The following is a 57,671-nucleotide window of genomic DNA, read 5'->3' on the forward strand; positions in this document are numbered from 1 at the left end:
CAGCCGAGGACCTCGCTGAGACTTGGGTGCATCATTGGCCTCGCCCTGTGCGGCTACTGGCGTGGCCGGAATTGATCGACGTCATCGCGCTTCTGCCGGACCATCCACCGGTCTCCGTCACCTGGCGCGGCAAGCGCCGGCGGGTCAGGCGCGCGATGGGCCGGAGCGGATCTTCGGGGAGTGGTGGACCAGGAGTTCCGAATTCGATGCGGTCCGGGATTATTTCGTGATCGAGGACGAGAGTGGTGAGCGCCTGTGGATCTTTCGTTCCGGCGATGGTGTCGATGCGGCCACCGGCTCACATCGCTGGTTTTGCCACGGGATCTTCGCATGAGCTACGCCGAGCTGCAGGTCACCACCCATTTTTCCTTCCTGCGCGGGGCGTCGTCGGCCGACGAACTGTTCCGGACGGCGAAGGAGCTCGGCATCAGCGCGCTCGGGATCGTTGACCGCAATTCGCTGGCCGGGATCGTCCGGGCGCTCGAGGCCTCGCGGGCCACCGGCCTGCGCCTCGTCGTCGGCTGCCGCCTCGATCTGGCCGATGGCATGTCGATCCTTGTCTATCCCATGGATCGCGCCGCTTATTCCCGGCTGACGCGGCTTCTGACGCTTGGCAAGGGCAGGGGCGGCAAGGCCAACTGCATCCTGCATCTCGACGACGTCGCGCTCTATGCCGAGGGTCTGATCGGCATCCTTGTCCCCGATCTTGCCGACGAGACCTGTGCCCTTCAGCTCCGGAAGCTTGCCGAGATCTTCGGCGATCGCGCCTATCTGTCGCTCTGCCTGCGCCGGCGGCCCAACGATCAGTTGCGGCTGCATGAGCTGTCCCATCTCGCGGCGCGCTTCAAGGTGAAGACGGTCGTCACCAATGACGTCCTCTTCCATGAGCCGTCGCGCTGGCAGCTGCAGGATATCGTCACCTGCATTCGCAACGTCTCCACGATCGACGATATCGGCTTTGAGAGGGAGAGGCACGCAGACCGTTTTCTCAAGCCGCCGGAGGAGATGGAACGGCTGTTTCCGCGCTATCCCGAAGCGCTCGCCCGCACGCTGGAGATCGTCGAGCGCTGCACGTTCTCGCTGGAGGAGCTCACCTATCAATATCCGGAGGAGGCGATCGTTCCCGGCAAAAATGCCCAGGAATCCCTGGAGCATTATGTCTGGGAGTGCATTCCCAACCGCTATCCGGAAGGGTTGCCGCCGTCGGTGCTGAAGGTGGTGAGGCATGAGCTCGATCTCATCCGCACCATGAGCTACGCCCCCTATTTCCTGACGGTGTTTTCGATCGTCCGCTATGCCCGTAGCCAGGGCATCCTCTGTCAGGGCGGGGGATCGGCCGCCAACTCCGCCGTCTGCTACATCCTCGGCATTACCTCCATCGATCCCGAGACCAACAATCTGCTCTTCGAGCGCTTCGTCTCCCAGGAGCGCGACGAGCCGCCTGACATCGACGTCGACTTCGAGCACGAGCGGCGCGAGGAGGTGATCCAGTGGATCTACAGGACCTATGGTCATGACAAGGCGGCGCTGTGCGCGACGGTGACGCGCTACCGCGCTAAGGGGGCGATCCGCGATGTCGGCAAGGCGCTCGGCTTGCCGGAGGATGTCATCAAGTCCCTGTCGTCGGGCATGTGGTCGTGGTCGGAAGAGCTGGTGACCGAACGTGGCCTGCGTGAGCTCAACCTCAATCCAGACGATCGCAGGCTTGCCCTGACCCTAAAACTGGCGCAGCAGCTGATGGGCGCGCCGCGTCATCTCGGCCAGCATCCCGGCGGCTTCGTGCTCACCCACGACCGGCTTGACGATCTCGTGCCGATCGAGCCCGCGACGATGGCCGATCGGCAGGTGATCGAATGGGACAAGGACGACGTCGAAGCGCTAAAATTCATGAAGGTCGATGTGCTGGCCCTCGGCATGGTGACCTGCATGTCCAAGGCCTTTGCCTTGATCCGGGACCACAAGTATCTGGATCTCGATCTGATCGGCCATTTCGGTGAAATCCTCCCGGCTAAACACGGCACGACCGTAGTCGTCTTCGTTCCCCCAATAGGGCGGGTCAAGGTAGAAGAGCGTTCCCGGCCGATCGTCGCGCTCGATGAAGGTGCGCCACGAGAGGCCCGTCGTTCCGTTTGGAACGTTCGATGGACCTGGGTTCGCTCGTATGATGTGAGGTATGCGGCCTCAGAAACTTGGCGGTTGCGGGCCGAGGTGAGAATCATGTGTACGGCAATTGACCGAGCGGTCCCCACAATTGAAAAGGATCGCAACGCGATATATTTGTTTTCCGCCGGAAATAGATCCAGCAACGGCCAATGGATCGCTCGGAAGCGCCTGCCACAGAATGGAAGATTTCTGGCGCAAAGTGCGGGTTCAGAACCTATTGGCTCGCGGGAGCGCAGACATGAGACTTGGGAGGTCGAACCAGTCTGCTTGCGTGCCATATTTGAATTGTTCCGTCTAACAGGGGAAACACCGGCAAGGATTCGGAGCATCAATTCACAGCAAAAAACTCACGCGAACGATAGAGGGAGCTTTGAAAACAAAAAGGCACAAACACGCGCGCGCGAAGGCCTTGGCGGTTTTCTACGATGATTGGGAGCTTTTGGATCGCGCGTCGAAACACCGCGCGCATAGAGCCTTCGATAGAATGATCACGGTCTACCTGGAGGAGCTCCGTGGTCGCATTTGTTTGAGCGAAGCTGTTGGTTTCATGTATCCACGGGACATCGAACGGCTGCAGGCCGGCCGAATAGCCCAGATCTTCGCCGGAAAACAGCACGATGGACGATTCATTCCCGTGTTTTCAGGAGATCCGTCGTTCATTGAGACAGAAAGCTGATTTCCGGGAATTTCGCTGATGCGGTTAGCTGGCGCGCTCAAGGTAGCAACCGGTCGCGATTTCGGTTCAGCTCTGTCCGGCCAAAGGTCAGATGAGCGGCGGATCCTGTTTTAAGCCCAATTAACGGCAAATTTATTCACATCGATGAAGCTCATTGTTCCATCACCTTTGGATCATTGGAGCGAACTCAATTGAATTCAGCCGCCGAGATAGCCGATCGCCTTCCAGAGGATGATTGCTCCTCGGTTGCGGTTTGGTTAGATACCACGAACTTCGCTGCAGCCGCCTTGCTTCCTAATGGAGATGTGATGGCTGTAAATGCCGCGTGTGCACATGTCGGCCAATTTCTTCCCGGGTTTCTCGTTGGAAGAAACATCCGCGACTTTCTCGATGCTCATGATGCCGTTATCTTCGATGCACAGCTCATGGCAGCGGTGGCGAAACCCGGGACCATCCGGATGGCGCAGATCCATTTGCGTAGTCACAACGGTTCGTCCTGGCATGTCTTGATCGAATTGGTGAGAGCGACCGACGCCGCGGGCGTATTGGCGCGTTTTATTCCGGCCGACGCACGTTCCGCTCAGGCTGCGGTGGAGACGGAGGCAGAAAGACCATGGAACTTCGCTCTACTCGCCAGCCGCACGGCCGTGTGGGATCATGATCTCGAGCGGCAGGAGACGTACTACTCAGATATATGGCGGGAGATCCGCGGCTTATCCGCGGAGGATCCTGTTCCTCAGTCGCTGGACGAACTGCTCGAGGAGATCCATCCGGACGATCGGCAAACGGTTATCGATGGCATTGGCGCGCAGCGATGTGGAGACGGAAGCCCCAGTGTATTTCAGTATCGCTATAAACATGGGCAGGGCCACTGGATCTGGATCGAATGCCGGGGTGGCTGTGTCAAATGGGATGCCAAAAATCGACCTCTTCGGGTCGTCGGTACTGACATAGATATAACGGCCAGAAGAAATTCGGAAGAGACACTCGAGCGGATATCGCGCCGCCTCAAACTGGCATTAGAAGCTTCCAGAATCGGTGTTTTCGAGGCCGATTTTGATCTGGGTACCGCCGAATGGGACGCGGGCATGTATCGGCTTTACAATGTCGAGCATCAAGGCGAAGTGAAGATTGGCGGTTTGTGGGAATCGATGTTGCATCCCGAGGATATGGAGCGGGTCTTCAGGAAGGTAGATCACCACGTCGCGAACCTTATCCCCTTTTCGGACGAGTATAGGGTAATTCTCCGTGACGGAACCGAGCATTTCATTCGATCCAGAACGCTACCCTTCATCGACACTGATGGCCATCGCAAGATGATTGGCGCCAATTGGGATGTCACTACCGATCTTGCCCTCCAGCGCGATCTTGAACACGCGAAGAAACTCGCGGAAGCCAGGAACGTCGAACTCGAATCCGCCAAAAAGCACATCGAATACGTTGCACTGCATGATCCTCTGACGGGCTTGCCCAACCGTCGATATCTGGAGGAAAAGATCCCTGCCATTGAGGCCGATTGCAAAGCAACCGGTTTGGGTGTCGCGTTGCTTCATTTTGATCTCGATCGCTTCAAGCAGATCAATGATACCCATGGGCACCATGCTGGCGATGTTCTGCTGCAGCATACCGCGAAGGTACTGAAGGAAAGTGTCGGACGGGACGAGTTCGTTGCTCGCCTTGGTGGCGATGAATTCATTGCCATCGTCGGATTTGACGGTTCGCTGGAACCGCTTCAAGCGATGTCGGCAAGCATTATAGAGGCACTGCGCAAGCCTGTGAATATAAATGGCATCGAGTGTCGCTCGGGTACGAGTATCGGCATCGCTTATGAAATGGGTCGCAACGTCGATGTACGCCGCCTCCTGGTTAACGCCGATATGGCGCTCTACCAAGCCAAAGAGCATGGGCGCAACCGCTTTGACTTCTACTCAAGTCAGTCGCATAACCGCGTGGTAACCGTAAAGCAAATCTCTGACGAGATTCTGGTTGGGCTTGAACGCAATCAATTCCTCCCGATGTATCAGCCCCAGTTCGATGCCGTAACACTTGATATTGTCGGTGTCGAAGCCCTCATCCGTTGGCGGCATCCAACGCGCGGTCTGCTCACACCAGGTGAATTTCTCGCGATTGCGGAAGAGATGAACGTCGTCAGCGACCTTGATCACCTGATCTTTTGCAAGGCCATGGAAGACATTGGGATTTGGGCCGAAAGCGGGATTTTTATTCCCAAATGCTCTGTCAACGTTTCTGCCCGACGTTTGCACGATCCCAAGCTCAAGACCTTGCTCAATATCGAGCCGCAGTTGGCCAGTCGGTTCTCCTTCGAACTTCTGGAATCTATAGTGCTCGACGAATTGGACAGGCCAATGCAGGAAAATCTCGATTGCATCCGCCAGCTCGGGATCGCGATCGAAGTGGATGATTTCGGCTCGGCACATGCCTCGATCATGAGCCTGCTGCATCTACGCCCGAGTGCGTTGAAGATCGACCGCCGTTTCATCCGTAACATCGACACGTCGCGAGAGCAGAGGGAACTGGTTGGCTCCATTATCGGCATGGGTCACTCTCTGGGTGTGAGGTCTACCGCGGAAGGCGTGGAAACGGATAGCCAGGCCACCATACTTCGAGATCTTGGCTGCGACATTCTCCAGGGATTTTGGTTAGCTAAACCCATGTTGTGCCAGGATTTGGTAGAGTTCGTTAAGGGGCAAGCCTGGCGTCGGAATGCTTCCGGGATGGCGCATGAGCACGGGTAATAGTTTCTTCCTGCGTCCGAAACCGAAATCGAGCGATCGGGCATCATGTCATGCCATTCAATGTCTCATGCGCACGATCAGGAGCCGCCGAGCGCCGCAAGGCAGTCGACGGCAGCTACGCAACCTTCGCGGCCAGCATTTCATTGATACAGTCTTCATTCCGTGCTTCCAGCTCCTGCATCGGAAAGGCTCGGATGAACATGCGGATTGTCTCGTCGAGATCGGCACCGGATTGCGACCAGCCTGGACCGCAACTGACCTGCTGGCCAGCTACGTCCTCGACCTGGAACAGGCCGCAGGTTTCGCCGGCCTCGTCATCGACGGCTCCCAAACCTTCACCGCCGGTTTGAGATCGCATGGCATGATTGCGCCTTGGATTGTCAACGCACCGATGAACCGGAGCATCTTCGAGACTTGGGTCGAGACACAACTTTCGCCGACCCTGTCTGCGGGAGACGTCGTCATTCTCGACAATGTCGGCTTTCACAAAAGCGAATGGGCCGAAGACCTCGTCGAAGCCCACGGCGCTGCGGCTAATTCTGCGCGGATAGTTGCTTCCAGACCAAAATCTAAGCCTGGTCGTCCCTCGTAACTCACGCGCCACCTGACCCCTATCAGGCTTGGACGCTTGATCCTGTCCCCGACTTCGCGCCATCGGAAGCGCTGCCCGATCCTAGAAGGACATCTAATGATCTCACGAAGGACAACGTTGTTCCCACCGACATCAGGTGCTGGTTGATCCAGTCAAGGCCTGTCGTATCGTCCGCTGCCTACGCATGCTGGGTCAAACTGGCGGCTGGACGTCTGCTCGCTGCGCTGGCTAACCAAGTCTATATCGGTGAAACGGGCACGGTCTATCAATTTGCGGGTCCGCCAGCCTGCAAGGTCCAGGTATCAGACGACGAGGTTGTTGGCATCCATGAGCGTCTCAATGAGGGAGCGACATGGGTATTTGCGGATGGGGCAAAGGATGCCGACACGCGACATCTGCTTTTGGCGACGGAGTGGGCGAGATCGCACGTTATCGCTGGTCCCGCCGGTCTTGGGCTCGGCAGCCTCGACTCCGCGCAGGCGGCCTATAGTGCATATGTAAAGTCCAGCAGCAAAGAGACGCTCAAGGCGATTGCCGAGCTGCGCAAGACCGTTACCGATGAGGCGCAGAAGGCGAGTCAGAAAGCGCAAGACATGACGTCGGCGCTATGGAAGGACTTGGCGGTTGCGACCACGCCCTTCGTCATCAAGGTCCTGCCCGACGCTGGCAAGGCGCCGAACCTCTGGATTGCGGGTTTCTTCGCATTCGGAGCAGCCGTGTTCCTGCTATTCTCGCTGCAGGTCCAGCTGTATTTGAACAGGAGATACCTGGCATCGCAGGCTAAAGCTCGGTTAGTGTGGAGCAAGCGCCTTAATCTGGTCCTCTCACAGGACGAGGTCCGTGAAATCAGCGACGATCCCATCGAAGGAAGTGTTAAGGACTACCATCGCGTCAAAATCGCTGTCGTCCTGATCTATGTCTTGCTCATCGGAGTCCTTATTCTGTTCGCGCTTAAGGAGTTCAGGGAGGCGGTGGCTGCGCCGAACGTAACGGCGAAGTCGGGCGAGCTGGCTCCCACGCCCGTGCGGCTCGCCCCCGGTAACGTCCCAATCTTTCTAAGAAGCGTCGAGAGTGTGGGTTTCCGTCGAGATCCATCAACGCCGAGCAATGGACAATGACGAACAAATTAGCCTTCTCGAACCTGACTATTACAACGTGACCTGCCGCCGTGAAGCTACCCGACATCGACTTCTCAAACATTCGCCCTCATGACGGAAGCCGCCATACGGGCTTCGAAGAGCTGTGTTCTCAACTGGCCTCACTAGAGGACCAACACGCTGGCGCAGTGTTCACACGCAAGGGACGCGGAGGCGATGCCGGTCTGGAGTGTTTCTATAAGCTCCCCAGCGGAGATGAACTGGGATGGCAAGCAAAATACGTCTTTGACTGGGATTCCAGCCTGAGTGCGCAGCTAGATAAGTCCGCTACGGCCGCCATTGAAAAGCATCCGAAGCTGACTCACCTAATAGTCTGTCTGCCGTTTGATCTGTCAGATTCACGTCCGGCGAAAGGAACAAGCGCACGACAGAAATGGGAGGCGTGGAAGGAAAAATGGGAAAAGTCCGCCAAGACCCAAGGCCACGCACTTACCATTTCGCTCTGGGGTAAGAGTGAGCTGAGCGGAAAGCTGACGATCGACAAGCCAGGATATTCTGGCCGCCTTCTCTACTGGTTCAGCAAGGAGATGCTGACCCGCGCGTGGTTTTCCGAACAATACGGCAAGGCCAGAGAAGCGCTCGGTTCTCGCTACACCCCTGATTCGAACGTGGAATTACCGATCCGCCAAGACTTTTTGGCCTTCGCTCGTGATCCGTACCTCGAAGCTACCGTTCAAGAGTGGGGATTGAGCATTGCCGACAAAGGGGCGACCACTCTGCGCTCGGCGTTGCGGGCCAACAACAATACGCCTGCATCCCAAACAAGGGCGCTGAGCGATGCGATATCAGCTCTCAACATCGCCTTTGACGGGGATGCTATCGGCCCTGAGGCGTTGTATCCTTTGGAGCGATGGGTGAAGGCGGTTCGCGAGTGTTACACAGCCGTGCGCGATGCTCTCGCCTGGGTCTATACGCTGCCCGAAGGCAATTCCGACCATGGCGTCACCGATCAAGCGTGGGCTCGCGAAAGCCTCTATCGATTTGGTGATCTGCTCAGTGACGTTGAAGCCGCTCTGAGCTCCAATCGATGGCGGTTGGTAAACGTGCATGCAGTACTGCTCCAAGGCAGCGCCGGGACCGGAAAGTCTCATTTGCTGGCCGATGTAGTGGAACATCAGGTTCATGCTAACCGGCCCGCAGTCTTGGTCCTTGGTAGCGCCATGATCGAAGGCGAACCATGGCGGCAGGTCATGGAGCAATTGGATCTGCCCGCCGGTCTTCAAGCCAAACAGTTTTTGGGAATGCTCGATGCCGCAGCTCAAGCCGCTGATGTTCGTGCGCTGGTTTGTATTGACGCTATCAACGAACGGCACGGACCAGATATCTGGCCGGAGCGCCTCGCGGCATTTTTGAAAACCGCGGAGCCTTTCCCGCGTGTTGGTATCGTGCTGTCGTGTCGATCAACCTACGTGGCTCACGTGGTGCCGGATACCCTCGATAAAGAGCAACTGCCCCGGGTGGTGCATAAGGGGTTCGGCGGTCGGAGCGGTGAGGCAGCGAATGTCTACCTGGCAAAGCGCGGAATCGTTCGGCCAGGAGCGCCGAACCTTGTCCCTGAGTTCCTTAACCCCCTGTTCCTGAAGACATGTTGCGACTTCCTTGATCGCGAAGGAAAGAATGAGCTGCCCCGCGGGCTACGGGGCGTCGGCGCAATTTTTGGCTTCTACAATCAAGCCGTGGTGCGCGCCATCACGCGGCGAATGAAGCTGGACCCCCATCTAGAGTTGGTTGAAACCGCTTTGACTCGCTTTGCGGACACACTGGTCGCTTGCGGAGAAAATTACGCGCCGAAGCCGGAAGTCATATCTGCGCTCGAAGCAGTACTCCCGTCCAATGGCGGTTTGGATCGAAGCTTGCTCGCTCAGTTCGAGAGCGAAGGTGTGTTAGCGATCGAGTTAGTTCGACAACACGACGGATCGGTGAGCCCGATGGTTCGCTTCACGTTCGAGCGATACAGCGATCACGCTATCGCCGGCCGCCTGCTTCGAGAGCATTTGGACAGCACCAATGTTGAAGCGTCCTTTGCGCCTGGAACACGCCTGGGTGAGCTGACATTTGGTGCGGAGAACACCCGATACGCCGGCGTAATCGAGGCGATCGCCATTCAGCTGCCCGAGCAGGTAGGTGTGGAGATTGTCGATCTCCGGTCAGAGCATGACTGGACCATTCAGCGTGCCTTTGCCGAGAGCCTACTATGGCGCGAACAATCCTATTTCACCGATAGAACTCTGACGCTCGTCCAGAAGCTCAATGATAAAAACCGGGTCCGTGATCTCCTCGTCTCGGTCGCCACCGAGCCCCGCAATAAATTCAACGCGGACCACCTACATCAGGCCCTGCTTCCTCGCGCCATGCCCGAACGGGACGCCGATTGGACAGCGTATCTCAATGGACGTGGCGACGAGGAAGACGCGGTTGGGGTTCTCATCGGATGGGCGATGCAGAGCGGCATGGGCACCATCGACGATGAGCGCGCCCGACTGACCGCGCTGGTATTGGGATGGTTCTTGACCAGCTCCAATCGCATGGTGCGGGACAGGACGACGAAGGCGTTAGCCTGCATCTTTGCGACACGCCTCGCTCTCGCCGCAGCCACCCTGCGCGCATTCGCTCTGGTAGACGATCTATACGTTCATGAGAGGCTGTTCGCCGCCGTATACGGAGCGGCCCTTCAGGGCAAATCGACGGAAGGCTTATCCGAGCTGGCAGAGGTGACGTACGAACTTGTGTTCGCGAGTGGGTCGCCACCGCTCAACGAATTGCTGCGCGATCACGCCCGCGGTCTGCTGATCTACGCCGAATGGCGTGGGCATGTTCCGACTTTAGTGAATCTTGCTAGTGTGCAGCCACCTTACCGTAGCCCTTGGCCGATCGAGTATGTCCCCGACGCAGTGATCGAGAGCTACAAGCAGAACTATAATGGCTCGTTCTTTGGCGATGCTATCACAAGCTCCGTCATTAATGACGGCGATTTCGCCCGCTACGTCATCGATCATAAGATCGATCGGTGGGCACCCGTTCCCCTATCCGCCTCCGAATGCCCGCGCGCCTCGGATTTGGCGAGGGGATGGGTGCAAGAATTTATTCCCACCGCTACGGCTGAGCAGCTTGAGACCTATGATGCCATGATGGCGGCCGCTAAGGCGGCCAGCAGTCAGATAGGCTACCAGGAAACTCCGGAGCGCACGGCGCTCAAGGCTGCAGAAATGGCATTCCAAAAGTCGATATCGAGCGATACGTGGGAAGAATATCGAGTCACCGCGAGGCAATACCGCCACTGGCTATTCTCCGATCAGTCGCACGACTACTCTGCTCGCTTCAACCAAGGCTGGGCCCGTCGCTGGATATGCAAGCGGGCGCATGAGCTAGGCTGGACACCCGAGCGATTTGCTGCGCTCGAACGCGACCCCACTCATGACCGACACGACCATCGAGTAGAGCGGATCGGCAAGAAGTATCAATGGCTGGCGCTGGGTGAGCTGGTTGCCAGAATGGCCGATAACCTGCTCTTCATGGGGGATAGTTACGGCAACGATGGTCCGCGATCCTACACCGGTGCGCGAGAAATCGGCCTCCGTGACATCGATCCTTCGCTGTTGGTGACGAAGACACATTACGACGGCTGGAAAGAATGGCCGCGTACGTGGTGGGTGCCCGTCCAGCCCCGGCTTCGCCAAATCACGCCACTGGAACGCCTAGCTTGGCTCGACAGCGAAAATGACTTGCTAAACGACGCCTCATTCATCGATCTTACAGATCCCAAGACCGGGCGCCGGTGGTTGCCCCTGCACAGTTTCGCCTCGTGGCGGCAGTCCGGTATCGACGGTGAGAACAAAGAGATGCAGCGGGACACCTGGTATCGCGTTAGCTGCATCGTCGTGGCCAAAAAGGATGAGGCGAAGGTCGCGAAAAAGTTGAAGACGCGGATTGTTACCAATCCGAGCAGCATCCCCGAATTTCACTTCGACAGACACTATTACCTTGGCGAGTATCCTTGGCATCCTAGCCTGGATGGTGCAGAAGATTGGGTGCAACCTGATAATTGGAATCAGTTTGCCGCTCCCGTGCGCCCAACCACAAGCGAGTATTATTGTGAGCGCGGCGGCTATGATTACTCAATCGATGACACGGTGCGGATTGAACTGCCAGCGCCTTGGCTCGCAAACGCAATGGGTCTCAGGCTTTCCGATGGTAGGAAGCCGACCTTCGTCGACATCTTGGGCGTCACTCGGTTCTTCGATCCGTCCGTCATCGAGCCTGGCTATCAGGCAGCCTTGGTGGACCGTGAGGTGTTCCTAAGCATGCTGGATCGTGAAGGACTGGCTGCCATTTGGATCATAGCCGGAGAAAAGGGTGTGTTCGGGGGCCCCGGCTATAACAGCGGATTTGGCGGTCGCGTCCTGCACACTGCGATCTACAGACTGGGAGCCAAGGGGTTCACCCGAACTTTCCACACCGACCGAGAATATCCTGACGAGGGGCAACTCACCGCACTTCTCGGAGAACGGCCCTCCGACGAGCTGCTTGCGCATTACGCGAGGCCGCGTGTGGTTCGGACTCACAAGGAGATTGCATCTTCGATAGAAGACGGGGATCTGGCGGAGCTGCATCGCCAGCTTATCGATGGCCAGCTGCCCGACGAGCTAACCAATTCAAGCGAGCGTCCCAGCTAACAACCTCGCACCGGCGGTATTATCCTTACCCCAGAAGCACGCGTCGCCAACAAGTGTGTTCAAGACGATCTATAATGAGCCCGGTGTTGCCGGGCATTCTCTGGCCCTATCGCTTCAAAGCGCAGCACGGGACGGTAATGTCTGTCGCCGTCTCGCCGCAGCCAGCAAATTGGGACCGGACTATCGAAGGCGGACGCTCGCCCTGCTCGAAGAACTTGACGCCTCGCAGCAGATTGGGGCCAGAACAAGATCAGTGCGAAATCGTACGATAACAGAATTCGTACAGATTTTCCGTAACTTACGGCCTGTGCTGCAACATGAAGCTTTAGGGTGAAATCCTACTTAGCGCACGTTTTAGGGAACGAATGTCGATCTCCAGCATCACTTTCCCGCCTAAGCGTACTATTTCGCACTGATCTTGTTCTGACCCCTAAATGGCCGGTTAATCTGCCAAAGTAGTGCTAGGCTTTGGGGTTCCGCCACATTGGTGAAAGAGGTCATCGTGGGCGTATATAAGTTCTGAACGAGGTCGAGCTCGTTGGAGCGATGGCCATCTGTGTTTGCCCGAATGCTGATATAAAGTCGAATAGCCGAGAGATCGTCATCTCCCGGCAAGCATTTGATCTCAGCGGGATTCTCGGTGCTGCTGATTTGGCAATTACCAACGGCGGCGCGGGTTTGCTGACGCGATGCATGACCATGGGAATCCCAATGCTCCTGGCACTACGCTTCCCGAATAACAACTCAGTGCTCGTCGTGTCGTAGATATCGGCGCCAGAAAGAAGGTAGCGACCGACAGCGGTCAGGAGCTTCAGGCATTAATCAAAATGTTGCTGGAGGACACGGCGTACAGGCAGACAGCGGCCACTCTTGCCCGGAAGCTCTGCAGCAACATTCAAGGCGAACCGCTGACGGCTGTGGTTTTGCGCATAGGACGATTAGGTCGCGGCTGACGAACTTTGGAGTATCTCATGGCAGTGGCCATACCCGAAGGTATGGCCACTGCCGGCATCGATCGCTTGGCCTATGTCTTGCTCGGCAAGCCGCATGGCCTCGTTGGTCACCCGTCTGCTTCTTCGACAGCGCCGGTAATTGTCGTCTCAGCCTTCAGCGAAGCGTGCAGACGCAAATTCGTTGAAGCTGTTGACGAGGGCATGTTCATTTGGGCCGGCATTCGCTCTAAACGCCTTCGCACCCTCAACCAGGATCTCGTCGGAGTCGGTGCCGAGTACTGCCATCGTCTCCTCAAGGAACTGGTCGAGCGGCATTGCCTCCGCGGCCTCTCGGCTGTTCATAAGGTCAGTCCGCACCCAGGGCGGGGCGATCTCTAGCACGCGAACGCCGGAATCCTTCAGGAGAAAGCGTTGCGACAACGCATAGGAATGAAGAGCAGCCTTTGTCGCCGAATAGACGGCCGTAACAGCCATCGGGACGAAGCCGAGTACCGAACTGGTGTACGCGACGACAGCGTCGTCCTTGCCTTTCAGGTGCTCGATCAGGGCCGATGTCATGCGGATTGGTCCGACGAGATTTGTAACAACGGTATCGACCATGAGCTTGTCGTCGATCCGTCCGGCAGCTTGATCCGGCAACATGATCCCGGCATTGTTGATGACGACATTGAGATCAGGATGCTCGGCGATCAAGCGGGAGGCTACAGCGCTGATGCTGTCAGGATCGGTGATGTCGAGTTCGACCGCGGACATACCGGGGTTGGCGGCGATAACTTCATCGAGATTGGCGCGACGGCGACCGGAAATGATGACCTTGTTGCCGCGCTGATGAAGCGCCTCGGCAAGGCCGCGTCCGATGCCCGATCCGCCGCCGGTGATGAAGATGGTGTTGCCTGAGAGTTTCATGGCGTTTCTCCAAAAAAGTGCTGTGGGTGAGGTGGTCAGTGGGGAAATTTGTCGCCGAACATCGGCAAGCCGCTAAGGGACTCCGCTTTGGTCGCCTCGTCCTGAAGGACGTCCCAGTGCTCGGCGAGCTTACCGCCGTCGATGCGCACAACGTCGGCGGCAATCCAGGCGGCCGGTCGGCCGCTGCCGGAGAAACGCCCGTGCGCGATCACATAGTCGCCTTCCGCCACGATGAGCTGGTTTTCGTATTTCAGCGTATCGGGAAGCGAGCGGACCAGGTTGAACAGGCCATCGCGGCCGGGTGCGATATGCGCGCTGTGCTGGATATAGCGATCTGACCAATATCGTTCGGCGGCAGCATAGTTGCGCTTGTTGAACAGCGTATTGAAGGCTTCAAGAACGAGCGCCTTGTTCTGCTCCGGTGTTGTCTTGGACATGATCAAGAGACCTCACATTGATGTTGTGTGAGGTGAAGATCGGCCTTCCCGGCTTCTGTCGGTAGCCACTGGATTCCGCTAATTTCTATGCATGGAATACATCAATCGATGGTGAGGCGATCTCCTTCGGAACCCGTTGGAGCCGTCTCCGAGGTCAGAGCGATCCATTGATCGCTGTGCGCCGGAAGTCGGCGGCAAGGTGATCGATGGCAGCCCGTGCTGCGGCGCGTGTGGCCCGCCCCATCGGGAAATAGGCGTGGACGGGAATGCCGGCCAAGCTCCAGTCGGTAAGCAGGCGCACCAAGCTGCCGTCCTCGAGTTCGCGGCGACAGGCCCAGCCGCTCGTCGATGTAATCCCGAAACCTGCTACCGTGGCCGCGATGGCACCCTCGTTCTCGTCGGTCGAAAAGTGTGGTTCCAGCTTGATTGCCGCTTGCTGGCCGTTCCGCTCAAATCGCCAACCGGTCGGTACAGCGGCGGCGGTGCCGCCGACGATACGATGCCGGACAAGGTCGTTGGGTGTCTCCGGCGTGCCATGGCGCGCGAGATAGCCGGGCGATGCGACGATGACGCGGGGGATCGTCGCGATGAGCCTGGCGGTTGCCGTGGAGTCGACAAGGCGGCCAAGCCGTATGGCGACATCAACGGCATCCTTGATCAAATCCTGGCGCTGGTCGCCGAGCTGCACTTCGAGGTGCAGTTTCGGGTGCCGTTCGGCGAACGAGGCAAGGCGGGGAATGACATCGCGAATGCCAAAGCTGGTCGGCGTGGTGATCCTGAGTACCCCCCGCAATTCCTCGCCCTCGCGTACGCTCTGCTCGGCGTCATCCAACGCCAGCAGAATGGGCTCGATGCGGGCCAGGAATTCGGCGCCGGCTTCGGTGAGCACGACCGCCCGCGTGGTGCGTGTTAACAGCCTTGCACCAAGCTCAGCCTCGAGATCGGCGACGATCCGCGACGCCTGAGACTGTGACAGGCCGCATTCCCGTGCCGCAGCCGAGAAGCTGCCCAAGCGAGCAACTCTGGTATAGAGACGAAGGGCAAAATTATCCTTGATCAAATATCGCAAACTCCCGCGTCGGCGTGGCGGCCACGCAAGCAACGATATTACTGTATCGAATGTCCGAAAAGATTCGAACCATCGCTTTCGAAATCGAGCGCTGATCGGGCTGTCCACCGGGCAATTGGCGTTGCATCCGAGCCGATCGGCCCATCAGAGTGCAGGAATGGATCGAGGTCAGTAGCGCCTTTGTCGAGCCCATTGATCCTACTGAGATTATCGAGTCTGGCCTCGGCATCGAGAAACTGACGGCCGTATAGCAGACATAACAGGATTAAGCGTTAATGGCGTGAACTGAAGGGACCGAGTATTGTCGGCAGGCGTTTCTCGATCAGCGTTAGGAACTGCCTGGCGGCTACGGTCAAGGTTCTGCGGCTCGGATAGACGACGTAAATATCGGCAGCAGGCGGGCTCCATTCGCTCAATATCTCCACCAGCTCGCCGCCTTGGACTTGATCTTCGCACAGGGCGGTCGGCAGCGCTGCCACACCGACTCCTCGCATTACTGCTGTTATCAATGCGCTGAGCTGTGTAGTGGAGAAGCGTGGTTCAAAGGTGACACGACGCGTCTCCTTCCCCCTGCGTAGCAGCCATGCCCATGAGGTTGAATATGGCCCGAAGCCAAGACTATCGACGCCGGCCAGTTCGTCAGGCGCGGTGGGCGGGGCCCGGCCGCCGAACACCGATGGTCTCGCAACGAGCCGATAGGGCGTTGACGCGACTTTCCGGGCTATGACATCGATATCCGGTAGAGGCTCGAAAGCGGCATGAATAACGAGATCTGCTGCCACAAGACGCGGATCTAGCAGCCATGCCGTCTCCTCCAAGTGCAATCTCACCTTTGGGGCGGCGTCAACGAACTCGGCGGCAAGCTGCTCGATGATGATCGAACCGAGCAGAGGTGGACACACCACGTGCAGAGAACCGGCAACCACATTGGCGGCGCGGTCCGCCATTTCGAATACCTTATCGGTCTCTCGTACCACTCGGCTGCATTGGTCATAGCATTCGCGCCCGAAGCTGGTGAGCACAAACCGCCGCGGTCCGCGGTGAAACAGCGGCACGCCGAGTCGTTTCTCCAGATCGCCGAGCCGTCGCGCAAGCGTGGATTTCGGCACGTCGAGACGTCGGCTTGCCTGCGATATGCCGCCGCAATCGACGACCATTTTGAATGTGTAGAGCTCGTCAAGACCTTTCACTGTTGTTCCGTATTTGGGACAAAGCCGTCCCAATCTTAGGACACAATCAGCCCACTTCCAATGGTAAAATCCGAACATTCAAACACAGGAGAAGTACCATGACGGAAGAGACGCAGAATAGAAGCCTTGTCATCGAAACCCCCTATGGGCCGATCGTCGGCAGGAGATCGGACGGCGTGATCGCGTTCACTGGCGTCCCCTATGCGCTACCGCCGATTGGGCCACGACGCTTTCGTCTACCCGAACCCATCCACCCGTGGAACGAGCCGCTGGATTGCACTCGGCAAAGCTCGATCGCGCCACAACTGCCGTCGCGGTTGGCCAAGGTCATGGGCGATTATCCGGCGCAACAAGACGAGGATTGTCTGCATCTCGACATCTGGGTTCCGGAGAAGCGATCGGCCAAAACTCCCATCTTCGTTTTTCTGCATGGTGGGGCCTTCATGACCGGCGGTGGCTCATTGCCGTGCTATGACGGTGCGTTGCTCGCAAGGAACGCTGGGATGATCGTTGTGACCATCACCTATCGGCTGGGGGCGCTGGGTTTTCTTCCGATAAGAGGCGTGGCGCCTGGCAACCTCGGTCTTCACGACCAGGTCGCGGCGCTGCGGTTCATCCGTGACATCGCGCCGGCCTTTGATGGTGATGTGGCAAACATCACGGTTTCTGGCCAATCGGCGGGCGCCCTTTCGATCGCACTGCTTCTCGCCGCACCCGGACAAGACGCATTGTTTAATAGATCGATCATCATGAGTGCACCGCTAGGCCTCGACCTGCCAAATTTGGATGTGGCGGAGCGTATAGGTGAGGAATATATGCGCGCACTTGGTTTGGAGTCCGGCGATCGCCGCGGCATCGAGGCCCAGCCGATCGAAAGACTGATGGCAGCCCAACTCGAAGTCGCTAAGGCCCATGTTCCTCCTCCGGGCGACTTGACGCCTGCATTCCTGCCGGTGATCGACGGCAACCTTATTTCTATGCAGGCGCGAGATGCACTTCAGGGTGGCGTCGCTGCGGGGCGTGCCATCATGATCGGCACGACACGTGAAGAGATGACCTCGTTTTATCTCGGCAACGAGGCGCTGGCAAAGATCGCGGACGAAGTCGCCACTGTCGCCTTCCGCCGCCGTTTTGGCGCAGATGCAGAGAGCGCGATGCGCAGAGCTCGCGCAAGACGCGTGCCGGGTACAGCTCTCGCCTTGCTGACCGATCTTATGACCGACGAGGTCTTTGTCGGGTCGAGCCTTTCTGTGGCGCAGGCGCAAGCCAAAAGCGGGCACTCGGCCTATGTCTACCGATTCGACTGGCAGTCTCCAACGCCAAATATTCAGGCCTGCCATTGCATCGAGCTTCCATTCCTGTTCGCGAACTTCGACACATGGCGCGTCGCGCCGATGCTCGCTGGAGCCGATAGGAATGAACTCGCCGATCTCAGTCGAATTTTCCAAGGCGCACTTGTAGCATTTGCGAGAAGCGGCAAGCCCGAGGCATCGGATCTGCCCGCCTGGCCCGTCTATGGCACCCGACAGATCGTTCAGCATTTCGGAACCCTAGTTCAAGCGGCTTCTGCAGCCTGAACGGAATGATCGTGGTCCAAACGAATTGGCGCGCCCTTGATGTTACATGCGGCGCGCTCAGCAACCAGTTTCGCGGCAAATGCGATCGATGAGCGCGCGTCTACGCCCTGAGCCATTCTCTGGCTGCCTGTTGCATCCCTCCAGGTGGGGCATGCCGAGGGGCGACATTCTCCCCGCATTGTTGATCGCGATCTACGGCGCGCCCCAAACCGACTAGCTCGCGGTCGGCCGCGATCTCCATGCGGCCGGTACGATGTCGCACTTGATCCGAGCTCATGAGCAAGTTCTCATCGTGAAGGTTGTCTCTGAAAAACTCTTAGAGGATGTTGGCGCAAAGCTGCGTGCGAATCTATGGAGCGCAATCCGCTTACCCAGGTGTGGATCGCGGCGTGAACCGAACGTCCTCAAGATAAGCAGACTGTCCTTGTCACTCCTCGATCCGATTCATGGATCGATCGAATCTTACGAATGGTTTCTTCAGAAGCTCCGAAAAGTTGGATTCGGAATCTTCAAAGATCGCTTAGAAACGGTCAGGACTGGTCTCTCGGCCGCTCCCGTGCACCAAGAAGCAAGCAAAAATAAAGGGGAATTCCATGAAGACGATCCTGACGATCGCTGGCGCGATGATCTGCGTCAGTATGCTGGCTGGCACAGCCTCCGCTGGGCCGACACTCGATGCCATTAAGAAGAACGATTATGTCCGTTGCGGTGTCAACACCGGCCTCGGCGGGTTCAGCATACCGGACAGCAGCGGCAAATGGACCGGCCTCGACGTCGACATTTGCCATGCCTTCGCTGCGGCGACGCTCGGGGATGCCAGTAAGGTGAGGTTCGTGCCGCTGAGCTCGGAACAACGGTTTACGGCCCTTCAATCGGGCGAGATCGACGTCCTGTCGCGAAACACGACCTGGACCATCACACGCGAAGGCAATCTCGGCGCTCTGTTCGGACCGGTGACTTATTATGACGGCCAGGGCTTCATGATCGCAAAGAAGCTGGGTGCAACGAGCGCAAAGCAGCTCAATGGCGCGAGCTTCTGCGTCCAGCCTGGCACCACGACCGAGATGAATCTCGCCGACTATTTTGCCAGCAATGACATGACGTATTCGTCCGTGGTTATCGACAGTATCGCGCAGGTCAACGCGGCGTTCTTCTCCGGCCGCTGTGACGTTTATACCGACGATGCGTCGGCGCTTGCTGCGGTTCGCGCAGCGGCACCCAACCCCGACGATTACTTGATCCTTCCCGAACGCATCTCGAAGGAACCCTTGGGCCCGGTGGTACGCCAAGGCGACGACGAATGGTTTAACATCGTTCGCTGGACCGTGTTCGCGATCATCCAGGCGGAGGAGTGGGGGATGACCTCCAAGAACCTCGACACATTCAGCGGCAGTAAGAATCCTGATGTTCAACGACTGCTGGGAGTTGTCGCTGGGATCGGCAAACCCGTGCATCTCGACGACAAGTGGGCTTACAACGTCATCAAGCAGGTCGGCAACTATGGCGAAATATTCGACCGGAACGTCGGTGCCAGCTCATCCCTGAAGCTTGATCGCGGGCTCAATGCCCTCTGGACCAACGGCGGCATGATGTACGCGCCCCCCGCTCATTGAGCCGCCGGTGACGCCGCGGAATCCTCCGCGGCGTCACATTGGGCCGACAAATGCTGCCGGTTGGAGATTCGCGCGGCGCCCGGTTTCCCGTGGCGAGCATTTAACGACCATCTCACAAGGAGGATTAAGAGTTGGCGATTGTTGATCGAGCGCAGCCGGCCGTGCCGAAGCCAGTTTCATTTATTTACGACCCTCGGCTTCGCGGCCTGGTCTATCAAGTTTTGGTGGTCGGTCTGGTGTTCGGCGGTGCCTGGTACCTGGCGTCGAACGCACTTGAAAACCTGGCACGCCAGTCCATCACGACCGGCTTCGGGTTCCTTACCCATCGCGCGTCATTCGACATCACACAGCACCTCATCTCCTATTCAGCAGCGTCTGACTATTTACGAGCCCTCGAAGTGGGCTTTCTAAACACGATGCTCGTGGCGATCCTCGGCATCGTATTGGCAACGGTGCTTGGCACAACCGTCGGCATGCTGCGATTGACGAAAAACTGGATGGTGGGACGCATCGCGGCAGCATACGTCGAGCTCGCGCGTAACCTGCCTTTGTTGTTGCAGCTCTTCTTTTGGTATGGCTTTGTCACGATAAGCCTCCCCGGACCGCGCGAAGCGCTCAGGCCACTGCCGGGAGTGATTCTCAGTAACCGCGGTCTGATGTTACCCGTCCCGCAGTCAGCGCCGATCTGGGTTTGGGTCGCCGTAGCGCTCTTGGTCGCCTTGGGGCTCGCCATCGGATTTCGGATATGGGCAAGGCGTCGCCAGGACAGAACGGGCCGGCCACTACCGAGTGGACTTGTCGCAGCTATTACGATCGTCGCGTTACCGACGCTCACCTGGCTCTTAGGCGGCGCGCCCACGGAGATGGATACCCCCAAACTTGCCGGGTTCGCTTTCGACGGGGGCGTCACCCTTTCCCCCGAATTCGTCACGATCCTATTTGGCCTGGTCATCTATACTGCCGCCTTCATCGCTGAAGTCGTTCGCGCGGGTATTCTTGCCGTGAATTGGGGACAGAGCGAGGCTGCGTTGGCGCTTGGTCTGAAACGTGGCCAGATCCTGAGGCTCGTCGTCGTGCCGCAGGCCTTCCGCGTAATCGTCCCCCAGCTGACGAGCGAATTTCTCAACCTGACAAAAAACAGCTCACTGGCGGTAGCCGTCGGCTATCCGGACCTCGTGTCGATCACGAACACAACAATCAACCAGACCGGCCAGGCCATCGAAGGCATTTCGATCATCATGATTGTGTACCTCACGATTAGCCTGCTGATCTCGGGTTTCATGAATTGGTTCAATGCGCGTGTCGCATTAACGGAGCGCTGAGATGTCAGAAAAGACCGTATTCAACACATCTCCTGGGATCACTCCGCTGCTGCAGGTTTCCACCACGGTTCGCTGGATGCGCGAGAACCTCTTCAGTTCGCCCCTCAATGCTGTCCTCACCTTGCTGTCGGCCTGGCTGATCTGGAAGACTGTTCCCGCCTTTTTCGACTGGGCTGTCGTCAGGGCCGTCACCGGAGCCAAGACGGCGGCGGCCTGCCGTGCACCGGACGCCGGAGCCTGCTGGTCCTTCGTCTACGAGAAATGGGGCTTCATACTGTTTGGAGTATATCCGATCGACCAACAGTGGCGACCCGCGATCGTTGTTGTGCTGACCGTCGCGCTCCTGATTGCAAGCTGCAACCGAAGCCTCTGGGGCAAAGGCCTCGCGGTGCTTTGGCCGTTGGGCATCTTGATTGGAGGGGTTCTCATGTGGGGTGGCGTCTTCGGACTCCCCTTTGTCGAAACAACGCAATGGGGTGGCCTTCCGCTGACGCTAATCATTGCGATCATAGGGATGATCGCCGGGTTCCCGTTAGCCGTGGCGCTGGCGTTGGGTCGGCGCTCGAACTTGCCGGCGATCCGTGCGATTTGCGTCGGTTTCATCGAACTGTTGCGAGGTGTGCCTCTGATCAGTGTGCTTTTCATGGCCTCTGTGATGATCCCGCTGTTTTTGCCGAGGGATGTGACCATCGACAAGCTCCTGCGCGCCCTGGTGGGTTATTCAGTTTTCTTCTCGGCTTACCTTGCCGAAGCGATCCGGGGTGGTTTGCAGGCGATCCCGAAGGGCCAGTATGAAGCCGCCGACAGCCTCGGCCTGAGCTACGGGCAAAAAATGTTCAAAATCATTCTGCCACAGGCGTTGAAGCTCGTGATAGCACCAATGGTCAACAACTTCATTGGCCAGTTCAAGGATACGTCATTGGTCATCATCATCGGCATATTCGATCTGATGATGACAACAAGGACGGCTTTGTCGGATCCGGCATGGCTAGGCTTCTATCGAGAAGCCTATCTCTTCATCGGGATGATCTATTTCAGCTTCTGCTTCTTCATGTCGCGCTATAGCCAGTGGTTGGAAACGCATCTGCATCGCGGGCACCGCCGCAGCTGATATTCAGCTTGGCGCTTTTGACCTTGCGGTCATCCGAGCAATCGACGCCTTCAAAAGCCGGAGCCGATTGACTGTCGGATTCGCTTCCTGGCTGGTCTCATGTGCTTCGTCGCTGACGATGTGACCAGGTTACTGGTGCTCGAAGTGATTGGGCGAAATACAAACGTGTCACTCAACGGAGCCACTGATGATCGATGACCTCTTCACAAGGAACAGGCAGTGGTCCGTAGAGCGGCGAGCAGAAAGGCCAGATTACTTTGAGCGTCTGTCGCAGTTGCAAAAACCCGAGTATTTGTGGATCGGCTGCTCCGACAGCCGGGTTCCTGCTAATGTTATTGCTGGCCTGGAGCCAGGCGAAGTCTTCGTGCATCGCAACGTCGCCAATCTCATACACCCGACTGACCTGAATATGCTGTCGGTCGTCGAGTATGCCGTCCATCACCTAGGTGTGAAACATTTCATCGTCTGCGGTCACTACGGCTGCGGCGGCGTTCGCGCTGCAGTCAGCGGCGAGCCGTCGCGGCTAATTGAGCACTGGTTACAGCCCATTCGCGATGTGTCGGATCAGAAGTTCCGATGCCGCGAATGCGAGGCGTGGAACGACAAGGATCTGGAAAGGCTGTGCGAAGCATCGATTGCGGAGCAGGTCCGACGCCTGGGAAGCACACCGACGCTGAAATCTGCATGGGCGGCCGGGAAGATAGTCTCGATCCACGGCTGGGTTGACGGGTTGAAGGATGGATTACTCACCGATCTCGGGGTCACCTTAAGCTCTTGAGCTGGCGCAGTTCATCAAGATCCTTCTGCCTGCTTCGGGCCAACTCACACCACCAAACACTTACGAGCTTGTTGCCACCTCTGTCTCAAGAAACCATCCTCCTTTCAGCCTAGTTGGAGTTTTATATCCGGCGAAGAGCCACGGCGTCTGCGGTAATTCACCGGCAAGGAGTGGCTGCGGAACAGGTGATGTACTCGTCGCTGAACGACTTCACCATAAGTGTTCAGTCGCGATCGACGGGACAGGCGCTGGACACGAAAAGGAAGACGCATTCGAGCTTACCTCGTTGTAACGGAGATGCTCAGCCCATACGAGGAGACGCGGATGAGCGGCTCCCATATAAAAATAACCGTCGTTAGCACTATGGTGGGCAACTGAGAACGGTCATGCTATAGCCACACGATCGTCGGTTCAGCTTCTAATGCAAGATCTGGCTGAGGAATAGCTTGGTGCGCTCGTGCTGAGGATTGTCGAAGAATTCCTTCGGCGAATTCTGTTCGACGATCTGGCCCTGGTCCATGAAAATGACGCGGTTGGCGACCTGGCGGGCAAAACCCATTTCGTGGGTCACACAGAGCATGGTCATGCCTTCTTCGGCAAGGCCTACCATGGTGTCGAGCACTTCCTTAACCATCTCCGGGTCGAGCGCCGAGGTCGGTTCATCGAACAGCATGATCTTCGGCTTCATGCAGAGTGAGCGGGCGATCGCCACGCGCTGTTGCTGCCCGCCCGAAAGCTGGCCCGGATATTTCTTCGCCTGTTCCGGGATCTTGACGCGGGTGAGGAAGTGCATGGCGATTTCTTCCGCCTGCTTCTTGGGCATCTTGCGCACCCAGATCGGCGCCAGCGTGCAATTTTCCAGAATGGTCAGGTGCGGGAAGAGATTGAAGTGCTGGAACACCATGCCGACTTCGCGGCGCACTTCGTCGATGCGTTTGAGGTCGTTGGTTAGCTCAATTCCGTCAACTGCAATGCGTCCTTCCTGGTGCTCTTCGAGGCGGTTGATACAGCGGATCATCGTCGACTTGCCGGAGCCGGAGGGGCCGGCGATGACGATGCGCTCGCCGCGCATGACCTTGAGGTTGATATCGCGCAGCACCTGAAAGGCGCCGTACCACTTGTTCATCCCGATAATGTCGACCGCAACTTCAGTGTCGGAGACAGACAGTGCCACTGATTGTGTGTTTGCCATAGTATTCCTCCCAATTCTAAATGAGCTGCCAAATGAGACCGAGGTAAAAACGCATCACCACAGGGATACCGGAATGCTCCGCTTACCCTCACGGGGCCTGACAATTTCCGATTCCGGCCTCTGGTCGGCCGGATAGGGTCAGACGTGGCCGTATTTCGCCAGAGCGTCGGCAAGTGACAGCCCCTTTTCGAGCTCGGCACGGATGAGGATTTCTTTCTGCGTCAGCTCTTCGGCCTTCGCCAGAACCTCGTCCAGGCAATCCGCCGGCACGACAACGAGACCGTCGTCATCACCAAGCAAGAAGTCGCCTGGATTGACGATAACGAATTCGGACGTCGCACCACGCATGTAGACGGGGATTTGATGCGCGGTGACGCGCCAACGGCCAATCGACTGGGTTGGTGTGCGGTAACGGGCAAAGACCGGGAACTTGTGCTGACCAAGCCAGCGAACGTCACGAATGCCGCCGTCAACGATGGCTCCGACACTTCCCCGTTCTTTCATGCCGAGTCCGATCAGCTCGCCGAAATAGCAGATGCCCTGGCCGTCGCCGCTCCACACGGATACTTCGTCGCTGGAGATTCCCTGGCAAGCTTCCATCTTCTTTGCATCGCCGGTGCCTTCATACGGGCTCATCTGGCCGCGAATGGTGTAGGCGAAGCCGGCAACTTTGCCGCCATCCCCCGGGTAGGGCCGGAAGTCAGCGTGAAGAGCCTGGTCTGGCCGGTTTATCATGTCGAGGGCATCCATGACGTTGGATGAATCGACCGCCAGAAAACGCTGCCGGATTTGGTTACGTTGTTCGGATTGTGAGGACTGTGTCACGAATGCGTTCCTTCCATTGCTGTTCAACTAGGCGAGGCGCCCACACGCCGCGGCGATGGCTTTGCAGGCGGCTTCAAGGCGATCCAAGGGTTCGCCAATCGAAATTCGGAAATAGGGGGAGAGGCCGAAGGCCGCACCAGGGACGACGGCAACGCCTGCCTCGTCCAGAAGATAAGTTGCCAATGCAACGTCACCGTCGATCACAGTGCCGAGAGGCGTCTTCTTGCCAAGAAGGCCGGCACAGGACGGGAAGAGATAAAGAGCACCGCCTGGATTCGAACATTCGAGACCGTCTATTGCATCTAGCCATTTGCTGCATTTGACGCGGCGCTCGTTATAGATCGCGAGTTGATCCTTCAGGAAGTCCATGGGCGAGGACAGCGCTGCGCGGGCCGCCTCCTGAGCGATAGAATTCGGGTTGGACGTTGAATGCGACTGGATCGTCGCCATAGCGGCGATGAGCTCCTTGGGGCCGGCGCCGTAGCCGATGCGCCAACCTGTCATCGCATAGGCTTTCGACACGCCATTGCAAAGAAGCGTCCGGCTGCGAAGATCAGGTTCCAGTGCAACGATCGTATGATGCGCACCACCGTCAAAGATGATGTGCTCATAGATGTCGTCGGACATGATCAGTACATCGGGCCAAGCAAGCAACTCTTCGCTGAGAAGATGTAGTTCGTCTGCCGAATAGCAGCAGCCGGAGGGATTGTTCGGATTGTTGAGAACGACCCACTTCGTTTGCGGCGTCAGTGCCTCGCGAAGCTTTTCAACCGTCAGCTTGAAACCAACATCTTCGCCGCATTCAACGATGACCGGCGTACCGCCGGCCAACCGCACCATTTCTGGGAAGGACACCCAGTACGGGGCGGGAATGATCACCTCATCACCCGCCTCGACCGTCGCCATAAAGGCGTTGTAGAGCACTTGTTTTCCGCCGGTCGAAACGATGACTTCATCGGGCTTGTAGGCCAGCCCATCCTCGCGCTTGAGTTTGTCGATGATCGCTTGCTTTAATTCAGGGGTCCCGTCTGTCGCGGTGTATTTGGTCTTGCCGGCGGCAAGGGCCGCACGAGCGGCGTCCTTGATGTGTTCGGGCGTGTCGAAATCCGGTTCGCCTTCGGATAGGCGTATGACGGCCCGGCCCTCGGCCGCCAGGGCTGCCGCTCGTTTTGTGACGGCAGTTGTCGCAGAGGGGACCACATTGCGAACACGTGCTGCGAGAATCGACATCGATTACGGAACCTCTTGTTTATCCGCTATCGATTTCGACATTTTTCGGGAATCTCGCAACGAAGTTCACCTATCTTCAGAACACAGTTTTTCCTCGTTGCGCAGCATCGCCCGCACGGTTCTTATTTCATCGTCGCTGACCCAAAACACAAAAAGGGCAGGGGAACGAAAGTGTCGGTGATTTCGTCGGCACTTCTTAGTGGGAGTTCCGAATGATTGGCAAAAATGAATCGCTCGAGCCTGCGAACTAGAGGCGCCTTTGGCGCACAAAGAAATGGTTGAAGGCGCTTGAGCGTTGTTATGATTGCGCGCAGGCGTTTGAATTCAAAAACGCGCGATCATGACAATTCTGTTCGAATATGAGAACTTCGTCGTCTCCGCACCTATGAGTTCGCTCTGGCCTCGCGGTTACGATCTCGCGCTGTAGCCGTGGGACAACTCGTCATAGATCGAACTTGATAAAGCTCCACCGTTTTTGACCACGAGTTCGGCGGACGAGGCTGATCTGTCCTTGCCAATGTCCCTCCCAGGAAAACCGCATCCGGCGTGACGCCGGTGCTCACGCAAGATCGAGTTCGGAGGACTCAATATGAAGCTTGGTTCAACAGGAAGATCAATTGTTGCAGCATTTTGTGTCTTTTCATCCGGGGCTACCATGGCCTGGGCGGGAGACCTGCTGGATGAGATAAAGGCAAAGAAAGAGATCGTCGTTGGGACCGCCGATGAAGTGCCGCTTTCGTTCATCGATTCTGCCACACATGAAGGAAGTGGTGCCCTCATCGACATTCTGAAGGAAGCACTCAAGCGTGAAGGTGCCGACGTCAAGATCACCACGGTGGCAATGCCGTTCTCAAGTCTCATCCCATCGGTTCAGAGCGGCCGCATCCAGCTGATGGGCGACGCGATGTACGTTCGTCCCCAAAGAAAGGAGCAGATGGACTTCACCGATGGCATCTTCTTCAATCCGGAATCCCTTGACGTCCAGGCGGGCAACCCTGCGAAGCTTCATAAGGTCGCGGATCTTTGCGGTCACTCGGCTGGCACCTACCAGGGCACCTCCTATTTGGAAATGCTGCAGAAGGCGGCCAAAGCATGCCCGGCTGACAAGCCCATGGACGTTCACACCTATCCGACAATTCAGCATGTTTTCGCCGACCTCGCTGCCGGTCGGATCGACGCGGCGGTGGTCGACGCCTCGTTATCGGCCTACGCCTTGAAGCAAACACCAACGCTTGGTTTCGAGCTGGTCGCCGATTACGTTCCTGAAGATAAAGCCAGCTCGATGTGTGCGTTCGGTGTCGCCAAAGGCCAAAGCGATAAATTTCTCGCTGCTTTCAACAAGCAATACAAGACCATGCTTTCAGATGGAACGGCGGCGAAAATTTTCGCGAAATATGGCCTGACGCCAACGGACTTTTTCCTGAAGCCATGATGAGGGGCACAGCGAGGGATGCACGGGCATTCGTCGCTGTGCCGTCTAGCGAAGCTCCCGCAGGCCTTTCGAGCAAACTCGGCCACAAACTGGGGAATGCACAAAAAAATGACAAATCTTATCGACCAGTATCTGATATGGTGGCCGCAGTTGTGGGCCGGATTGCAGCTTACCGTGGGGCTTACATTCGCGAGTATGGCGGTGGCTCTCGTCATCGCGATCATACTTGCCCTGGGCCAAATTCATGGCGCGCCATCCTGGGCCCGGATTGGCTCCGTTATCTTCGTCGAGCTTATTCGCGGTACGCCGCTGCTGCTTCAATTATTCTATATTTTTTACGTTTTCCCCTACTTCGGTATCAGGCTGTCTCCGATCGTTGCTGGCATCGTCGGTCTTTCCATCAACTACGGCGCCTATCTGAGCGAAGTGTTTCGAGCAGGTATCGAGGCGGTCGACCGAGGGCAGTGGGAATCTTCACGGGCTCTTGGGATGCGCTCACTTCACTTCGTGCCGCTGGTCATTCTCCCGCAGGCGGCCCGCATCGTGCTTCCACCGACAGGCAACTATTTTATCTCAATGTTCAAGGACACAGCCTTGGTCTCCACAATATCTTTGGGCGACCTCATGTTTCGCGGGCAGCTGCTCGCATCCGAGAGTTTCAAATACATCCAGATCTACAGTTTCATCTTCTTGATTTACCTCGCCATCAGTTACCCGGCGAGCCGGGCCGTCGTCACCTTGGAGCGATACTTGCGAAAGGGGCGACGCGTTTGAGCCGAGTAACTCCCGATTCCGGGTTTGAAGGTAGGGATGGAGTGCTGGCGCTGGTTCGAGACATCACTTTTGCTTAATTCTGAAGCTAGAGAAATGAACCTTTCCTCATGTTCCGAGCCATGCGAATCTGAACTGGGAGAGGAATGTGCGTGAGGGCTGCGCGGCCATCGGCGACAGAGCCGCGTCCGCGCAATCTTCAAAGCAAACGTCGCGACAGGGAGGCGTCACATGCCCAATTCTATTGACCTTAATTCGGATCTTGGGGAGGGCTTCGGCCCTTATACGTTCGGCAGCGACGAAGCGATGCTCTCGATCGTTACCTCGGCAAATATCGCCTGCGGTTTGCATGCGGGCGATCCCGAAATCATGGCGCAGACCTTCGCGCTGGCGGCCGATCGGGGCGTATCTATCGGCGCGCACCCTGGGTTTCCGGATTTGTGGGGCTTCGGCCGCCGCAGGATCCCATTCTCGACCGGAGAAGTGGAACGGCTGATTGCCTATCAAATCGGCGCCGCAGCCGGTATCGCGGCGCTTACTGGAAAACGATTGTCCTACGTCAAGACCCATGGAGCACTGGCAAACATTGCCGCGGAGGAACGCTCCGTGGCGGATGCCATCGCAAGGGCAGTGCGCGCGGTCGATCCCGCTCTCGCCTTGCTTGCGACCGCCTTGACGGAACAGGTACGAGCCGGAGACGCGGCAGGGCTGCAGGTCTATCAGGAGATCTATGCAGACCGCGGATATGACCAACGCGGACAACTTATTCCGCGAGGCCATCCCGGCGCGCTGATAGAAGACATCGATTTCGCTGCGCGCCGCGCACTCGAGATGGTTGAGCGCGGCGCGATCGTTACTGACGCGGGGGAAGCACTCGTAACCCCGATCGATTCGATTTGCGTCCACGGCGACAGCCCCCACGCCGTGGAACTCGCAAAGAGGGTCAGAGCCGTGATGCAAGGCGCCGGCGTTACTTTGGAATCGTTCTCGTCATGACTAGTCCTTCCCCACCGCTTCCGCGTTTTTATGACGCTGGAGAAGCCGCGCTCGTGGTTGAATTCGGGACCACTGTCGATCCTGCGATCAACGGTTGGGTTCTTGCTCTCGACGAGAAATTGTCGGCGCTGCCGATAACGGGTATTCGAGAACTCGTGCCGACTTATAGATCGCTGATGGTTCACTACGATCCCCTGATATTGTCCCGCCAGGCCCTGCAAGTCGCGATCTTGGAAATCGTATCTGCTTTCGAGAAAGCTGAGCGACCGATTTCGGGCAAGAGATGGCTTCTCCCCTGCTGTTATGAGCAATCCTTCGGCGAAGACGTTGATGAGGTCGCCGAGGTGACCCGCCTTTCCCGCAATCAAGTCGCTTTGGTACACTCTGCGACCGAATACAGAATTTATATGTACGGTTTCGCACCTGCCTATTGCTATCTGGGAGGTCTTGCGAAAAGCCTTCAAATCCCACGTCGGGAAAAGCCGCGTCCGCCCCACGCGACAGGTGCCGTTATGATTGGCGGCGGCCTCGCGTCGATTGCTTCGTTTGCCATGCCAACTGGTTGGTATGTGCTTGGGCGCACCCCGATAAAACTTTATGATCCGAGCCGCGCCGATCCGTTTCTGCTCCGGCCGGGCGACAGCGTGCGCTTCAAGCCGGTCGGTCCAGATGAATTCATGGAATTTGAGGGGCGCATCGCTTCGGGTGAAATCAATTTCGGTGAAATCGAAGACATCGAGGAAAAGCGATGACCACTGTTCTCATCCATTCCGCCGGACCCGGTGTGTCGCTTCAGGATGGGGGTAGGCGTGGCTATCTGAGATTCGGTGTGACGCATGCCGGACCGATGGACGCGCTCGCCCACGCGCTTGCCAACATTGCCGTGGGGAATGATCGAGACGCAACCGCCATAGAAGTTTCCCTTGGTGGGTTAGAAATTTCGAGCTTGTCCGCTGCGGTCGATGTTGCCGTGGTCGGTGGGGGGTTCGTCGTCACGCGCGACGGTAAACTCGTTGCGACGCCATGCCGTCTCACATTGAGGACTGGTGAGAGGCTCAGGATCGCGGCGGGCGAGACAGGATCGTGGTGTTACGTGGCCATTGCCGCCAAGTTTGAAGTACCGCGCGTGTTGGGTTCGCAGGCCACGCATACACGCAGCGGCTTCGGAGGCATCAACGGGCGTTGTCTCGCGGGCGGCGATAGAATCGAAGTAACGGGCACGAAGTCCTTTTGTGGTCCCGAGGGACGGTTGATTGCGCCTTGGCTGGCAAGGGCGGAACAGACGATCAGAGTCATTCCCGGACCACAGCGCAACTATTTTGACGACGACCAGTATCGGGCGTTTCTTGATGGGCCTTGGGAGGTGAGTGCACGTAGCGACCGGATGGCAGTCTTTGTCGATGGTCCGCACCTGCGCCATAACCAAGGGTATGACATTGTATCGGACGGCGTGGTCATGGGGTCGATTCAGGTTCCGGGCAACGGATTGCCGATTGTGCTTATGGCCGATAGCCAATCAACCGGCGGATATCCGAAGATCGCTACAGTGATCGGCGCCGACCTCGGCGCGCTGGCACAGATACGTCCGGGTAACACGATCAATTTCGTATCGGTTTCCCTTGACGAGGCTCTACAAGCGCGTGCCTCCTTGGAGAACGAACTCGCAGCCCCAGTTGAGATTGAAGCCTTTGTCAGAACGGAATTTCCGACCGAGTTTGTTGCTGCGATCGATTGGACAGACGGGGTGGTCGCCTCGACACCCGAACAGAACGATAGCGGGGAGAGCCCACACGCGAGCGGACGGCTAACGATGCCGGAACGGCTTTCGCTGCTTTTTGACGAGACCGCATATAAGGGCTCCGAGCACGGAGGTGTTGTCACCGCCGAAGGGGAGATCTACGGGCAGCGCGCCCTGGCGTTTGCGAGAAGTCCCGACCTCGCTGGCGGTACTGTCGGGCGGGTCGAAGTCCGAGCTCTATGCCGTCTCCGCGACATGGCACGACAGAGGCGGTTGCCTTTGATCGGTCTTTACGACGACACGGTCGCGAATTCCTCTTGCGAAGGTGAAGCTGTCGAGGCATTGGCCTTGATGGCTGGTCATCGCAATCGAGCTGAAAACCTTGAGATTGCAATTGTGTTCGGCCAGTGCCTCGGTGTGGACGCCGTATCGGTTTCACTGTCGGATATCGTTCTGACTGCGGGTGTTGATGCTGGCGTATCGCTTATTGGCCCCCGCCTGACGCGTCGAATTTCGAACGAGATCGTTGCATTTTCGGACCTGTCGCGTGCCGAGGAGGTCACCAGTTCTCACTATGAAGACGAAGTGTCCGGTATTCTTGCCTTGCGCCGGCTCGTTTCAATGCTATCGGATCATGGAAAACGGCGCTTTCCCGATCCCGAAGATCGGCTTTCGCCAGGCCTCGATGGCATTGAGGCCGGTGCGCGCTATGATATGCGCGAGGTTATCAGGAGCGTCGCAGATCATGGTGACGCGTTTGAGCTGAGGCCATCGCAGACATGTGGCCTCCTCACAACACTCATTCGATTGGGCGGTCGGCCATGTGGCGTTGTCGCCAGCCAGCCGCTGGTGAATGCAGGCTTGGCGGGAGCCGAGGAGATGAACAAGGCCGGAGACTTCATCGCCCTTTGCGACCGGCACAATGTTCCGATGGTCTGGTTTTGGGACACGCCGGGCTTGCGAGCCGGTAAATTCGACGCGCATGCCAGATCTCTGTCGGCATATGCGAGGCTTCTCTCAGTCGTATCGCAGGCCGCTTTCCCGGGAATATTCGTTGCCACTGGCACACCATCACCATTCTCTGCTTTGGCCATGTGGTCGTCTTTTTTTGCGGATGGCCGGCGCTTCTGTTGGCCACGTGCGGTCGCGGAGTTCAACCCGGCTCAGGCCAGCGTCGGCAATTCTTGTCACGACCGATTTGATCTCATCACCCCAAGTCAAACCAGAGCAAATGTTATCGAAGCGTTGCGAGCGATGACAACAGCCGGAAAGTAGGAACGCGGTGTTCAAGAAGATTCTGATCGCAAATCGCGGCGAAATCGCGTGTCGGATCATCCGCACGGCAAAGCGCATGAACATTGCAACGGTGGCAGTGTATTCCGACGCCGATCGCAATGCCATACATGTGCGCATGGCTGATGAAGCGGTTCATATTGGCCCTTCGGAAGCGTCCAAATCCTACCTCGCAATTGAGAGAATTGTCGCTGCATGCAAGTCAACGGGGGCGGAAGCGGTCCATCCCGGCTACGGGTTTCTCTCCGAACAAGTGGCGTTTGCGGAGGCTCTATTGAGGGAAGGCATCGTGTTCATCGGACCGAATCCCCGGGCTATCCGCGCCATGGGCGACAAGATTCTATCCAAGAAGGCCGCGTCCGCCGCCGGCGTCTCGACGGTCCCCGGCTATCCCGACGCGATCGAAACGGCGGATCACGCGGTCGAGATTGCTGAATCCATCGGATATCCGGTGATGATCAAGGCTTCCGCGGGCGGGGGCGGAAAAGGGATGCGGATCGCCTATAACGAGGACGAAGCTCGGGAAGGTTTTAATCGAGCCAGATCCGAAGCGGCGTCGTCTTTCGGCGATGATCGCGTCTTCGTAGAGAAATTTATCCGCGAGCCTCGTCACATCGAGATCCAGGTGCTTGGCGACAAGCATGGCAACGTGATCCATCTTGGCGAGCGAGAGTGTTCCGTGCAACGCAGGAATCAGAAGGTTCTTGAAGAAGCACCCTCGCCGTTGCTGGACGAGGAAACGCGCCAAATCATGGGCGCTCAGGCGGTCGCCTTGGCCAAAGCAGTCGGATACGATTCGGCTGGCACCGTCGAATTCGTCGTGGGACAGGACAAATCCTTCTATTTTCTTGAGATGAATACGAGACTGCAGGTCGAACACCCCGTGACCGAATTCGTCACTGGCCTCGACCTGGTTGAGAAAATGATCCGCATAGCAGCCGGCCAGCGACTCCAGTTGAAGCAGAAAGACGTTCGGCTTCAGGGCTGGGCTGTCGAGGCTCGCGTGTACGCCGAAGATCCAGCACAAGGATTTGTTCCCTCGACCGGTCGATTGTCTCTGTTTCGGCCCCCGGTAAGCGCTTACGCGGACGCCACCGTTCGAGTGGATGTCGGCGTGGAGGAGGGCAGTTCGGTAACGGTCTACTACGATCCGATGATCGCCAAGCTAATAACGCATGCGTCGACACGCGACGCGGCGATGGAGGCTCAAATCATGGCGTTGGACAGCTTCGCGATCGATGGAATTCAGACGAATCTCTCCTTCCTTTCATCCCTGATGACCTTGCCACGTTGGCTTGACGGTCACCTTTCCACGTCCCTTATCTCGGAAGAATATGGGGCGACCGCCAAACCAAAAATGCCAGAGGGTGATCATCGCAAATTGATGGCGGCAATTTGCGCATCGGTTCATCATCGGCTGGAACAGGTGCGAGAGAATGTCGATGGGTTCGGCACGGATACTGAGCGTAGGTATGTGCTGATTCTTGACAACGCCGATGCCGACCAGGAAGTTAAAATATCGGTAGCGGTGCGCGGTGAGGGCGACGGGAACCTGATTATATTTGCGGAGGGAGAACAGTTCGATTTGTCGACTGCCTGGCTGCCTTCCGAGCCGACGTTCGTGGGTGTGATCAACGATATTGACCTGGCGTGCCAGGTTCGCATTTCCGCCGAGGCGATCGCGGTCTACCATAGGGGCCGGTGTTTAATGGCCAGGGTGCTTTCGCCATTTGCAGCGGAAATGCTGGCATTGATGCCACATCACGGAAAGAACGAAAGTGAGGGGCTCGTCTTGGCGCCAATGCCTGGCGTTGTCCGCGAAATCGGTGTTGCCGTTGGTGATACCGTCGGCGCTGGCCAGGCAGTCGCTATCGTTGAGGCGATGAAGATGGAAGTGACCATTCGCGCGCAAATCTCCGGGCGTGTTTGCAAGATTTTCTGTAAATCCGGGGCAAATGTGAGCGCCAACTCCCCTCTGATCTCAATTGAAATGTAATTGATGATTGCGGTTGTCGGGGACGGCCCTCGAAAATGGCCTCCGAGCTCGAAAATCGGCATTGCCACTGAGACATGATGGCGGCACAGATCGTGCCTGCACATCAATTGATCCCAGCAAGCCGCCGCCGAGTTCGACAAATGCTAGATGTGCTCCAATGGCTTATCTGCATCTTGATGGTCGTTTCGGCCGGAGTTTGCGATGCTTGAACTCACGCATTGAAAAAAGATTTCCAGGAACCGAGAGTTAGGTGAAGAACGGTTCGACAGGAATATGATCTCGCGGTATGGCGCGCCGCTGCCAAGAGTTGCTTTGGCAACACGGTAGTTCATGGACCGCAAGGGGTAGGAATCGGGAACGAGGGAGACACCAAGCCCTTTTTCCACAAGCGCAGCGATGGCGTCTATTCCATCCATCTCAAATCGTTCCTGTGGCTGGACGCCAAGTTCAATGAGATATCGGTCAGCGATCTGGCCATCCCAATGGCGGCGATCGTAGCGGATAAACGGGTGTTCGCGCAGCAGTTCGACAGTATCCTCGGAGCTAAGCGAGAGCGATTTGAGTACGACAAACTCTTCTTCCAACAGAAGCTGCCAGTCGCACGTTTTGGGGATTGTAAAATGACGAGGTCTGATGATGATCGCTGCATCAAGGTCACCATCGACGACCTGCTGGTAAAGCGCCTCCGAAACGCCAGGCGTCAGATGCACCCCAACGCGCGGCAAGGATCCGCAAAAATCTTCGAGTGCAGATGGAATAATACCAATCATTGCGGCTGATATCGCACCCAATCGCAGTTCACCGATATTTGCGTCTTCCATGGCAATCGAGCGGATCTGTCGAACAGTGGCCAGCAGACTTTGAGAGCGCTCGATAATCGAAAGTCCGGCTGACGTAGGTTTGACGGTTTGACCAACGCGGGAGACCAATGGAACGCCAATATCCCGTTCCAAGGCTTTCAATCGTTGCGCCAATGCAGCTTGCGTCAGATTCAATCGTCTCGAGGCTGCGGCAATGGAGCCGGTTTCGACAACTGCCAAAAAGCTCTCTATGAAACGAGTATCCATCGCCTCTCCTTACGACAAAGCCGCGGCAACCGGGTTGCCGCAGCTTCGTTATATCATGCCAAATGTCGAGGGGCGAAGAATTCGACGGGCGTTCACCCTGCAGCACGCTGGACTCGAGACGCTTCTTAGTTGCTATCCTGCTTCCATTGTTCGTATCGGGCCTTGTTCTCGGCGTTCGCGGGATAAAGGCCCGGCAGCGCTGCGCCCGAATTCACTTGTTCCATGATCCAGCCTTCGAGACGCTCCTGTTCCGGCGCCAACTCGATAATATCATCGACCAATGCAGCGGGCACGACGACGGCGCCATCGCTGTCAACGACTAGGACGTCACCCGGAAAAATTGCTACGCCTCCGCAACCGATCGGTTGCTCCCAATCTACAAAAGTCAGGCCCGCGACCGATGGGGGTGCCGAGGCGCCCGTCGCCCATACCGGCAGACCGGTGCCCAGTACGCCCTCAAGATCGCGAACCACGCCATCAGTCACCAAAGCCGCGACATTGCGCTTCACCATACGGGCGCAAAGGATGTCGCCAAAAATACCCGCATCCTTTACTCCCATTGCGTCGACAACCGCGATGCAGCCATCTGGCATTGCTTCGATGGCAGCTCGTGTGGACTTTGGCGAAGACCACGATTCAGGGGTCGCAAGATCCTCGCGCGCTGGAACGAAACGTAAGGTAAAGGCGCGCCCGACAATTCTGCGTTGGCCGGGCCTTATCGGCATGGCGCCTCGAATCCAGACATTCCGGAGTCCCTTCTTGAGCAATATTGTCGTGAGGGTCGCTGTTGTCACTCCGCTCAATATGCTCTTGATTTCATTATCGGTTGCCATTTCTAACCTCTTCAAATTAGACAGACGCTCGAGATCTCGAGTGATCGACACGGATGCACTTCATTTGGCGTGCGAGCGCGAGGTGTCGCCGCACGAAGGTGGCACGTTGGCAGAATTAAGAGAACTCGCGGAATTGAATGTTCGAAATTAAGATTTTCTGAGCATTGTGCGGCAGGCGCAACCTTTTCCCGTCGCTTGAACGAGAATTGTGTTCGAAGCCCGCTGGATCGAAAGCTAAAGCAGGATGTGACCTATTGGTTGAAAGCTAAGATTGCAGCGTTGCTTCCTTGCGCGATATCGCGCTCCTGGCTTCTTCCAGGAAGGCTGAGAGAAGGCGGTGGCGAGTTGACAACCGCTGATACAGAAGTCCAACTTTTCGACTGGTTGCCCCGGCGAGCGCGATCTTTCGCAGCTGAAGACCCGCAGGCCATGGCGGGAGCCAATCTGGCACGACCGAAACACCCAGGCCGCGATCTACGAGCGCCGCAATTCCCTCCAAGGAGTCCAATTCGTATCGCTCCACAGGATTGACCTTGATCTTCTTGAGGTAGTTATCGCCTACGCGACCGCCCCAATGCTTTCTATCATACCGAATGAAGGGTCTGGTCTTGAGGATGGTGAGGGGGTCGTCTTCAAGCTCGATTGCGCTGCAGAGCAAAATCATTGGATCGCGCCTCAGTTCTGCAAACTCAATGGCTTTAGATATTGCATATGGTGGCTCGACAATGATTGCAGCGTCCAGTGTTTCCTTCGCCACGCATTCGTGAAGCTCCGAAGATTGTCCGGGCTGAACATACACATCGATGCCTGGTCGCGTGGATTTCATGGCGCTCAGAATTTCGGGCAGCAGCCCGGTAATCATCGAATGAATGACCCCGATTCTCAGCGTGCCAGCTTCTTGATCGAGACTGGCTATGTCTCGTAAATCATCAGCGGAGGCCACGATCAGACGAGCCCGCTCAAGAATCGAGAGCCCAGCTTCAGTAGGCCTCATAGAATGCCCGGCTCGCTGTACTAAAGGAGAACCGATTTCCTCCTCGAGGGCACGCAGCCTCTGAACGACGGCCGAGGATGTAAGGTTCTCTTTTCTTGCGGCCGCAGCGATCGAACTCGTTTCGACGACAGTCAGGAACGTTCGTAAGAACCGTGTTTCCAACGTTAAGCCTTTCTGAACTTCGAAGGCAGGGAACCATATCTTTTAATGAATAAATGCCCGTGTCAACCTGCGACAGCCTTTTAGGAGGAGGCACGTCATCAAGCTGCGATCTTGTGGGACGCGCGGCGCCGTGGCTCGGTCAGCCGCGGTCTTTTTCGGATGCATCCCAAGGCTACCAGGCACTCTCGGCCGAACTGATGACGATCTTCGTGGGGAACGAACAATCAAGACGGTGGCAACCGACTCCCTTTTTCAGCCACTAGTGAGGAGCAGCCGATGTCAGTAGACGAAATATCCGGAAGTGCAGCCATCCATGCAAAGCGAGCGAACGAAATGACAGCGCAGCGCGCGGCATTGGCCGCCGCGGCTGGCAGTGCAATCGAGTACTATGAATTCGGGATCTACGGCTACATGGCTGTTTTTCTCTCGCAGATCTTTTTTCCGAGCGGCGATCAGACGGCAGCGCTTCTCTCGACTTTCGCCGTCTTCGGGAGTGCATTTCTTGTCCGGCCGGCCGGTGGCTTGATATTGGGAATGTTGGGGGATCGAGTTGGTAGGCGGGGTGTACTGATCGTGACCGTAGTCGGGATGGGCATGGCCACCGCCGGGATCGGTATTCTGCCGACGACAGCGACGGCAGGCTATATCGCTCCCTTGCTCCTCGTCTTGCTTCGCCTGGCGCAAGGCTTTTTTGCCGGTGGCGAGGTGGTTGGTGCGGCGGCCTTTATTGCTGAATCGGCTCCAACCGGGCGCCGGGGATTCTACGGTTCGGCCACGCCTGTTGGCATCGCTCTGGGTGGCGCACTGGCTGCGATGGTCTGCGGGTTGGCGACGCATTTCGTCGGTCAAGAACTCATGCTCGTCTGGGGTTGGCGTATCCCCTTTCTTTTCGCAGTCCCGCTTGTGATCCTGTCTGCATTGCTTCGGCACAATGTTGAAGAAACCCCCGCATTCAAGCAGTTCATCTCAAAAGCGAAGCCGAAGAGGGCGTCGATCACGCGGGTGGTTGCAGAGCATCCTGCATCGATCATAAAAGTGATCTTGATCGCAGGCGCCCAAAATATTGGATATTGGGTCGGTCTGATCTTCATGAACGTCCACCTGACTGCAAATCTGGGCTACGATAAGACCGTGGTCTACTGGATCATGGCTGTCGTCAGCGTTCTCTTGGCGTTCATGATGCCATTTTGGGGCGGCCTCTCAGATCAGATCGGTAGAAAGAGGGTATTGGTTATCGGCTTCGCCGGCTACCTTGTGCTGGTGATCCCCGCGATGGCCTTCATGGCGCAGAACAACCTTCTGCTGGCGGCTGTTGCGTTCTTCATATCCACGTTGCCGATGCCGGTCATTCAAGCCGTCGGCTATCCCACATATTCCGAGCAATTTCCCACGGCCGTTCGCTATACCGCCATGGCGATCTCCATCAATCTTGCCGCCATCATTGGCGGCGGATTCACGCCCTATCTATCGACCTGGCTCATTTCGCTCACTGCCTTCAAGCTGATACCCGGCCTGTTACTGGCGGCAGGGGCTGCGATCGCCATGGTGACAGTGCTTACGCTCAAGGAAACATCTCACACTGATCTTCCATGAAGTCGTGCAGCGCCGGCCGCCCTCATGTGGCGGCTGGGATTCTGGATGGAGCCATGGATTAAGGAAAACTAAACTTTGACAATCTGAACGATAGGTTATGCGAATTTTTTGTCGCGCTAGTCTAGGCCGTTCCGAACCGATTGAGTGGAAGCAAATGGCACAGTTCGATAAAGAAACCGGCGACGCTCGGCTATCGCAAACCCTTTCGGTCGTGGGGCCATCTCCGACCATCGCCATCACACGACTAGCGAATGAATTGCGCAGAGCTGGAAAGGACATTATCGGTCTCTCGCAAGGCGAGCCGGACTTCGACACCCCGCTGCATATCCGCGAAGCTGCGAAGCGCGCGATTGATGCCGGGGAAACCCGCTATACGGATGTCGATGGGACACCGGAGTTGAAGGACGCTGTTGTCGCCAAGTTCACGCGTGACAACAACTTAACTTATGAACCGAACGAAATCACGGTCGGCACGGGTGGCAAGCAGGTTATCTACAATGCTTTTGCTGCCACGCTAAATCCGGGTGACGAAGTTATCATACCCGCTCCTTACTGGGTCAGCTATCCGGACATGGTCTTGCTTGCTGGGGGACGGCCCGTTCCGATCACCTGTCCGGAAGCCAATGGTTTCAAAGTTACGCCCGCTGAATTGCGTCACGCGATTTCGCCCCGCACAAAATGGCTCGTGCTTAATTCACCTTCCAATCCAACCGGGTCGGGGTATTCCGCCGCTGAGTTGAAGGCGCTTGCTGACGTTTTGCTTGCGCACCCGAAGATCCTTGTGCTGACGGACGATATGTATGAACATATTCGATATGATGGCTGGCCGTTTGCCACGATCGCATCCGTTGAACCTCGATTAAAAAACCGGACGCTGACGTGCAACGGTGTTAGCAAGGCCTATTCGATGACAGGATGGCGGATCGGATTTGCGGGGGGACCGGCGTGGCTGATCAAGGCTATTGCTACCATTCAGTCGCAAAGCACGACCAATCCGTCGTCAATCAGTCAAGCTGCAGCTATTGCGGCGCTAACTGGACCGCTGGATTTTCTCGTTGAACGCAACGCAATTTTTCAGGCCCGCCGAGATTTGTGCTTATCAGCGTTGAATGCGATCGACGGTTTGAACTGCCGCACTCCAGACGGTGCGTTTTATCTATTTCCGTCGTGTGGAAACCTAGTTGGCCGGCGCCGTCCGGACGGGCGAATGCTCGAATCCGATAAAGACTTTGCGACATTTCTTCTTGAAGAAGCGGGGGTAGCTGTTGTGCCGGGATCAGCGTTCGGCCTGGGGCCATATTTCCGAATCTCGTTTGCGACCGCGACTGCGCGATTGGAAGAGGCAATGGAGAGAATAGCCGGCGCCTGCGGGAAGCTTGTGTAGGCTTGGCCCGGCACTTTTTACGAGCCGATGACTGGGGCTGGCGAGATCTCTCCCGAGCCCTGGGTGCAGTAGGGCAGCCGGTATGCAGTCCCACCTAATGTAGGTTGGGTTGCATCGCCATTCGGCTGCATTTGCTGAAATGCAATGTCAGGCAACGGACGGCAACGCGCCGGCCACCAAGGCATCAAGCCAGGTAGAAAATAGGAAAGTCATAGTTGTTCGCCGTGAGCTCCGTGCCCTGCAAGCACGGAGCTGCCGTCAATCTTTGAACCTTAGCCTGGAATGACGCGATTGGTGATTGTCCCAAGTCCCTCAATCGTTACTTGCACAACATCACCGGGCACCAGGCGCCCGACGCCCGAAGGTGTCCCCGAGTAGATCAAGTCTCCCGCCTTCAGTTCGACCAGGGTGGAGAGAGTGGCTATGGTTTCAGGAACGCTCCAGATCATCTGCGATAGATCACCCTTCTGCCGCGGAGCGCCATTGACACTCAGAGCGATGGCGCCGCGATCAAGATGCCCGACTGTCGCAACAGGATGGATTGGGCCGCATACGGCGGAGCCATCGAATCCCTTTGCCATAGTCCACGGCCGACCGAGCTTCTTTGCCTCCGTCTGAAGATCGCGTCGCGTGAGGTCGTTGCCGATGGCGTAGCCCCAGACGAGTTCGAGCGCGCGATCGGGCGTAACGCCGTGACCGCCGCTCCCCAGAGCAATTACGAGTTCGGCTTCGTGCTCCAATTGGTTCGTGTTGCTGGGATAAAAGATATCGGCGCCATGTTCGATCAGCGCATCCGCGGGCTTGTCAAAGAAGAACGGTGGCTCACGGCTCGGATCATGACCCATTTCCCTTGCGTGATCCGCATAGTTCCGGCCGACACAGAATATTCGCCGCACCGGGAAGCGGGCGTCAGATCCTTTAACGGGAAGGCTTGCTATCGCAGGTGGAGTTATCACATAATCGGTCAAGAGCTGCTCCAAGTGGAAAAGGTTAAGGGGATAATGGCTCGAGTACCCAACGTCGTAGCACTGGCTGGGTATCGATGAAGCTACGGTCGCGGGCCTGCCGAAAGACTGTTCGGATGGGTTGGCTCCTCGCAAATGTGCCGAAGACGAACCGTTAGAGGATCTGGTACAAATTGAGCGTCGAAACCAAGATCTGAACCAGCGCAAATACTAGAACATGAAAAGCCACGATCAGGCGGATACCTATATCTTGGGAAATCGGCCGATCGCTGCTTTCCCTTCTTTCGGCGCTTCGCTGTAAGGAGCTGTTCAAGGGAACAGACCCCGCATGCGTTTCGCCTCGAGGACTCTTGTCACACCGATTGTCAAGGCAGCGTCTCGATGCGAGAGCTGCTCGGCCCTCGCCTTGGCGATGACGGCTTGGAAGGAGCGCTCGAGAGTTCGATACAACCGATCCATGACCTCCGTTTCATCCCAGAACAGTTGCTGGATTCCCTGGACCCACTCGAAGTAGCTAACAATAACACCACCCGAATTGCACAGAATGTCTGGTATGACGAAGATGTCGTCGCCCCGATCGCGTAGGATACGATCAGCTTCCGGCGTGGTTGGACCATTTGCTCCTTCTGCAAGTATTCTGCACCTGAGCTTGCCGGCATTGTGCGCGTCGATAACCCGCTCGACGGCTGCTGGAACTAAGATATCGCATGGCTGAACGAGGAGATCGTCCGGGGCAATGGAAGACGCGTTCTCGTAACCGGCCAGACTCCCGCGGCGAGCCTGATAGGCGACTAGATCTTCGATATCGAGGCCGCGCTCGTCAAAAAGGGCGGCTCTATCGTCACTCACTCCGATGATTCTGGCGCCTCGTTCCTTGAGAGAGGCGGCCGCCACTGAGCCGACATTGCCAAAACCCTGAACGATCACCGTTGCGCCAGAAATATTGACACCGGTCATTTCACAAGCTCGAGCGATGAGATAGCTGACCCCTCGTCCTGTCGCCTCGCGACGTCCAGCAGTCCCGCCGGCAGAAACTGGCTTCCCAGTGACAACCTCGCTCACCGTTCGACCCAGGTACATGGAATAGGTGTCCATGAACCAGGCCATGACTTTCTCGTTGGTCCCGATATCGGGAGCCATTACGTCGACATGCGGGCCGATAAAGGGGATCATCTCCTGCATATATCTACGCGAGAGGGATTCCAGCTCTCTTGGGGAAAGCAGCCTTGGATCAACGGCGATCCCACCTTTTCCACCTCCGTACGGCAAGCCTACCAAGCCGCATTTCCAGCTCATCCAGATGGCCAGTGCTGCCACCTCGCCAACCTCAAGATTGGGCGCAAAGCGGGTGCCGCCCTTGGTTGGACCCAGGGTGAGATGATGTTGAACCCTGAACCCCTGAAACACCGCTACAGAGCCGTCATCTCTATGGATCGGGCACGAAACAGCGAGGACACGCTTCGGCATAAAAACGCGTTCGCGTTCGTCCAACCGAATTTCGAGGTGATCCGCTACTTGATCGAACTGCCGGCGCGCCATCTCGAAAACAGGGCTGGCCGAATAGACATTATAAGACGACATCAAGCTTCCTCCGCCGCAGCATCGGTGCGGGAGCATTAGGTGAAGATGTTTGTGGTGTGCCGCGAACAGCTTGGTTTTCATAACCTATGCTGCGCGTTGTTGAGTCAGCCGTTGCTCTGAATTCGCGGAGCGATCATCAGCCGGTATGCATTGCTGGCTCCTCCTAGAGCGTGGTGTATGCGGCCGACACTGCACACGATCCCAATTCCTCAGGACGGGTGAATCCCAAGGACGAAGCAAGTTTAGGGCGCCACGGCTGAAAACAAAACCTCGCTCTTTGTTCGTTCAAACCTCAGATTTTATGAATTTCACCTCGCCAAATCCGTTGACGATCGCCGCGCTTTTTCATCGTCACAAACTCGGTGAAGCGTTTACCGACGATCAGACCTTCGGGTTCCATAGAGCGACTCCAACAAAGTTTTTCTATTGTTTGAAAGGGAAAAAACGGAGGTTTCCTCGAGTGATTGTGTTGCCATAATGGGCCGAAACACGGGAGGAAGACTTGGATCTACAGCTAAACCAAAAGACGGCACTAGTATTCGGCGCAGGCGGTGGCCTTGGTGGTGCGATTGCAAAATCGCTAGCTGCGGAGGGCGTTTCCGTTGTGGCGGCCGATATCGACGAGAAAAGTGCGAAGTCCACTGTGGACGCAATCATCGCTGAAGGTGGTCGCGCCATCACTCTTACTTGGGATATCGCAGACCTGTCCCTCATCGAGCAGAATCTCGAACAGATCAGGACGTTGTTCGGTCCTGTTGATATCTTGGTCAACAATACAGGCGGACCACCGCCGACACCGGCCGCTGGTCAGTCGCCGGCGGACTGGTCGAAATACTTCGACATGATGGTCCGGTCGGTCATTGCGGTCACGGATGCCGTTCTGCCGAACATGCGTCAACGGCAATGGGGCAGGATTATTACCTCGACATCGTCAGGCGTCGTCGCTCCCATTCCCAACCTTGGGATATCCAACAGCCTTCGGCTTGCACTTGTTGGCTGGTCGAAAACCCTTGCTCGGGAGATCGGCCGCGACGGCATCACATCGAATATTGTTCTGCCGGGCCGCATTGCTACAGGTCGCATCGTCTTCCTAGATGAGCAGAAGGCTAAACGGGAAAACAGGCCGGTAGCGGAAGTGACCGCAGAAAGCACCGGCTCCATTCCCGTCGGGCGATACGGTCATCCGAAGGAGTATGGTGATACGGTCACGTTCCTCGCAAGTCCTTTGGCCTCCTACATTACGGGCTCAGTGATACGCATCGACGGCGGTCTAATTAACAGTATCTGAGGTCGCATCTCGGACGCTGCACCCATTCATGTAGATTGACCGGAAGAGGACGGCTGGTTGTCGAAGGATAGAAAAATGATCTTCAGCTCGAGCGCCAAGGTGCCTACATGCAATCGCCGTAACAAGGTGTGTTGACGATGGTTCATCCGATCGACGGGCTGACGGATTTCTATCAGGGCAGTTGCTGCATAGGGCTCACTGTACTCGGCCTCATGTGCGAGGCGTCGAAGCTGGAACCGGAAGCAAACCGCGCGATCGTTTGTGAAGGGCGATGCTGGTTGAGTTCGTCGATGTCGAAGCTATGACGTCGCCGCCATTCAGCTTCCATCGCCCTCAGGTCCAGCTCCAGCATCTCCTTCAGCAGGAGATGAGTATCGGTGAGCTGCCTATGTTCTGGCACACCCTGGAAATTTGCCACACCGGCAATCAGGTTTGCCACGATCAATTTCTATCCCTCAACGGCCGCTTGAGCACGATCGATCGCTACCGATAGGTTGTCGTCGGGCAGCCTTTTTGTATCTCGCCATCAGACATATCCTACCCATGCGTTATCATGGATTTCAGGTGCTTGGCGATCTCGTATGAGCGATCGTCGGTTCAAGTCCCATCAAGAGCGCCTTTAGTTCTCATCCGTGGAACGAAGATTCTGGCGGAAGAATTCGAGAACGTCCGTATCGAACATCTTGTGAAACGCGGCGCGGTCAAACCCCGCCTGATCCGCGCAGATTTCCCGCTGCGATTTGGTGAAATCGGGCGGGCATGGCGCGAGGAAGGCGAGGTGGCCCGAACCAGGCACGACATGGAAATCTGGCTTCCTTGGCAGATTGGCAACCAGCGCGGCGACATTGTCAGGCAGCACGCCGTCACCGCCATGTTCCGAGCCCCAGAGTTGGATCGGAACGTCAACTGCCTTCAGGCTCTCCTTCGTCGAAAAGAAGCTCAGCGGATCGGCAAGCACGAGGGCTTTTATGCGCGGATCCCGGGCAAGCGGTTCGGCCGGTATTTCGTTACGGCGGATCTCGCCGCAGATGGGAGCTGGCTCAGGGCATGGCACTGTAGGATCATGAAAATCCGGTACAGCGCCCGCAAGGACCAGGCCAGTATAGCCGCCGCGCGAAAATCCGAAGAAGCCGATGCGATCTGGATCGATCTTTTCTGCCTGCGACCAGCCGGAAAGTAGGAAATCGATCAGTCGCTTGATGTCTCGCGGCCGCTGAAACATGATCGAGATATCGCCCGACCGGCTGAAATCGGAAAAATTGTCGCCGGGATGATTGAGCGCCACTACCAGGAAGCCGGCATCGGCTAGTGTTTCCGCTATATCGTGATGGTTGAGCGAACCGCCGCTGTCGCTTTGCTCTTAAAGGCGAGATAACAGCTTCAACGAAATTAAAGGCATTTCTTTGTCTCTAAATCTGATATTTTGCCTTTAAATTTGAGATTTTGCCCCTAAACTTGATATGGGGTTCACAGGGGACCGGCGGCTGGCTGCTATGGATGGGGAAGGGGACCACACTGGGACAATCGGTGCTGAAACCGCGCGGAGAGCGGCGGTCTTACGGCCACTTGTTCAGGATTATCTTTCTGGCAAGGGCAGTTTGGAGAGTGGCATTCATGATGCAGTTTGGGAGTTGGGCGTAAGCAGGGCAACGGTTTGGCGTTGGATACGGCGCCTTGCCGAGGACGGCGGGCGGACCAGTGCGTTGGTGCCGAAGAAGCGTGGCCGCCGTATAGGCGCAACGGTCATATCTAGCGAGATCGAGACGCTCATTGAAGAGTATCTTCGTCGCTACTACTTGCGACGGGAACGAGCGAGCCTGTCGCGGGTAGTGTCGGAGATCAGGATGGCCTGTGGTGAACTCGGGCTACAAGCGCCGACGCGGCGAACAATTCAGCGACGTCTTGATGCGATGGATGAGCGTGAGGTCATGAAGGCAAGAGAGGGCGCAAAGGTAGCGCGTCAAAGGTTTGCGCCGGTAACAGGCAAAAACAGGGCTGAATTACCTCTGGATGTCGTTCAGATCGACCATACGCTTGCTGACATCATCCTTGTCGACAGTTTTGAACGCGCACCAATCGGGCGTCCTTGGGTGACGCTTGCGATCGATATCGCAACGCGGATCGTCAACGGCTACTACGTCAGCTTCGATGCGCCCTCGCGTCTTTCGGTGGCACTTTGCCTTACCCGGGCGGTGGCGCCGAAGGCAGAATTACTCTCCGATATCGGCTGCAATGCCCCTTGGCCAGCACAGGGTAAACCGCGCAGCATCCATGTAGACAACGGCCGTGATTTCCGATCCAAGGCGTTTCAGGCCGCCTGTTTGGAGTGGGGAATTGAGCTTGCCTACAGGCCTCAAGGGAGTCCCCACTTCGGCGGGCACATCGAGCGGCTGATTGGCATGATGATGGGAGCTGTCCATCTATTGCCAGGAACCACGCAATCGTCCGTTGCCGCCAAGGGCAGCTATAAAGCCGAAGTCAAAGCGGCAATGACCCTGAGCGAATTCGATAGCTGGTTCGCCCTGGAAATCTGCCGCTACAACAACGGCATTCACTCGAGCCTCGGTTGCACGCCCGTCGCCAAATGGGAGGCTTTGGCCGCGCAGATGTCGAGCGATATTCCCTTCGACATGGATGCGTTTAAGGTGAGCTTTCTGCCAAGCGAACAGCGCCAGGTTAGGCGAGACGGTATCCATCTATTCGGTATACGCTATTGGTCGGATGTCTTGGCAGGGCACGTTGGTCGTAAAGATGGGAATGTTATCGTGCGGTATGATCCCCGCGATCTTTCGTCGATCTGGGTCGAACTTGAAGAAGGACGTTGTATCGAAGCGCGGTACCGCAACCTGGAGATCCCGCCGGTGTCGCTGTGGGAATATCGCGAGGCCATGCAGAAGGGCCGGGCTTTGGGCAGAAAGGGATCAAATGAAGTAGTACTTGCCCAATTGATTCATCAGCAACGCCAGATCGCGGATAAGAGCCGCGTGCGGACCAAGGCGGAACGCCGGTCCCGCGAGAGACAAGATCAATTGAAGGGGGCAGTGCAGACGGATGGATCATCCGAGGGGCTGCGCCCCGTGGACACGGGTGATACGTCGCGGCCGCTGTTCAAGGTGGAGAGATGGTGAGGTGAGAGCTGAAGGATCAGGTGAACACGGTCGCATCGCCCTCATTCAATCGGACATCTGGATCGGATTTCCTCGCGCGGAAAGTGTCTTGGACAGATTGCAGTTTCTTCTCGAAGCGCCGAGGCAGACACGCATGCCAGGTCTTCTCGTCCACGGCGCCTCAGGCATCGGCAAGACGATGATCGCCCGGAATCTCTCGCGCAGATACGCCCCGGAATATGATGCGATCGCAGGCATAACCCATACACCGCTTCTGCTGTTGCAGGCGCCGCCGGCTCCTGACGAGCGGCGATTCTATCTGCACATCCTCGCTGCCGTCGGTGCACCAGTCACGGCGTTGGGCATACGCGCGCAGAGTGTCGCCGCTCTCGAGGTCCGTGTCATTGCTCTGCTGCGCGACCTCGGTTTGCGGATGATCATGGTCGACGAAGTCCACAATCTATTGGCGGGTACACATCGCGAACAACGCCGTTTCCTCAATGTCCTGCGCTACCTCAGCAACGAACTGGAGGCCTCGCTGGTCTGTTTCGGGGTCAGCGAGGCAGTCGATGCCATCCGCGGCGATGTTCAGCTGGCCCGGCGTCTCGATGAGCATCACTTGCCAAACTGGCGTGACGACGCCGAATTCTCGGATATGATCCAGACCCTTATCGCGGCGATGCCACTCGCGAAGAAATCCAATCTGAAAATTAAATCCCTCAAGCAGATATTGGCGCTGTCCGGTGGAGTAACATCGCGCATCTTCTCTTTGGTCAAGGATCTTTCCATCGATGCCATCTGCTCGGGCGAAGAATGCATCACCGATGGCGCGATCGCCACGTGGTCTCCCGTCTGGTCGCGTCATGCGCCTGCGCAACGGCGGCTGGAGCAGGCAGGCCCGTAAACTGCGCCCGCTGCCAAAAACTGTCATGCCTACCCAAGACGAGTTGCTTTCCGGCTGGCTTAGACGGCTTGCAACTGCCAACTACTGCGATTTGGTCGATCTTCTGGCGCACGTTGGCCTGGATTATCGGTATGCGGTTTCCCTCGATTTCGGGCTCGAAGCAGGTACAGCCGAAAAGATCGCCTTGGCCGCGAGGGTTACTCCTGAACTTGTCCAATCGCTGACCTTTCCGGCATTGAACGATACCGAAGCTGCGCTGACCGCGCTTTTTCCATTCCAAGCCTGTCCGAACTGTACGATGCGCAGCCTCGCACTCAAGCATTGGCGGCGAGCTTGGGCATTCGACTGTGAAATCTGTGGGGCGATGCTCACGCCGACGTTACCCAAGTTGGGTAAGGCCGTCCCGTCTCAAAAATTGCTCCAGCGCGCGCGGACTGGGTCGGCTCTGCTTGAGCAAGCGGTAATGCAGAACAGCATCCGCCAAATCCGAAGGGCAATGCGGAGCGTCACCTTTACGATGGCGCTAAAGAATGTCCGCGGAGATCCTGCTTCGGCACTGCAGAGCTTCGATCCGGACATCCGCCTTTTCTGCCTCGCCGCGATTGCAGTGGTCCAGAAGCGTCCGCTACTCAAAGCAGCGTTGTTTGCCACTGGTATCGATGACTTCGCCACAGTCGCCTTGCTCCGGAGTGATCAAAAGGACGACCGCTTGCTCATAACCGTCGACCGGATCGGTCGCCAGATTGAGAACCGACGTCGCGCCTCAACATCAAATGCTATCGAACGGAGCTGATTGTCGTCTCGAATTTAAGGGCAAAAAGTGGCGTCTGTCGACACGCAACGCGAAAAATCTCGGAATTAAAGGCAAAGCGACACCGCGGCCATACATCTGGCGTTTCACAAGTTTGAGCTTGGTGATCTGCCCCTCCGTCTGGCCGTTCGACCATGGCGAAGTAATCGCGGCGCTGACGGCTGCACGGTCTTTGACGACGCCGTTGGCGAAGGAAGCTATCAAACCCGTTCGGGCTCTCTCCAACCATGGATCGAGATCAGCGAGGGATTTCTTGCGGATCATCGCCTGGAAGGCGGCGATGGCTTCCCGTGCCTCAACGAGCAGCGGCACGCCGCCCTCAATCGTCGCAACCGTCACGGTCTCAGACTTGGAGAGGTCGTCACGACCTATGGTCATAAGACGCGCGATGGTCTTGGCCGAAGGCGCTCGGCTCAAGGTGCCCTCGTCGACCTTATCCGCTTTTCGACGACGTGTGGCCCACTCGGTGACAACGCGAACGCACCCGCGGAACCCTTGGTTCTTGAGCTGCCGCCACAGCTCTGTCCCGTTCCGCTGTCCGGCCGCCCATTGAGCGTCAAGCCACGGCAGATGGAGTTCAAGCGAGTTCTCGCGGACACGGAAGACATCAGAGCGTTGACCACGCAACACGCGCCGGACCAGGCCGCGGCTGTACCCCGTTTGTCGGACGATCTCCTTGATTGCGGCTCCCGACTTGGCCAGGTCGAGAATGGCGGCGTTGGTGTCTTCGCGGCGAAGATATCCCTCGTACTGGATGCGCTCGGCGGCAGTCAGCAATTCGGGATTGATCGTGGCAGATCCGATCGCGGTTCGGATCTGGCGCATGGATTTGCGCACCGCATCGAGGAATGCCCTGCTGGCGTTCTCCATCAAATGCCAGCGGTCAGCGACCTGGGTCGCCTGTGGCAAGGCCTTGGCTGCAGCCGTCGCGTAACCACCACCGCGGTCGCGGGCGACGATGCTGATCTGAGGTTGGTCCGAGAGCCACGCCTGGGCCGTCGACGGCTCCCGATCTGGCAGGAGGGCAATGGTTTTGCGCCGTTCCAGATCGCAGATGATGGTCCCATAGCGTTGGTTACGTCGCCACGCCCAGTCATCGATCCCGATCACGGTCGGCGGGACGAAGCGCGGACTGCCGCGCCGCCGCACGACGCGCAGCAGCGTATCGTTGCTTACCGGCAGCATCAGCCTCTTGGCAAAGGTGGCCGCTGGCCTGCCACCCAGTGCAAGCCCAAGATGATGGACGATATGCTCGAGCCTGGCAGTTCGCCGCGCTGAAGGCGCGAGAACGTCCCCGTCGAAGCGCTCGGCAAAGATTCGCCGGCCGCACAACACTGCGTCGCAATGGAATCGTCGCGCTTCAATGACAAGCCTAACGGGCTTTCCCGCCAAGGGCAGGTCAGCCAAGCGCCGTTGATATCGACTGTGGATTCGCTCCGAGCTTGTTCCGCAGATCGGGCAACGGCTTGCTCTGCTCGCCGGCCGAACGGCGATCAACATTACCTCGTCATCGATGGCTGTATTGTCGACTACAAAGCCGCGAGGGACGAGCGTCGACGGTCGGAGCGAATGACCCATGGTGTTGATTCCTTGTGTGAAACCAACATCAGCCAGCATTTGATTTCATCAAAAGTGAGTCAGAGACCAAATCTGACGCCCTTGGCGGGTTATCGGCGTCCAATTTTGGGTCTGACTCAATCTCGCTGATGTTCTGGTTTCAATTGGCGCTATTTCCCGAGGAGAATCAGCGCCATGCGAGCCCAGTTCCGTCTCTCTGATCTTATCCCTAGCGAACTAGACGTTGATGAGGTGCGTGATGCCGGCGACGCGATTATGGTGTATTTAGAGAGGAAGAGGCGGGACCTTCGACGCTAGTATCGCCTAAATATCGCAGCGGGTGTAAAGCAGTTTCCAATGGGAGATATTTCAACCGGGACATCAAGTGAGGGAAAACTTAGTGAACGGAAAGAGGCTGAGGTCTTCTCAGAGCTCGCTTCGTTGTGTGTCTCCCCAGGATACATTCACGCGATAGCGTATTTCTGCTTCAGAGATAATCTGATCAAGTACAGCGGCCAGTTAGGTGTGAAAGACATGGGTTCCCACTATGAGGGTTCCAGTCTTCTTCGCAGTGAAATCTCCACTCTGATCGGACTGATGGCTCGATCGCCCATTGTGGTCGACATACCGGCACCGAGAATATTCCAGAGCTATATCGAACGCACCGATGAATTGATGAAAGAGCTTCATCACTCGATGATGGCTGAGGCTTTCTTTAGCGGAAAGGACTGGCATGCGCTATTCGCCGCAGGCAGGGATCCGTTCCAAGACGGAGCAGCCATGCGCGAGCCCATCTTTTATGGCGGCGAGTCTGCCTACAATTTCCAATACGAGGCGCTGACACAGTTGAAGTACGAGGCCGATGATGGCTGGCTCGTAAAGATGCGTGGTTTCAGAATTGCTGATGCACTCGCGGTGACGAAAGCCATAGGTGATTTTCATCTTCGTCGGCTCTCCTTACTTCGTAGGGAAATGCGCACACAGACTCCTGACCAGTGGACATTCCTTCCGGCGTTTGCCTTCACAACTGAGGACATCGCCACATCCTCGGGTGTTGAGATCCCCACCATTGAAGCGGTTCTCTCCTCGTTTCGTTTCGGAAGCAACGAGCGCAACGAACCCTTCGCTGGGTTGAGCGAATTCAACGAAACGAATGTTCGCCCAATTCTGCATCTCGGTGATGGCACTTACGTTTTGCTCCAGCACTACCAACTGCAAGAATCGCTCTATGAATCTCCGTTTTTCTGGATGATGGCGGATGATGACTATCGCGAGATCGAGACCAAAAACCGAGGTGCGTTTACCGAGTCTTATTCAAGCGGGTGTCTTCGGGCTGTCTTCGGAGACGCCCGCGTCCTGACAAACGTCGATATCTATCGCGGAAAAAACCGTTATGCAGAGGCGGATGCGCTCGTCCTCTTCGGCAATCACGCAATCGTCGTTCAAGCTAAGTCTAAGCGCCTCACTTTGAACGCTCGCAAGGGCAACGACTTGGCGTTGCGAGATGACTTCAAGAAGGCTGTCGCCAATGCGTACGATCAGGCACTTCTCTGTGCAGACGCACTACAGCGTACTGGCGAGTTCGTATTTCGAGATGCGACGCGAAAAGAACTGAAGATTGGGGAGCCTGTTGAATTCATATATCCGATGTGCGTCCTTGCCGATCACTACCCTGCGCTGACGTTTCAAGCTCGGCATTTCCTGAAGGTTAAGACCTCGGAGATCGTGCGTAGTCCGCTCGTGACGGATGTATTCACTCTCGAGGTAATCGCCGAATTTCTCGAAACGCCGCTCCATTTCTTGAATTATCTCGAACTGAGGGCACGCGCCTACGATAAGTTGGTCATCACCAACGAATTGATTCCACTCTCCTATCACCTCCGTAATAACCTTTGGCTCGATGACAAATACGACATGGTGAATCTCGGGGATGATTTCACGGCCCATATCGACGTAGCGATGGCCGTAAGACGCCAAGGGGCATCCGGTAGTCGTGAGATTAAGGGAGTTTTGACTCGATATCGCGGAACTCCGATCGGTTCGATCGTGGAGCAGATCGAAGCCGCGTCGATTCCACAACTGACCGAAGTGGGTATATGGCTGCTGCAGCTCTCGGACAGTTCCGCGAATGGTCTTTCGCGTGCCTTGGAGAACCAGAACAAGGCGGCCGTAAGAGAGGGGCACACTAAGGATATCTCGCTGCCCTTCAATGGACAGCGGGCTGGTCTGACGATTCATATCAGTTCGCTGCCTGATAACGTTGCAAGAGACAAAATCTTACAGCACGCTCGATTGAAGAAATACGACCTGAAAGCCGAACGATGGTATGGAATGGTCCTGCGTCCAGGCGACCTTCGTATCCGACTGGCCGTGGTGCTGACTGACCCGTGGCAGGCGAACTCAGAAATGGATGCCGTGCTTGTAAAGTTGCCGCGGCGCGCGCCGGCCGCACTTCACGAGGTCGGCTCGCGAGCGAGAAAGATTGGACGTAACGAACTGTGCTCATGTGGCAGCGGCGTAAAGTATAAGAAATGCTGTCTAAATCGATGACCGTTGGCGGCGGGAAATCACATCTTGGTGCTGGCCATGCGGTTGCAGCGAGCTTTTGGTATGTTCATCTGCGGGAATAGGCAGGCCAAATCGAAATTGGCGGGGCTTTTAGGGGTTGAAGAGCCATGGCATCACCATTTGATGCAATTCCAGACATTGTAATCGACTATGTGCGCGCGGTGTTCGGCGCGGCAAATGAGAAAGTCTCGACCACGATGTCGGTGCACCCCTCCATGCACGAGGAGTCGCTGGATCATATTCTGATCATGGAACTGACCGCATCGGCACCTGCATTCTTTGCGCAGGAACAAGTGGGCGTTTCCTTGGAATCCCATTGGCTTGGTGCGCGATGGATGCATGGACGTTGGGAGATCGCCGATATCGCGTTCTTCGTTCTGTTGCGTCGGCGTGGGCACTTAATCGACCGCAAAGTCGCACTTCTCCAAACAAAACGGCTTTACTCTCACGAAATAGCGGTAGTGCCAGTCGATGAGTCGGATTATCGCATCGGCATTGGCCGGCTTGCCGATCGAACCGATCAATCAGTGCCCATTTCGAGCCAGCGCATTTTCGGTTTCGATACCTCGTCTGTTTATCAGGCCACGCAGGCGGGCCACCGACAGATCGATCACATTGATGAGTATTTCGACCTACGCGGAATTCCTGTCTATTACGGATTTTATAATCCGTTGACCCTCCCGTTTCAAACCACCTATCCCGTGTTGAATGGGCGGCTTCCCATGTGTTCGAACGAAATCGGTTTTCGCGTTATGCCCTCTGAACACGTCCACGCCATTCTGCGGAACCTTGACGAGGGGCGCTCGCCGTCTGTCGATAATATCACCGCGACCTCGCCGCTTGATTCTGCTGATGCCAGTTCGACGTTGGGATGGCGACTTGAGCGCTTCATCGCAGACGAGGTGCTCCGATGCAAGCAAGGCCGAATGTTTGAGGACCTCACCGACCCAAATTTGCGTGGCCTATTGTATGAACGCTCCGCCCCAATCGCTGCGGCGATCACCATAACTATCGATCTAGGTGAGCGCGGCTAGGAATGGACCGTCTGATTATTGCTCCCTAGAGAGGAGGCTCAGTGACAGCCATGGGTAGCGGATCGACACGTCCCCAGAAGCGTACACCGGCATGAACGTAACGCCGAACGTCATGGCTGCGAATGCGGATTTGTTCACTATGGGGCGACGGTCCCGCATTGATGTCGATATATTCAGAACGGTCATAGATCCAGAGTTCCGGCGCAATTTCGCGCAAGTTCTTGCTCGTCCGTCCGTCGCCGTGCCGGACCACATTCGCGACGAGATATGCCTGCACTAGATCCTTTCGCACATTGTCTCGACTACCATTCAGTTCCTTGGCTTCAAAACACCGGTCTAGCAGCTTGGCGAAATCGCCTTCATAAATCTCGCGCGGATTCGGTGGCGCGAAGAGATGCAGCGCCCAATGACGTAGTTGCCGTTCGAACAGACCGGCGAGCGCCAAGACGAATGCTTTGGCCGCTTCGTTGTGTGTATGAGCATCGACTTGGGCCGCCATGAGGTCAAGATTCTCCTCAATTGAGTTCGCAGCGACGACCTCCCTCAGCACCGGTTCCGGCAGATTTTCCAGCACTGGCACGATGACACGTTGATAGAAGCGGTGGAGGTTGCACTGAAATATGCGCGGTAGCTGGTTCTCTAGATCATTCATTCAGTTTGACTCTGTTGCCCTGTTGATGTGCAGGCTGTTTGCTATCGGCAACAGGTGGCGATGGCATCGAAGTGGGGCATAGAGGATTGCAGACATATGGTTTGTAACTATTTACAAACGTGGCGATATCAACCGTTCCCCAGCCGGTTGCCAAATCGTAGCCAGCTACGGCCGAGTATCCACTGACGTTCTGAAAAGCGTTGTTCCCGACCGTAACGTCGCGAAATCCCAAAGCCGCTTCCGACGGGCCGAGCTTGTAGAAGATTGAATTCATGTTGCCCAAACGCGGGTTCGGCCATTTGGGATGCGTGTTTCCTGCCTGTGCTATCAACCGTGACACTCCAGCCCACATGGGGGCAGCGATGCTGGTGCCGCCCCACTGTTCCAACTGAAGATTGTTGCCGTGTTGGGCGTATATCATAAAACCGGGGTAAGCAGGACTTGCGCCGAAGGAGACGTCCGGAATGTCTCTCACAGAGTCGCTGGGCGTCGATGCGGTTTGGAAACTTGGTTTGCTAAAGATCTTACTTTTTCCACCACCGGTCCCGCTGATTATAGCGCCGTTGGCGCCAGTATCTTGCCAGACCTGCTCCGGCACTGAGCCGACATCATTTCCACTTGCATCTAGGTTTGGAGCAAATTTGGTGCCACCGACGGCGACGACGTTCTGGCTGGCCGCCAGTTCGCTGACACCCTGGGTGCTGCTTGGCATGCAGCGCTGGTCAAGTTGGGCAGATCCTATGTCGCCTGCGGAAACGAAAACGGATTGTCCTTGTGCGGCCGCCCGCGCAAACCAGTTGTCAAAGTCGTGATAGAGAGACGGAGCCGCCGCGCAGTAGCCATAGCTAATGTCAATCGCAGGGCAGTTGTTGTCCGAGATTGCGCCCTTTATCGCGCTGGCCAAAGTCGAGGAAATGTAAAGGCGAATTCTCGCTCCGGGTGCCACCGCAGTGCTCCAGTCAACATCAAGAAGAGCTTCACTTTCCCGGTTATCCCCAGTACGTCCAGGGTTTGAATTGTCAGGAAAGACCCGCTCCATCTGATAGACGCTGCGTTTAAGAAGAAGGTTGTTGAACCACTGGATCGCAATATCCGGAACGTCCGATGTTGCAGCAATTGCAATCCCGCAAAATGACTTGGGATGTGGTTTGGGAAGGGGATTATCGCTCCCCATGATGCCCGCATTCAACAACGGCAACTCGTCATAAAAGGTGTGAAAGTCACTCGGTTTGAACCCTGAGGATGGGTATAACAGCCGTCTGGAGAAGGGAACGGCTTGGGTTATATTGTTAAGGCCATCTATCGAGCCTATCGCGGTGACGAAACGGGCAGGGAAAAGTGGATCGTCGGTGCTTGCGTAGAGAATTCCGTTCGTTGACGTTGCAATGTGGATCGAAAAAGCATCCTCGACGAGGCGCGCATTAGCTTCCACAACGATCTTGTCTTGGTCCGCCTGGATTATCCGAAATTTTTGACTGTGAAGCCAGAGCTTGAGATTGACTAGAGTGTGTTTCGGCAAAGCAAAGCGTTGTCGGAATTCGCGGCGTGTTAGCCATCGGTGGTAATTTGGCGAGCCAGGATCTTGTTGCTCTTCAGTTAGCTTCCTCAGATTATCTAGATTTTGCGACTGGAGATTGATCTGCAGTCGTAGCATACGGCTGTCGCTAATCGCTTTCGGCAGTTTATCTCGATCGGCCAGTTCCACGTGGTTACCGCCCAACCGCGTCCTCGGTTCGGACTCGGCACTATGAACTGTACAGTTGAGAGAAGCTATAATTCCGGCTGCGCCAATTACCTGACAAATAATCCGCTTCATTATCAGTACCCCATTAGTAATTAAACGAGGAAAGCTTTTCTCGTGCAACATATCCCGAGTGCATGGGGGTCGTCTATAACTTGTTGAGCAAATCAGTTCTTATAGCGTTCGCATTAAAAACTTTGGGTGGGGTTTGAAATTAATTTTTTGGCGGCCTTTAGGTCCAAGGACGGGTTTGTGAACATGGATCTATACCGTTGCGATGGCTAGGGGGATTGTGCACGCGGATTGCATGAACCGCTCTCGTCTGTACAGGCATCAGGGGTTGAGCTGTCGGGGGTCAGAACAAGATCAGTGCGAAATAGTACGCTTAGGCGGGAAAGTGATGCTGGAGATCGACGTTCGTTCCCTAAAACGTGCGCTAAGTAGGATTTCACCCTAAAGCTTCATGTTGCAGCACAGGCCGTAAGTTACGGAAAATCTGTACGAATTCTGTTATCGTACGATTTCGCACTGATCTTGTTCTGGCCCCAGAAAATCGCCCTTCTTCACCATCTCACCTTCGCGGAAATGGATCTCCGTGAGATAGCCGCTGATCTGTGATTTGACCGTAACAGTCGTCAGCGATGTCACAGTGCCGAGCGAGGCCAGCCTGATCGGGATGTCACCCTTCGTCGCGGGTGCCACGGCGACCGACTGTATTGATTGCGACATTGGTCCGCCGGGCGGCCCACAGCCGAGGCCGGGATGGTTGTTCCATGGCTGGCGCCAGACGACGATGGCGGCAACTACAAGGACGGGCAGCAGAAACCAAGGCCAGGCGCGCCGGCCTTTTGCTCTCCGTAGCTAGACGGAGTCACCTGGTTCATGAAGAGGTTCAACGCGCTTGTCCATGGGGGTCACCGCAATGCTGGAATAGACCGAACCTGAAGAAGCGCGGCTTGGCGGATTATGAAAGGCAACATCAGA

42 protein-coding genes and 3 pseudogenes (1 of these 45 only partly in view) are annotated in these 57,671 nt (G+C 56.7%); 26 read left to right on the forward strand and 19 right to left on the reverse strand.

Annotated features, from left to right (window positions below; genetic code table 11):
• The 4 genes and pseudogenes from JJQ51_RS20950 to JJQ51_RS20965 form a co-directional block, all read left to right on the forward strand.
• Positions 1–334 (forward strand): annotated as a pseudogene (locus JJQ51_RS20950) (DNA polymerase Y family protein); its annotated part reaches 100 nt to the left of the window's first position; the annotation flags it as partial.
• Positions 331–1,980 (forward strand): annotated as a pseudogene (locus JJQ51_RS20955) (PHP domain-containing protein); the annotation flags it as partial. The pseudogenes JJQ51_RS20950 and JJQ51_RS20955, both read left to right, overlap by 4 nt.
• A 667-nt stretch (positions 1,981–2,647) precedes the next feature.
• On the forward strand, positions 2,648–2,839 hold the full coding sequence (locus tag JJQ51_RS20960; protein WP_269245257.1) for a hypothetical protein: 192 nt from the start codon (positions 2,648–2,650) through the stop codon (positions 2,837–2,839).
• A 191-nt stretch (positions 2,840–3,030) separates the two neighbouring features.
• Positions 3,031–5,595, forward strand: a complete 2,565-nt coding sequence (locus JJQ51_RS20965) for a sensor domain-containing protein (protein WP_269245258.1) — start codon at positions 3,031–3,033, stop codon at positions 5,593–5,595.
• Positions 5,596–5,710: 115 nt separating this feature from the next.
• On the opposite strand, the gene JJQ51_RS20970 is transcribed toward JJQ51_RS20965, so the two are convergent.
• Complete coding sequence (locus JJQ51_RS20970) at positions 5,711–5,953, reverse strand: hypothetical protein (protein ID WP_269245259.1); 243 nt, start codon at positions 5,951–5,953, stop codon at positions 5,711–5,713.
• A gap of 33 nt (positions 5,954–5,986) precedes the next feature.
• On the opposite strand from JJQ51_RS20970, the gene JJQ51_RS32985 reads away from it, so the two are divergent.
• From JJQ51_RS32985 to JJQ51_RS20980, 3 genes are all read left to right on the forward strand, one after another.
• Positions 5,987–6,187 (forward strand): hypothetical protein, encoded by a 201-nt coding sequence (locus JJQ51_RS32985; protein ID WP_442967336.1) that lies wholly within the window; start codon positions 5,987–5,989, stop codon positions 6,185–6,187.
• Between the two features lie 143 nt (positions 6,188–6,330).
• Positions 6,331–7,305 (forward strand): hypothetical protein, encoded by a 975-nt coding sequence (locus tag JJQ51_RS20975; protein WP_269245260.1) that lies wholly within the window; start codon positions 6,331–6,333, stop codon positions 7,303–7,305.
• Between the two features lie 50 nt (positions 7,306–7,355).
• Positions 7,356–12,017 carry a hypothetical protein gene (locus JJQ51_RS20980; RefSeq protein WP_269245261.1) on the forward strand — a complete coding sequence of 1,554 codons (4,662 nt, stop codon included), beginning with the start codon at positions 7,356–7,358 and terminating at the stop codon, positions 12,015–12,017.
• A gap of 1,100 nt (positions 12,018–13,117) precedes the next feature.
• On the opposite strand, the gene JJQ51_RS20985 is transcribed toward JJQ51_RS20980, so the two are convergent.
• From JJQ51_RS20985 to JJQ51_RS21000, 4 genes are all read right to left on the reverse strand, one after another.
• A complete protein-coding gene (locus JJQ51_RS20985) occupies positions 13,118–13,876 on the reverse strand; it encodes an SDR family oxidoreductase (RefSeq protein WP_269245262.1) in 759 nt (252 codons plus the stop codon).
• A 35-nt stretch (positions 13,877–13,911) separates the two neighbouring features.
• Positions 13,912–14,313, reverse strand: coding sequence for a nuclear transport factor 2 family protein (locus JJQ51_RS20990; protein ID WP_269245263.1), 402 nt, complete (start codon positions 14,311–14,313; stop codon positions 13,912–13,914).
• A 154-nt stretch (positions 14,314–14,467) separates the two neighbouring features.
• Positions 14,468–15,373 (reverse strand): LysR family transcriptional regulator, encoded by a 906-nt coding sequence (locus tag JJQ51_RS20995; RefSeq protein WP_269245264.1) that lies wholly within the window; start codon positions 15,371–15,373, stop codon positions 14,468–14,470.
• A 281-nt stretch (positions 15,374–15,654) separates the two neighbouring features.
• The gene (locus tag JJQ51_RS21000; RefSeq protein ID WP_269245265.1) at positions 15,655–16,572 is read right to left on the reverse strand and encodes a LysR substrate-binding domain-containing protein; all 918 of its coding nucleotides are present in this window, start codon (positions 16,570–16,572) and stop codon (positions 15,655–15,657) included.
• Positions 16,573–16,670: 98 nt separating this feature from the next.
• On the opposite strand from JJQ51_RS21000, the gene JJQ51_RS21005 reads away from it, so the two are divergent.
• The 5 genes from JJQ51_RS21005 (at position 16,671) to JJQ51_RS21025 (ending at position 22,973) form a co-directional block, all read left to right on the forward strand.
• Positions 16,671–18,149 carry a carboxylesterase/lipase family protein gene (locus JJQ51_RS21005; protein ID WP_269245310.1) on the forward strand — a complete coding sequence of 493 codons (1,479 nt, stop codon included), beginning with the start codon at positions 16,671–16,673 and terminating at the stop codon, positions 18,147–18,149.
• Between the two features lie 593 nt (positions 18,150–18,742).
• The gene (locus JJQ51_RS21010; protein WP_269245266.1) at positions 18,743–19,762 is read left to right on the forward strand and encodes an amino acid ABC transporter substrate-binding protein; all 1,020 of its coding nucleotides are present in this window, start codon (positions 18,743–18,745) and stop codon (positions 19,760–19,762) included.
• A 131-nt stretch (positions 19,763–19,893) separates the two neighbouring features.
• Positions 19,894–21,084: an amino acid ABC transporter permease gene (locus JJQ51_RS21015; protein WP_269245267.1), complete on the forward strand. Its 1,191-nt coding sequence runs from the start codon at positions 19,894–19,896 to the stop codon at positions 21,082–21,084.
• Between the two features lies 1 nt (position 21,085).
• Entirely contained in the window at positions 21,086–22,195 is a 1,110-nt protein-coding gene (locus tag JJQ51_RS21020) for an amino acid ABC transporter permease (protein WP_269245268.1), read from the forward strand.
• Between the two features lie 157 nt (positions 22,196–22,352).
• A complete protein-coding gene (locus tag JJQ51_RS21025; protein WP_442967341.1) occupies positions 22,353–22,973 on the forward strand; it encodes a carbonic anhydrase in 621 nt (206 codons plus the stop codon).
• A 418-nt stretch (positions 22,974–23,391) separates the two neighbouring features.
• On the opposite strand, the gene JJQ51_RS21030 is transcribed toward JJQ51_RS21025, so the two are convergent.
• From JJQ51_RS21030 to JJQ51_RS21040, 3 genes are all read right to left on the reverse strand, one after another.
• Entirely contained in the window at positions 23,392–24,165 is a 774-nt protein-coding gene (locus tag JJQ51_RS21030) for an amino acid ABC transporter ATP-binding protein (RefSeq protein WP_269245270.1), read from the reverse strand.
• Positions 24,166–24,303: 138 nt separating this feature from the next.
• Complete coding sequence (locus JJQ51_RS21035) at positions 24,304–24,990, reverse strand: RraA family protein (RefSeq protein ID WP_269245271.1); 687 nt, start codon at positions 24,988–24,990, stop codon at positions 24,304–24,306.
• A 27-nt stretch (positions 24,991–25,017) separates the two neighbouring features.
• Positions 25,018–26,220, reverse strand: coding sequence for a pyridoxal phosphate-dependent aminotransferase (locus tag JJQ51_RS21040; RefSeq protein ID WP_269245272.1), 1,203 nt, complete (start codon positions 26,218–26,220; stop codon positions 25,018–25,020).
• Positions 26,221–26,809: 589 nt separating this feature from the next.
• Here JJQ51_RS21040 and JJQ51_RS21045 point away from each other — a divergent pair.
• The 6 genes from JJQ51_RS21045 (at position 26,810) to JJQ51_RS21070 (ending at position 34,446) form a co-directional block, all read left to right on the forward strand.
• Complete coding sequence (locus tag JJQ51_RS21045) at positions 26,810–27,652, forward strand: substrate-binding periplasmic protein (protein WP_269245273.1); 843 nt, start codon at positions 26,810–26,812, stop codon at positions 27,650–27,652.
• A 108-nt stretch (positions 27,653–27,760) separates the two neighbouring features.
• Positions 27,761–28,426, forward strand: coding sequence for an amino acid ABC transporter permease (locus JJQ51_RS21050; protein WP_269245274.1), 666 nt, complete (start codon positions 27,761–27,763; stop codon positions 28,424–28,426).
• Between the two features lie 228 nt (positions 28,427–28,654).
• Positions 28,655–29,419, forward strand: a complete 765-nt coding sequence (locus tag JJQ51_RS21055; protein ID WP_269245275.1) for a LamB/YcsF family protein — start codon at positions 28,655–28,657, stop codon at positions 29,417–29,419.
• Positions 29,416–30,171: a 5-oxoprolinase subunit B family protein gene (locus JJQ51_RS21060; RefSeq protein ID WP_269245276.1), complete on the forward strand. Its 756-nt coding sequence runs from the start codon at positions 29,416–29,418 to the stop codon at positions 30,169–30,171. The genes JJQ51_RS21055 and JJQ51_RS21060 overlap by 4 nt, the downstream gene beginning before the upstream one ends.
• Positions 30,168–32,432, forward strand: a complete 2,265-nt coding sequence (locus tag JJQ51_RS21065; RefSeq protein ID WP_269245277.1) for a 5-oxoprolinase/urea amidolyase family protein — start codon at positions 30,168–30,170, stop codon at positions 32,430–32,432. Before JJQ51_RS21060 ends, JJQ51_RS21065 begins: the two co-directional genes overlap by 4 nt.
• A 7-nt stretch (positions 32,433–32,439) precedes the next feature.
• The gene (locus JJQ51_RS21070) at positions 32,440–34,446 is read left to right on the forward strand and encodes an acetyl-CoA carboxylase biotin carboxylase subunit (protein WP_269245278.1); all 2,007 of its coding nucleotides are present in this window, start codon (positions 32,440–32,442) and stop codon (positions 34,444–34,446) included.
• Positions 34,447–34,589: 143 nt separating this feature from the next.
• On the opposite strand, the gene JJQ51_RS21075 is transcribed toward JJQ51_RS21070, so the two are convergent.
• The 3 genes from JJQ51_RS21075 to JJQ51_RS21085 form a co-directional block, all read right to left on the reverse strand.
• On the reverse strand, positions 34,590–35,513 hold the full coding sequence (locus JJQ51_RS21075; protein WP_269245279.1) for a LysR family transcriptional regulator: 924 nt from the start codon (positions 35,511–35,513) through the stop codon (positions 34,590–34,592).
• Between the two features lie 125 nt (positions 35,514–35,638).
• A complete protein-coding gene (locus JJQ51_RS21080) occupies positions 35,639–36,346 on the reverse strand; it encodes a ribonuclease activity regulator RraA (protein WP_269245280.1) in 708 nt (235 codons plus the stop codon).
• 265 nt (positions 36,347–36,611) lie between these two features.
• A complete protein-coding gene (locus tag JJQ51_RS21085) occupies positions 36,612–37,502 on the reverse strand; it encodes a LysR family transcriptional regulator (RefSeq protein WP_269245281.1) in 891 nt (296 codons plus the stop codon).
• Between the two features lie 276 nt (positions 37,503–37,778).
• Here JJQ51_RS21085 and JJQ51_RS21090 point away from each other — a divergent pair, with 276 nt between their 5' ends.
• A complete protein-coding gene (locus tag JJQ51_RS21090; protein ID WP_269245282.1) occupies positions 37,779–39,095 on the forward strand; it encodes an MFS transporter in 1,317 nt (438 codons plus the stop codon).
• A gap of 154 nt (positions 39,096–39,249) precedes the next feature.
• Entirely contained in the window at positions 39,250–40,479 is a 1,230-nt protein-coding gene (locus JJQ51_RS21095; RefSeq protein ID WP_269245283.1) for a pyridoxal phosphate-dependent aminotransferase, read from the forward strand.
• Positions 40,480–40,751: 272 nt separating this feature from the next.
• Here the strand turns inward: JJQ51_RS21095 and JJQ51_RS21100 are convergent, their stop codons facing one another.
• The gene (locus JJQ51_RS21100; RefSeq protein ID WP_442967342.1) at positions 40,752–41,435 is read right to left on the reverse strand and encodes a fumarylacetoacetate hydrolase family protein; all 684 of its coding nucleotides are present in this window, start codon (positions 41,433–41,435) and stop codon (positions 40,752–40,754) included.
• A 318-nt stretch (positions 41,436–41,753) separates the two neighbouring features.
• Complete coding sequence (locus JJQ51_RS21105) at positions 41,754–43,025, reverse strand: Glu/Leu/Phe/Val family dehydrogenase (RefSeq protein ID WP_269245285.1); 1,272 nt, start codon at positions 43,023–43,025, stop codon at positions 41,754–41,756.
• Positions 43,026–43,527: 502 nt separating this feature from the next.
• Between JJQ51_RS21105 and JJQ51_RS21110 the strand changes: the two genes are divergently transcribed.
• Entirely contained in the window at positions 43,528–44,313 is a 786-nt protein-coding gene (locus JJQ51_RS21110; RefSeq protein WP_269245286.1) for an SDR family oxidoreductase, read from the forward strand.
• Between the two features lie 172 nt (positions 44,314–44,485).
• Here JJQ51_RS21110 and JJQ51_RS21115 read toward each other — a convergent pair whose 3' ends face one another.
• Both JJQ51_RS21115 and JJQ51_RS21120 read right to left on the reverse strand, forming a co-directional pair.
• A complete protein-coding gene (locus JJQ51_RS21115) occupies positions 44,486–44,758 on the reverse strand; it encodes a hypothetical protein (protein ID WP_269245287.1) in 273 nt (90 codons plus the stop codon).
• 174 nt (positions 44,759–44,932) lie between these two features.
• Positions 44,933–45,598, reverse strand: coding sequence for an alpha/beta hydrolase family protein (locus JJQ51_RS21120; protein ID WP_269245288.1), 666 nt, complete (start codon positions 45,596–45,598; stop codon positions 44,933–44,935).
• A 421-nt stretch (positions 45,599–46,019) separates the two neighbouring features.
• Here JJQ51_RS21120 and JJQ51_RS21125 point away from each other — a divergent pair, with 421 nt between their 5' ends.
• From JJQ51_RS21125 to JJQ51_RS21135, 3 genes are read left to right on the forward strand one after another with little or no spacing between them, the layout of a single operon-like run.
• Entirely contained in the window at positions 46,020–47,441 is a 1,422-nt protein-coding gene (locus JJQ51_RS21125; RefSeq protein WP_269245311.1) for a transposase family protein, read from the forward strand.
• Positions 47,365–48,324 carry a TniB family NTP-binding protein gene (locus JJQ51_RS21130; protein ID WP_442967337.1) on the forward strand — a complete coding sequence of 320 codons (960 nt, stop codon included), beginning with the start codon at positions 47,365–47,367 and terminating at the stop codon, positions 48,322–48,324. Before JJQ51_RS21125 ends, JJQ51_RS21130 begins: the two co-directional genes overlap by 77 nt.
• Complete coding sequence (locus JJQ51_RS21135; protein WP_269245290.1) at positions 48,284–49,117, forward strand: TniQ family protein; 834 nt, start codon at positions 48,284–48,286, stop codon at positions 49,115–49,117. The genes JJQ51_RS21130 and JJQ51_RS21135 overlap by 41 nt, the downstream gene beginning before the upstream one ends.
• A gap of 81 nt (positions 49,118–49,198) precedes the next feature.
• Here the strand turns inward: JJQ51_RS21135 and JJQ51_RS21140 are convergent.
• Positions 49,199–50,713, reverse strand: a pseudogene (locus JJQ51_RS21140) (ISL3 family transposase); the annotation flags it as partial.
• 336 nt (positions 50,714–51,049) lie between these two features.
• On the opposite strand from JJQ51_RS21140, the gene JJQ51_RS21145 reads away from it, so the two are divergent.
• Together JJQ51_RS21145 and JJQ51_RS21150 are read left to right on the forward strand one after the other, a co-directional pair.
• A complete protein-coding gene (locus JJQ51_RS21145; protein WP_269245291.1) occupies positions 51,050–53,242 on the forward strand; it encodes an SEC-C metal-binding domain-containing protein in 2,193 nt (730 codons plus the stop codon).
• Between the two features lie 125 nt (positions 53,243–53,367).
• On the forward strand, positions 53,368–54,294 hold the full coding sequence (locus JJQ51_RS21150; RefSeq protein WP_269245292.1) for a hypothetical protein: 927 nt from the start codon (positions 53,368–53,370) through the stop codon (positions 54,292–54,294).
• 25 nt (positions 54,295–54,319) lie between these two features.
• Here the strand turns inward: JJQ51_RS21150 and JJQ51_RS21155 are convergent, their stop codons facing one another.
• The 3 genes from JJQ51_RS21155 to JJQ51_RS21165 form a co-directional block, all read right to left on the reverse strand.
• A complete protein-coding gene (locus JJQ51_RS21155) occupies positions 54,320–54,946 on the reverse strand; it encodes a hypothetical protein (protein ID WP_269245293.1) in 627 nt (208 codons plus the stop codon).
• Positions 54,939–56,651, reverse strand: coding sequence for a S53 family peptidase (locus JJQ51_RS21160; RefSeq protein ID WP_269245294.1), 1,713 nt, complete (start codon positions 56,649–56,651; stop codon positions 54,939–54,941). Before JJQ51_RS21160 ends, JJQ51_RS21155 begins: the two co-directional genes overlap by 8 nt.
• A gap of 546 nt (positions 56,652–57,197) precedes the next feature.
• Positions 57,198–57,416, reverse strand: a complete 219-nt coding sequence (locus tag JJQ51_RS21165) for a biotin/lipoyl-binding protein (protein WP_269245295.1) — start codon at positions 57,414–57,416, stop codon at positions 57,198–57,200.
• Positions 57,417–57,671: the final 255 nt, after the last annotated feature.

The organism is Rhizobium sp. AG207R, assembly GCF_027109195.1.
In the GTDB taxonomy this organism is placed as follows: Bacteria; Pseudomonadota; Alphaproteobacteria; order Rhizobiales; family Rhizobiaceae; genus Rhizobium; species Rhizobium dioscoreae.

Coding starts and splice junctions, on each gene's coding strand:
- JJQ51_RS20960 (WP_269245257.1), top strand. CDS start 2,648: ATGATCACGGTCTACCTGGAGGAGCTCCGTGGTCGCATTTGTTTGAGC.
- JJQ51_RS20970 (WP_269245259.1), bottom strand. CDS start 5,953: ATGCGATCTCAAACCGGCGGTGAAGGTTTGGGAGCCGTCGATGACGAG.
- JJQ51_RS32985 (WP_442967336.1), top strand. CDS start 5,987: ATGAACCGGAGCATCTTCGAGACTTGGGTCGAGACACAACTTTCGCCG.
- JJQ51_RS20985 (WP_269245262.1), bottom strand. CDS start 13,876: ATGAAACTCTCAGGCAACACCATCTTCATCACCGGCGGCGGATCGGGC.
- JJQ51_RS20990 (WP_269245263.1), bottom strand. CDS start 14,313: ATGTCCAAGACAACACCGGAGCAGAACAAGGCGCTCGTTCTTGAAGCC.
- JJQ51_RS21005 (WP_269245310.1), top strand. CDS start 16,671: ATGACGGAAGAGACGCAGAATAGAAGCCTTGTCATCGAAACCCCCTAT.
- JJQ51_RS21010 (WP_269245266.1), top strand. CDS start 18,743: ATGAAGACGATCCTGACGATCGCTGGCGCGATGATCTGCGTCAGTATG.
- JJQ51_RS21020 (WP_269245268.1), top strand. CDS start 21,086: ATGTCAGAAAAGACCGTATTCAACACATCTCCTGGGATCACTCCGCTG.
- JJQ51_RS21030 (WP_269245270.1), bottom strand. CDS start 24,165: ATGGCAAACACACAATCAGTGGCACTGTCTGTCTCCGACACTGAAGTT.
- JJQ51_RS21040 (WP_269245272.1), bottom strand. CDS start 26,220: ATGTCGATTCTCGCAGCACGTGTTCGCAATGTGGTCCCCTCTGCGACA.
- JJQ51_RS21045 (WP_269245273.1), top strand. CDS start 26,810: ATGAAGCTTGGTTCAACAGGAAGATCAATTGTTGCAGCATTTTGTGTC.
- JJQ51_RS21050 (WP_269245274.1), top strand. CDS start 27,761: ATGACAAATCTTATCGACCAGTATCTGATATGGTGGCCGCAGTTGTGG.
- JJQ51_RS21055 (WP_269245275.1), top strand. CDS start 28,655: ATGCCCAATTCTATTGACCTTAATTCGGATCTTGGGGAGGGCTTCGGC.
- JJQ51_RS21060 (WP_269245276.1), top strand. CDS start 29,416: ATGACTAGTCCTTCCCCACCGCTTCCGCGTTTTTATGACGCTGGAGAA.
- JJQ51_RS21065 (WP_269245277.1), top strand. CDS start 30,168: ATGACCACTGTTCTCATCCATTCCGCCGGACCCGGTGTGTCGCTTCAG.
- JJQ51_RS21075 (WP_269245279.1), bottom strand. CDS start 35,513: ATGGATACTCGTTTCATAGAGAGCTTTTTGGCAGTTGTCGAAACCGGC.
- JJQ51_RS21080 (WP_269245280.1), bottom strand. CDS start 36,346: ATGGCAACCGATAATGAAATCAAGAGCATATTGAGCGGAGTGACAACA.
- JJQ51_RS21090 (WP_269245282.1), top strand. CDS start 37,779: ATGTCAGTAGACGAAATATCCGGAAGTGCAGCCATCCATGCAAAGCGA.
- JJQ51_RS21095 (WP_269245283.1), top strand. CDS start 39,250: ATGGCACAGTTCGATAAAGAAACCGGCGACGCTCGGCTATCGCAAACC.
- JJQ51_RS21105 (WP_269245285.1), bottom strand. CDS start 43,025: ATGTCGTCTTATAATGTCTATTCGGCCAGCCCTGTTTTCGAGATGGCG.
- JJQ51_RS21130 (WP_442967337.1), top strand. CDS start 47,365: ATGGATCATCCGAGGGGCTGCGCCCCGTGGACACGGGTGATACGTCGC.
- JJQ51_RS21135 (WP_269245290.1), top strand. CDS start 48,284: ATGCGCCTGCGCAACGGCGGCTGGAGCAGGCAGGCCCGTAAACTGCGC.
- JJQ51_RS21145 (WP_269245291.1), top strand. CDS start 51,050: ATGGGAGATATTTCAACCGGGACATCAAGTGAGGGAAAACTTAGTGAA.
- JJQ51_RS21150 (WP_269245292.1), top strand. CDS start 53,368: ATGGCATCACCATTTGATGCAATTCCAGACATTGTAATCGACTATGTG.
- JJQ51_RS21155 (WP_269245293.1), bottom strand. CDS start 54,946: ATGAATGATCTAGAGAACCAGCTACCGCGCATATTTCAGTGCAACCTC.
- JJQ51_RS21165 (WP_269245295.1), bottom strand. CDS start 57,416: ATGTCGCAATCAATACAGTCGGTCGCCGTGGCACCCGCGACGAAGGGT.